Here is a 57,671-nt window from a genome sequence, read left to right on the forward strand (position 1 = left end):
AAAATCGCGGAAGGGATGAAACAACAGCGCCTGACGGCGCTGTGTCTGGCATGCCTGCAATCCGGGAAACCGGACCAGGAAAAAACTTGCAGGCCATAACAGTATCTACGAGTTCAGTGCTCTACGTAGGCCGGATAAGGCGTTCACGCCGCATCCGGCATAAACTACGCTCGCTTTGTCAACACACAGCCCAGCCGATCACCGTTTGTAATCGATGGCTTCTGGCTGCTCCAGATATACGGTGGTTTGTGCCGGTTGTGTGCTGGCAATCACCTTGCCGCCACGTACCGAATAACGTACCGGAACCTGACGGCGCAGCGCATCAAACCCATTTTCAGCCGGCAGGATAATCAGGTTGGCGCTGTTTCCGGCGGCAATGCCGTAATCCTGCAAATTCAACGTCCTGGCACTGTGGTGGGTGATTAAATTCAGGCCATCGTTAATCTGCCCGTAGCCCATCAGCTGGCAAACATGCAGCCCCATATGCAGCACTTGCAGCATATTCGCCGTTCCCAGCGGATACCACGGATCGAAGACATCATCGTGACCAAAGCAGACGTTAATGCCGGACTCCAGCATCTCTTTAACGCGCGTGATGCCGCGACGTTTTGGATAGGTATCGAAACGTCCTTGCAGATGGATATTGACCAGCGGGTTGGCGACAAAGTTAATACCGGACATTTTCAGCAAGCGGAACAGGCGCGAGGTATACGCCCCGTTATAGGAGTGCATTGCCGTAGTGTGGCTGGCGCTGACTCGCGCGCCCATGCCTTCACGGTGCGCCAGGGCGGCAACGGTTTCAACAAAGCGCGACTGTTCGTCATCAATCTCATCACAGTGAACATCGATGAGACGGTCGTATTTTTGCGCCAGGGCGAAGGTTTTATGCAGCGACTCCACGCCATATTCACGGGTAAATTCAAAATGCGGAATCGCCCCCACTACGTCTGCCCCTAAGCGTAACGCCTCTTCCAGCAACGCTTCACCGTTGGGATACGACAAAATCCCTTCCTGCGGGAAGGCGACGATTTGCAGATCAATCCACGGCGCAACTTCCTGTTTCACTTCCAGCATCGCTTTCAACGCAGTCAGCGTTGCGTCGGAGACATCGACATGGGTACGCACATGCTGAATGCCGTTGGCAATCTGCCATTTCAGCGTTTGCCAGGCGCGTTGTTTCACATCGTCATGGGTTAATAACGCTTTGCGCTCGGCCCAGCGTTCAATGCCTTCAAACAGCGTGCCGGACTGATTCCAGTTCGGTTGTCCTGCGGTTTGCGTGGTGTCCAGGTGAATATGCGGCTCCACAAACGGCGGTATAACTAAACCTTGTTCGGCATCCAGGCTGTTTTCAGTTATGGGCATCACGCCGGATTGCGCATCAATGGCGCTGATTTTTCCGTCCTGCAGATAAATCTGCCACAGCCCCTCTTTGCCAGGTAACCGGGCGTTAATAATTGTTTGTAAAGCGTTATTCGACACTGTTAGCCTCCACATGCGTCATTGCTGCTGTCGTTTTACGATTCAAAATCGGGTTAAGGATCAGATAGCTCAGCGCGCCACCTAATACCGCGTTGACCGGAACAATTCCCGGTAACCAGTGGCCTGCGGCAATCCCCAAGGCGACCGCCAGAATCGCCACCCAATTGACACTCATCATACGCGTGGTCGCAAAGTGCTCATAGCGGCGACGGTTCATCAGATAGTCAGCGATGATCACGCCCCCTACCGGAGGAATAGCTGCCGAAAGGAAGGTCAGCCAGCCGACAAAATTGTTATACAGCCATAATGCGCAGACCGTACCGATAATACCGTTGATTACCGAAAGGGTTTTGCTCGACATCCCGGTAATGTTGGCGAAACCTAAGCCCGACGCATAGAGCGCGTTATCGTTGGTGGTCCAGATATTCAGCCCCAGCACCACAATCGCAGGCAGCAGCAGACCCTGAGCAATCATCACATCAGAGATATCCGCCATCCCCAGTGCCGCCGCGCCCGCTGCACCGAAAATAAACATCAACGAGTTGCCGAGGAAAAAGGCCACCATCGCCACCAGCACCGCCAGTTTGGCATTACGACCAAACCGGACAAAGTCAGCGGTGAGCGTGCCCGCACTGATAAATGACCCCACAACCAGCGCCAGCGCGACATTGAAATCTAACGGTTGTGCGGGAACGACCGCTTTTAATGCGTCCAGGCCGCCCATGCCGTTAACGGCCAACCACACGGAATAACCGCCAAGACAGGCGATAGCCGGAACTGCAATCACCGAAAGAACCGTCAGCGCCGAAATGCCAAAGAAGACGGTTACGGTCATCAGTAAACCGGAAACGGCAATCAGCAAATTAATATCCAGCCCGGTTGCCTTGCCCACCGGAATAGCAAACATCGCCACGCCAACGCCAAACCAGCCAACCTGAGTTCCGCCCAGTAGCAGTGAAGGCAGCCATGAGCCTTTAACACCAAAAGAGAAGCGAGCAAGAAGATGAGTGGTCAGGCCGGTTTTTGCGCCAATGTAACCAAGAAATGAAGTGTAAATACCGAGGAGAAGATTACCGATGAGGACTGCGAGGAAGAAATCATGATAGCTAAGACCGGTTCCGAGAGTGCCGCCGGTCCACATACTGGCGGAAAAGAAGGTTAATCCCAGCATGACGAACGTCAATGCCAACACCCCTTTCCGCGCCGACTGCGGGACTGGCCCCTGGCTAAAGTTGTTATCTTGCGACACGAAATTCCCCCTTTTTGCTGTTTGAAACCCAAAAAATCCGCCGCATTCTATTCATCTGAAGATAAAAAGCAATCGTTTTCGTGGGGAAATATATTTTTTATATGAATGAGTGCAAAAAGGTGGGGGAAAAATTATCGGTGTAAAAACAGTGGGTAGGCATAATAAGACGCGGTAAACGTCGCATCAGGCATCGGCGCATGGTGTCGGATGCGCCAGGCGACGCATCCGACAATAACCTACTCTTCCATCGCCTGGCGGATCTGATCCAACGACGCTGGATCATCAATGGTCGTCAGATCTCCAGGATCGCGTCCTTCGCAAATCGCCTGGATCGTGCGGCGCAGCATTTTTCCGGATCGCGTTTTTGGCAATTGCGAGACAAACCAGACGTGCGCCGGGCGGCCAAAGTTGCCAATCTGGCTGTCCACCAGCGCCATAATCGCCTTCTCTTGCGAATGCGCCACCTCACGATCTTCCAGACTGTCGCTCTCTTTCGGAATGACAAACGCCACCGCCACCTGCCCTTTCAGCGCATCTTTCACCCCAACCACCGCCACTTCGGCAACGCCCGGATGACTGGAGATACTCTCTTCAATCTCGCGCGTCCCCAGCCGATACCCGGCAACGTTAATTACATCGTCAGTGCGCCCGAGAATAAAGTGATAACCGTCAACGTCACGGATGCCCCAGTCAAAGGTGGCGTACACCGGGCGGGAAAACAGCGACCAGTACGTCTTCACAAAGCGGTCGTCGTCGCCCCAGATGGTCTGAATACACCCCGGCGGCAGCGGCCCTTCCACCACCAGCATCCCTTTCTCGTTGACGCCACACGGTTCGCCGGTGACTTCATTAAGCAACTGCACGTTATAGCCATACATCGGCACGCCGGGGCTTCCCAGACGCGTCTGCCTGTCGTCCAGACCGCGAGCAATCGCCATAATCGGCCAGCCGGATTCGGTCTGCCAGTAGTTGTCGATGACCGGCACATCCAGCGTATTGCTCACCCAACTGGCGGTCGGCTCGTCCAGCGGTTCTCCAGCCAGATAGAGCACTTCCAGCGACGAGAGATCGTGTTTGCGAATTTCAGCGGTAGGGAATTTTTTCAGCACGCGAATGGCGGTCGGCGCTGAGAACATCCGGCTAACCTGATATTTCTCGACGATTTTCCACCACACACCGCAGTCCGGCCAGATCGGTAATCCTTCGTAAACGATAGTCGCCATCCCCGCCAGCAGCGGCGCGTAGACGATATACGAATGCCCCACCACCCAGCCGATATCCGAAGCACAAAAGAACACACCGCCCGCTTTGCCGCCAAAAATGGTGTCCATCGAGGTCGCCAGCGCCACCGCATATCCGCCGACGTCACGCTGCACGCCTTTAGGTTTGCCGGTCGTGCCGGAGGTGTAGAGAATGCAGGAGGTTTCGTTGGATTCCAGCCACGCTACCGGCACCCGCGCGCCGATGTGTTGATGGCGCAATGACGCGAAATCGACATCCCGCCCGCTGACGCGCGCCATTTTCGCCAGCCCGCGATCCACCAGCAAAACGTGGCGCGGCTGATGCTGCGCCTGACTTATCGCATCGTCGAGCAATTTTTTATAAGGAATGATTTTGCCACCGCGCGCTCCGGCATCTGCCGAGACAATCAGCACCGGTTTAGCGTCATCAATCCGCGCCGCCACGCTGTGCGAGGCAAATCCACCAAACACCACCGAGTGAATAGCGCCAATGCGCGCGCAGGCCAGCAGAGTAATATGCGCTTCGGCAATCATCGGCATATACACCAGCACCCGATCGCCACGCTGCACGCCCAGTGAGCGCAGCATTGACGCCACTGCGTTCACTTCGTCATGCAGCTGACGAAAGGTAAAGGTGCGCTCTTCTTCTGTTTCCGAAGAGACGGCAATCAGCGCCAGCGCCTCTGGCTGTTTCTCCAGCCAGCGGTCGATAGCGTTGTGACACAAGTTGGTTCGGCCTTCACAAAACCAACGGGCAAACGGCGGATTGCTGTGATCAAGCGTTTGCGTAAAGGGCGTCTGCCAGTCAATACGCCGGGCCTGCTCGGCCCAGAACTTCTCCGGTTCGTTAATCGAACGCTGATAAAATTCGCTAAAAGACATAATGCTCTCCTGTTGAACTTACGCCTTACCGCTGTTTGCTTAAATGACGTACAGGTCGAGATACTCATTGACCGGCATCTGTTCCAGGCGAGTTCTGTCGAGAGAAACCTCCAGAATGCGCTGCTGTTGGCGAGTCGGGAACTGGCGCGCGAGATTGATTTTGAATTTATCGACCAGCTTCGGAATTCCATCCTGACGGCGGCGAGCATGACCAATGGGGTACTCCACCACCACTTCTTCAAAGCGCGTGCCGTCGGTGAACTCAAGGGTTATGGCATTGGCGATGGCGCGTTTTTCCGGGTCGTGGTAGTCAGCGGTAAACGCCGGATCTTCAAAGCAATTGATCTTCTCGCGCAGGGCGTCGATGCGTTTATCTTGCGCAACGTTGTCCTCGTAATCTGCCGCCGTTAAGCGCCCGAACAGCAGCGGGATCGCCACCATGTACTGAATGCAGTGGTCGCGGTCAGCCGGGTTATTGAGCGGCCCTTTTTTGTCGATGATGCGAATACAGGCTTCGTGGGTGCGAATGGTCACTTTTTCGATATCCGCCGCCGTTTTGCCTGCTGCCTGCATCTGTTCATAGAGCGTCATCGCCGCTTCAACTGCCGCCTGGGAGTGGAACTCCGCCGGGAAGGAGATTTTGAACAGCACATTTTCCATGACGTAGGAACCGTACGGACGCTGGAAGCGGAATGACTCACCTTTAAAGGAGACGTCGTAGAAACCCCACACCGGCGCGGTCAGGGCTGACGGGTAACCCATTTCGCCCGTTTTCGCCATCAGCGCCAGACGTACCGCGCGGGATGTAGCATCGCCCGCCGCCCAGGATTTACGCGTGCCGGTGTTCGGCGCATGGCGGTAGGTGCGCAGCGACTGTCCGTCTACCCATGCCAGCGAAACGGCGTTGAGGATTTCATCACGGGTCAGGCCAAGCATTTCGGCGACCACGGCGGTGGAAGCCACTTTCACTAACAGAACGTGGTCAAGGCCGACGCGATTAAAGGAGTTTTCCAGCGCGATGCAGCCCTGAATTTCATGGGCTTTAATCATTGCGGTCAGCACCTGTTTCATGGTCAACGGGGCTTTGCCGCTGGCGACCGCGTTGCGTGAAAGCCAGTCTGCCGTTGCCAAAATACCGCCGAGGTTGTCGGAAGGATGCCCCCACTCCGCCGCCAGCCAGGTATCGTTGAAATCGAGCCAACGGATCATCGCGCCGATGTTAAATGCCGCCTGGACGGGGTCGAGCTGGAACTGAGTTCCGGGGACGCGCACGCCGTTAGGTACGACGGTGCCGGGGACAATTGGCCCCAGCAGTTTTTTACAGGCTGGGTATTCGAGAGCTTCAAGACCGCAGCCGAGCGTGTCGAGCAGGCAGTAATGTGCGGTGTCGTAGGCTACTCTGGAGCTGATTTCGTAGTTCATCACGTAATCGACGATATCAACGATTTCACGATCAAATTCCGGGCGGATGTTGTTGATTTGAGCTGACATTGGGTACGTTTCCTTATTGTTATTCGTAGAGGTTTACTGGCGCTTATCCAGCGCGACAAACGGGCGGTCTTCCGGTCCAACATAATTGGCGGAAGGACGGATAATTTTGTTGTCCTGACGTTGTTCGATAATGTGCGCCGCCCAGCCGGTGACGCGGGCGATAACAAACAGTGGTGTGAACATCTCGGTGGGAACGCCCATCATGTTGTAGGAAACAGCGGAGAACCAGTCGAGATTGGGGAACATCTTTTTGCTCTCCCACATCACCGTTTCCAGGCGATCGGCGATGTTGTACATCTTCAGCGAACCGCCTTCCTGCGAGAGCTGCTTCGCCACGCGTTTGATCACCTGATGACGCGGGTCAGCGATGGTATAAACCGGATGTCCAAAACCAATCACCACTTCTTTGTTTTCCACGCGCTTGCGGATATCGGCTTCGGCTTCGTCCGGCGTTTCGTAGCGTTGCTGGATCTCCAGCGACACTTCATTCGCCCCGCCGTGCTTCGGCCCGCGCAGTGCACCAATCGCGCCAATAATGGCGGAATACATATCAGAGCCGGTGCCCGCAATCACCCGGCTGGTAAAGGTGGAGGCGTTAAACTCGTGTTCGGCGTACAGCACCAGCGAAATATGCATCGCCTTTTCCCAGCTTTGCGACGGCTTTTCGCCATGCAGCAGATGCAGGAAGTGACCGCCGATGGAGTCGTCATCGGTTTCCGGCTGAATGCGTTCGCCGTTGTGGCTGTAGTGATACCAGTAGAGAAGAATCGAGCTAAGTGACGCCAGCAGTTTGTCGGCAATATCCCGCGCACCAGATACAGTGTGCCCCTCTTTTTCCGGCAGTGTGCAGCCGAGCGCGGAAACGCCGGTGCGCATAACATCCATCGGGTGTGACGCCGCCGGTAAGGCTTCCAGCACGGTACGCACGTTAGCCGGTAAACCACGCAGGGCTTTCAGTTTCGTTTTGTAAGCGGCGAGTTCGTCACGGGTTGGCAGTTTGCCGTGGATCAGCAGGTGCGCCACTTCTTCAAATTCACAATGTTCCGCCAGATCAAGAATATCGTAGCCACGGTAATGCAGGTCGTTGCCGCTTTTACCCACGGTGCAGAGCGCCGTATTGCCCGCCGGAACGCCGGAAAGTGCCACCGATTTTTTCGGTTTAATGACATGGGTACTGTTTTGCAGGATCGTTGTGTCGCTCATATTGTCCTCGTCATTGTTATCATTTGTAGGGTCGAGATTGTTGTCGGATGCGACGCTATGCGTCTTATCCGACCTACAGTTCAGTTCACCTCGTAGGCCTGATAAGTCGCGTCAGCGGCGCATCAGGCATCGGTTGTCGAATACAACCAACGGGCGTTTTTATTTCACCTGACCACGGGCAAACAGGTCGTCGAGCTTCTCTTCGTACTGGTAGTAGTTGATGCTTTCGTACAGCTCGTTGCGGGTCTGCATGGTGTCGATGACGCTTTTCTGCGTGCCTTCCTGACGCAGGACGTTGTAGACATGTTCAGCGGCGCGGTTCATGGCACGGAACGCTGAAAGCGGGTACAGCGCCATTGCGACATGGGCGCTGCGTAATTCGTCGGTGGTAAACAGCGGTGTTGCGCCAAATTCGGTGATGTTGGCGAGGATCGGCACCTGCACCGCATCGGCAAACTGGCGGTACATGGCGAGTTCGGTAATCGCCTCCGGGAACAACATCTCGGCACCCGCTTCAACATAGGCCTGCGCGCGCTCGATCGCGGCGTCCAGCCCCTCTACCGCCAGCGCATCGGTGCGCGCCATGATCACAAAATCAGGATCGGTTTTCGCATCCACCGCCGCGCGGATCCGATCCACCATCTCCTCTTTCGAGACAATCGCTTTGTTCGGACGATGACCGCAGCGTTTCGCACCAACCTGATCTTCAATATGCAATCCTGCCGCACCGGCTTTAATCATCGATTTCACGGTGCGCGCCACGTTAAAGGCCGAAGAACCAAAACCGATATCCGCATCCACCAGCAGCGGCAGCGAACAAACGTCGGTAATACGGCGAATATCTGTCAGCACGTCATCAAGAGTAGAAATACCGAGATCCGGCAGCCCCAGCGACCCTGCCGCCACGCCACCGCCGGAAAGATAAATCGCCTGATATCCGGCACGCCGCGCCAGCAGCGCATGGTTAGCGTTGATGGTGCCAACAATCTGCAATGGATTTTCTTTAGTCAGTGCAGCGCGAAACGCTTTACCTGGAGAGTGTAGAGACATAGCCCATCCTTTGTTATCAACTTGTTATTTGCGTTAATAAACACAAAGCAAGGGGTGTGCCACAATTGACTGAATAAAATTAAATGTTTAATTTCAATTTGTTAGAGATAAAGTCATGAAGTAATCCGCAAATATGTGTTTCAGTTAACGTTTCAGGCAATGTTTCACCGCGTTTCATTGCAACAATTATGAAACAAGGCTAAACCCAATATTCGGTTTCTTAACTTTGCGGTGCGCTATGGCACATCCACCACGGCTGAATGACGACAAACCGGTTATCTGGACGGTATCGGTGACGCGCCTGTTCGAGCTGTTTCGCGATATCAGCCTCGAGTTTGATCACCTGGCGAACATTACCCCTATTCAGCTTGGCTTTGAAAAAGCAGTGACCTATATCCGCAAGAAACTGGCAAACGAACGCTGCGACGCCATCATCGCCGCTGGCTCTAACGGCGCATATCTTAAAAGCCGCCTGTCAGTGCCAGTTATTTTGATTAAACCGAGCGGCTACGATGTGTTACAGGCACTGGCAAAAGCCGGAAAACTCACCTCTTCTATCGGCGTTGTCACTTATCAGGAAACTATTCCGGCACTGGTGGCGTTTCAAAAAACCTTTAATTTGCGCCTCGACCAACGTAGCTACATTACCGAAGAAGACGCGCGCGGGCAGATTAACGAGCTGAAAGCTAACGGCACCGAAGCGGTGGTCGGCGCGGGGCTGATTACCGATCTGGCAGAAGAAGCCGGAATGACCGGAATTTTTATCTATTCCGCCGCCACCGTGCGCCAGGCATTCAGCGATGCGCTGGATATGACGCGCATGTCGTTACGCCATAACACTCACGATGCCACCCGCAACGCTCTGCGTACTCGTTACGTGCTGGGCGATATGCTCGGTCAATCACCACAGATGGAACAGGTACGGCAGACTATTTTGCTGTATGCCCGCTCCAGTGCGGCGGTGTTGATTGAGGGGGAAACGGGGACGGGCAAAGAGCTGGCGGCCCAGGCGATTCATCGGGAATATTTTGCCCGCCACGATGCGCGACAGGGCAAAAAGTCGCATCCGTTTGTTGCCGTCAACTGCGGGGCGATTGCCGAATCGCTGCTGGAAGCGGAGCTGTTTGGCTATGAGGAAGGAGCGTTTACCGGCTCGCGACGTGGAGGTCGCGCCGGGCTGTTCGAAATTGCCCACGGCGGTACGCTGTTTCTGGATGAGATTGGCGAAATGCCGCTACCTTTGCAGACTCGCCTGTTACGGGTGCTGGAAGAAAAAGAGGTCACCCGCGTCGGCGGGCATCAGCCTGTTCCGGTGGATGTGCGAGTCATTAGCGCCACTCACTGCAATCTGGAAGAAGATATGCGGCAAGGGGAGTTTCGCCGTGATCTGTTTTATCGGCTGAGTATTTTGCGTCTGCAATTGCCACCACTGCGCGAGCGGGTGACGGATATTCTGCCGCTGGCGGAAAGCTTTTTGAAAGTGTCTCTGGCGGCGCTCTCCGCCCCGTTTTCTGCCGCATTACGCCAGGGGTTACAGGCAAGCGAAACCGTGCTGGTGCACTACGACTGGCCGGGAAATATTCGTGAACTGCGCAATATGATGGAGCGACTGGCGCTGTTTTTAAGTGTGGAACCGACGCCGGATTTAACGCCGCAATTTTTGCAGCTGCTACTGCCGGAACTGGCGCGCGAGTCGGCGAAAACTCCCGCTCCACGCTTACTGACACCACAACAGGCACTGGAGAAATTTAAAGGCGATAAAACAGCAGCGGCGAATTATTTAGGTATCAGCCGGACGACGTTCTGGCGGCGGCTGAAAAGCTGAACTGCCGAATGCAGCGCGAACGCTTTATCCGGCATAAATTTCAATAGATGATCGCCGATAAACTTACGCATCGGGGATGTTTATATAGGGTTCAGAATTACTTCTTCTTATAAATATCCGCCGTGCCGTGGATCTTATTGTCAGTCTGACCAGAGGTCAGCACCAACACATCAGCCCCTTTTTCATCCGCTTTTTTGATCAGATCTTCTTTCGCATCTGCGGTCGACATTTCATTACTGGTTGAAATATCACCTATTTTTTCATATTGCGATGCAACCTTTTCAAATTCCGCTTTGGTCATTAATTCTGCGGCATAGACATTGGTAACGGCAAACGCTAACGCACCGACTAACATTTTAGAGATTATTTTCATATTACGGCTCCAGAGTTGTTATCACACTATCACCCACCCACATTATTGGGTTGATTAATAATTAGTTCAGTCAGGGCATAAACGCCAGTAACCGGAAATAAGACACTTTGTGATCTCTCTCGCACCCGATTATTTTTGGTAGAAATATGATGAAGTTACTTCACTTATTTATGGATGAAATCACTATGGATCCTTTGCACGCCGTTTATCTGACCGTAGGACTGTTCGTGATTACTTTTTTTAATCCGGGAGCCAATCTCTTTGTGGTAGTACAAACCAGCCTGGCTTCCGGTCGACGCGCAGGAGTGCTGACCGGACTGGGCGTGGCGCTGGGCGATGCATTTTATTCCGGGTTGGGTTTGTTTGGTCTTGCAACGCTAATTACGCAGTGTGAGGAGATTTTTTCGCTTATCAGAATCGTCGGCGGCGCTTATCTCTTATGGTTTGCGTGGTGCAGCATGCGCCGCCAGTCAACACCGCAAATGAGCACACTACAACAACCGATTAACGCCCCCTGGTATGTCTTTTTTCGCCGCGGATTAATTACCGATCTCTCTAACCCGCAAACCGTGTTATTTTTTATCAGTATTTTCTCAGTAACATTAAATGCCGAAACACCAACATGGGCACGTTTAATGGCCTGGGCGGGGATTGTGCTCGCATCAGTTATCTGGCGAGTCTTTCTTAGTCAGGCGTTTTCTTTGCCTGCTGTGCGTCGTGCTTATGGGCGTATGCAACGCGTTGCCAGTCGGGTTATTGGTGCAATTATTGGTGTATTCGCGCTACGCCTGATTTACGAAGGGGTGACGCAGCGGTGAGCAGATAATTTACTCTCTACGTAATCAACCTGATTTGCCGGATCCCGACCATCGGCGATGATAGCCCCCGTAATGCGTGGTCCTTATTTCCGATAAGTTTACTTGAGTCTTTAGCTTCCCATTTCAGCCCACTCTCCCCTGTGTGGGCTTTTTTCATTGCTTTGACCCGTCCTGAATAGCCAAACAATGGCAATGTTTCACTTTGCAGGGATGATAATAAGGGGATCTGATTCAGAAGAGTTATGAAAAGTTGGACCGCCATCGAGGCCTCGAACCCCGTACCATACAACAATCCTGGTTGTCGTCTGCTCTTCCTGATGAGCTAATGGCGGTTTTTGATATGAGCCTTACAGCATATTTTCTGTCAGGCTTGAGTGCGATACGTAAGATACAGAAAAGACCCCACACAAACATGATGGAATTATGATTTTTTTCATATGAATGTCAACCCACACATTCACAAAACATCTGCATGAGATCATTTTTTTATACACCGTATAGCTGCGAAACCACTGCTGATGCTTTTTTAAGCGAAGCGTCGCCGATCACAACAAAATATCGGCGAAAAAGGCGGTGGAATGCCATTTGGCATACGGATATACAGATGAAATGATCACCTGCTTTGCGATTCACTCTCTGGTGGAATAACAACTCGCAGGTGGAACCCTTTCTGAACTAAAGAGTGTAGCGGATTTTAACGTGCTTATTTACAGGATAATATCTGTCACCTAATTCCTGCACTCTATTAGATATCCATTCATTTAATCGCGCATCATCTCTGTATGTTTTTACGTCCAGAACAGAGAGCAATAACCTCACCAGTGATTCAGGAAAAACAGGGTAGATATTTTTTAAGTGTAATAATAATCCATGCGCAAGCGCCTGCTTAATGGGCGCGTCGGTCTCCGGGATAGACGACATTTCGCGAAGCCATTTTTCCACATGCATACACTCTTTCCCTTTAGGGAAAAGTCTCAGCAAAGGCATATGGTGTTCAAGAAGAATACATTTGCAATCTGTTCGCACTGAATCGATAAACTGCACTAATTTCTTAAGCCCGGTAAAGCGTCCAGCCTGCACATTTGCTTTAATATCAAGAAACGCATCATCCTGGTCATATACCCAAACTGTCCCTTTTTGATTTTCAAGTATGCGAAAAACAAACTTAACCGGGTGATCAGGGTAATCCATCCAGTCATAAAATCCAGGGAAATCATTAAACTGCACATTTATGGTGAGTGCGTTATCGTCTGACCACTCACAGTCTCGCACGGCTGCCATAAGATGAATGAGTTTGTCATCATCGACTAAATCATCACGACAATCATAAGGATAATCATAATATTGTTTAATCAAAACCTTGAATATATCGACACAGGAAACCAGAGAGCTTTTGATATCCTCCGGTAACTGGTTGTTTTTAACCGTATTAAGTATGCTTTGTTGCGTATATGGCATCAAATTATTGTGTGGAGCTTTTAATGATATCATCGCGATCTCTCTTAAATAAAAATAAACGTCGCAGATAATAAAGCTCTGATTAAACCAGGCACTATCAGAAATCGCTCATAACTAACGTGTGAAGTATTGTGTCCTGGAGGGAGTTAATTTAACAATTTGAATTTACGTTATAGGTTTTACTGCTACTTTGATATTATTTCGCTCTCCTTAACTAAAAAGTTAAGTGGAGAGCGAAGTTAATATGTTAAACCACAGGATATTTATTAATTGTTTCAGTCTGTTAGTGTGCGATTATCGATAACAAAACGATATTTCACATCTCCTCGCAGCATTCGCTCATAGGCTTCATTAATTTGATCGGCCCGAATCATCTCTATATCAGCCACGATGCCATGTTCGGCGCAAAAATCGAGCATCTCCTGAGTTTCTGGAATGCCGCCAATCATAGAACCGGCTATCGCACGGCGTTTCATGATCAGGTTGAAAACTTCCGGCGATTTATGCGGTGTCGCAGGCGCACCAACCAGCGTCATGGTGCCATCGCGCTTCAGCAAGGTGGTAAAATCGTCGAGATTATGTGGCGCAGCTACTGTATTCAAAATGAAATCGAAACTCTTCAGATGAGTCGCCATCTCATCGGCATTGCGTGAGTTAACAACTTCATCGGCCCCCAGGGCTTTTGCCGCTTCGCGTTTTGACTCAGACGTGGTAAACGCCACCACATGCGCCCCCATCGCGTGGGCCAGCTTGATCCCCATATGTCCCAGACCGCCGATGCCAACCACGCCCACTTTTTTACCCGGCCCGGCCTGCCAGTGACGTAGCGGCGAATACGTGGTGATCCCTGCACACAACAAAGGAGCCACCGCCGCCAGCTGCTCTTGCGGGTGACGAATACGCAAAACATATCGCTCATGAACGACGATCTGTTGTGAGTAGCCGCCCAGAGTATGGCCCGGTTCGTCCGGCGTCGGCGAGTTATAGGTGCCGGTCATGTGATCACAGTAGTTTTCCAGCCCGTCTTCACACTCTTCACAATGTTTACAACTGTCGACAATACAGCCGACACCGACCAGATCGCCCGGCGCATGTTTTTCTACCTGATCACCAACGGCTACCACACGCCCCACAATTTCATGACCCGGCACGCAGGGGTAAACCGTCCCCGCCCACTCGGAACGGACCTGGTGGATATCGGAATGGCAGACGCCACAGTAAGCGATTTCAATTTTGACATCATGCGGTCCCGGTTCACGCCGGGTAATATCCATCGGTTCCAGCGGTTGTTTAGCGGAATATGCACCAACAGCTCTGATCTTCATTGTGTTTACTCCTGATTAGCTATGTGTATTTGGCGATGCCTGATATGTCATCGCGGCAAAACGCGTCCATTGAATATAGCCAATATTTAAACCACCCGATCCAGCCCCAACATGCCGCGAGCCTGAATGAAACAGAGCAGCAACGTTCCCCATAAGGCGAGCGCCTATAAGTGTGATATTTGCTATCCGTAAAAGACAAAAATCGGCAAAACTGATGATATTTTCACGTAGACAAATAGTTATCTACACAACGTCAATAAGGGCATATTCTTCAAAGATAATGTCCATTTCTGCCGACACACTCATACTCAGGCCGCCCCACTCCCTGGGGCTTAAATCTCTTACTGTTCACCGTTGCAGATATATCAAGTTCGTATCAACCTGCCACACTCCCCCACACCAGTTGCCCTTTATGGAACGTTGCGGTTCTCGGCGAGATACGCGCCACCGCCTCGGCGGAACAGGAGGCGTCCACCAGCACAAAGCTGGCGTCATCCTGCGCTTTGGGCCACACGCGCTCGCCTTTTTCGTTGAGCGGCAATACATCGCCAGTGGCTAAAAACAGCGAACGGGACAAATTCTGTTCGTTAGGACGAATATAGAGCTGCGCGTAGAGATTGGCTTTTTCCAGCATGTCGCCCAGGCCGTAGGGAGACCAGTGGTCGATAACGCTGTCGGTGCCGGTCATGACTTGTACGCCTTTGTCGTGCAACTGTTTGAGCGGCATATGCAGCGTGCCAATCGGCACCGTCGAGGCGATAGAAATTTGCTGCGCCGCCATCCGGTGCGCCAGTTCATCTACCTGTTGCTCATTGAGCGTTGCCAACGCAAAGGCGTGACTGATGGTCAGCTTGCCCTTCAGCTGTGGCGTTTTCTCTACCGTTTCAACCATATAATTGATGGCTGCCACGCCCGACGGAGTGGTTTCGTGCAGGTGAATATCGACGCCTTTGTCGTAGTCCAGCGCAATCTGGAACATGGTGTCGAGGGATTTTTCCATCGCGCCATCGACACTGGTCGGGTCCAGTCCGCCGACGTAATGCGCACCCGCCTGCATCGCTTCGCGCATTAAGGGTTCTGATTTCGACAGCAGCAAACCGTGCTGCGGGAAGGCGACAATTTCACACTCGAAGCCCGCCTGACGTCGCGCCAGAACCGCCTGCAAATTTTGCAGATTTTTCAGGCCGGAAACCGGTTCGATATTGCAGTGGCTGCGGGCAATGGTGGTGCCTTTCGACTGCAATAAATCGATCAGTTTTTCCGCCCGCTCCTGCGTGTACGGTTGTAACTCCGGCAGCATTTTCTGCTCGAGTTTGATCATGTCCTGGATGGTGGTGCCTGCCGGGCGATTGAGCGAGCGCCACGGCCCGCCGTAGAAAGTTTTGTCGAGATGAATATGCATGTCGCGGGTGGTGGGCAGCATCAACTTACCGCCTGCGTCATAGTGCGGCAGCGTGGCCTCCGGATGCTGCTTGTTCTCGCGCAGGGCAACAATTTTGCCGTTCTGAATCTCTACGGTCTGGTGCGCCGTGCGGGTCTGCACCGCCACACCGTTTTCGTAGTCAAAACCGGTTTCCAGCAGCACGTTGTCGAGATAGTAGTGCGGGTCAGTGATTTTCATGGTGTTATTTGCCTCGCAGTGGGTTGTGCCAGAGACTGCCGCATGGGCGAGCGGCACTGAGGTACCAAACAGCGCGGCGGCGGTAACCATCTTACCGCTCTGGCTCAGAAATTCACGGCGGCTATTGTTTTCTTTCATCTTACGTCCTTAGGTTTTAATAATATGGGTGCCCGTTTCGCCGCGTAGCGCCGCAGGCAGGCATTCCGGCGTGGTGATAATCACTTTTTTACCGCCCTGCTCCAGGAACGTCAGGCTGGCGATGATTTTTGGCAACATGCTGCCGGGTGGGAAATGCCCTTCCTGCATATAGCGGGTCATGGTGGCAATATCCACCCGATCCAGCACCTGCTGCTGCGGTTTGCCAAAGTGAATACACACTTTTTCGACGCCAGTGGTGATCACCAGAATGTCGGCGTGAATTTCACGGGCCAATAGCGCGGTAGAGAGATCTTTGTCGATAACCGCGTCCACGCTTTGATAATCTCCCGCTTCGGTGCGCACCACAGGAATTCCACCGCCGCCCGCGCCAATCACCACAAAGCCTTGTTGGATCAGCGCCTTAATGGCAGGTGCTTCGACAATACGTTTCGGTTCCGGCGAGGCGACCACGCGGCGATAGCCCCGTCCGGCATCTTCAACAAAACGCCAGTCAGGGTTTGCCTTTTGTAGTTCGTCACGCTGGCTTTCACTAAAGAATGCGCCGATGGGCTTGGTGGGATGGGCAAACCCCGGATCGTTTTTATCCACTTCCACCTGAGTCACCACGGTGACGGCTTTTTTCTCGCCGTGACGCGCCAGCCGGTTATTCAGCGCCTGCTGGATCAGATAGCCAATGCCGCCTTGCGTATCCGCCACACAGTTCGCCAGCGGCGTTAAGGGCAGCCCTTCGCGCTCGTGGGCAATCTCCGCGCGGCGTAAATCCAAACCGACCTGCGGTCCGTTGCCGTGGGTCAGCACAATGTCGTAATCGGAAGCCAGCATTTCCAGCACCGTATCGGCGACGGCCTTCACCGCCTCCGCCTGATGCTCAATCGACTGGCTGGCGTTATCTTTGATAATGCTGTTGCCACCAATGGCAACGACCACAAGTTCTTTCATGTTGTTATGTCCGCTACAGAGGGTGATGGGGTTATGAGAGTGAGGTTGCCCTTCTCCCCAAAAGGGAGAAGGTATCGTAAGGTGCGGTTGGAGGGTCAGACGCCGTAACGTTCGCACCAGCCAAGAATGGCTTTCTCGAAGCAGGCGAAGGGTGGATGCACAATGCCCGCGCCAATCATGCCGACGCCCGCATCTTTATGGGCAATGGCGGTGTTGATCACCGGCAGAATGCCGCTGCTACCCACGCGGGTGATGTCGATTGCCGACGGCACGCCCATAAAACCGAGCAGCGGAATGGTCACGTTGGGGTTTTCGCCGAGAGTGATTTCGCGCATCTGACGGGAGAAATCGATAGCCTCTTCCACCGTACCGCCCACCAGCGCGACGATTGCAGGCGCGGTCGCCATAGCAAATCCGCCAATGCCGTAGGTTTCGGTGATGGCGCTGTCGCCGATATCCAGCCCCGAATCTTCCGGCTTATAACCGGCAAACATCGGGCCGATCACCTGCTGCGCCGGACCGGTAAACCATTGCCCCGGTAATCCGCTGACCCGCAGACCGAACTCGACGCCGTTACGCGCCATGGTGGTCACCACAGTGCTGTATTCGATGCCGTGCGCCGCATCCATCGCCGCTTTACACATCGCCATCCACGTCGGGCCGGAGAAGTAGTCACTGCTGGCGACAAACTCAAACACTTCGCGCTGTTGCTCGACGGAGTAGCCCGCCTGAATAATCCCCGGCGTCAGCGCCTGAATCAGCAGCGTCGTCCCGGCGTTATTGCGGTTATGGCACTCATCGCCCATATGCAGCGCCTGCGCCAGCATTAAGCGCAGATCGATTTCGCCGATAATTTTCATCGCGTCGCGCAGCATGGGTCCCTGCACATCGCGCATCCAGTTGAGGCGGTCGATCACGCTCTGGTCATTAGCGCCCATACGCAAAATCTTCGCCATCTGCTCGCTCATGTTGGTATAAGCGATGTTGCCGTAGGTTTTGTTTTTCACGATGTGCATAAACATCGAGGCCGAGGTGACGCCCGCCATCGATCCCACACAGTCGTGCTCGTGGCACGGCGAGAAAGTGATCTCACCGGAAGCCGCCAGTTCAGCCGCCTCGTCGAGATCTTTCGCCAGCCCTTCGAACACCAGCGCCCCGGTGACCGCGCCTTTCATCGCGCCGCACATTTTTTCCCAGGTGACCGGCGGCCCGGCGTGAAGAATGGTTTTCGGCGTCATGCCCGGCACCACGTTAATCGCCTGATCAAAACCAATCAGCACCGGATGTGACTGAATAATGCGTTCCAGCGCCTGCTGGTTAGCGGCGGCGATTTTGTCTGCCAGCGGCGAATCGGCAATGTTGTCCAGCGCCTGCACCACCTGCATATTGCCCTGCCCCGGCGGCGTCCAGTCGAGTTGAGTCACTTCTACATGCTGCTTTTTCAAATCATCGCTAAACATGGCGATGCCGACGTTAATAACGTTCAACGGTTGGCTAAACAGTGACGGGCTCATCAGGCTTCCTCCCCTTTGCAGATAAATTCACGCGCCAGCAATCCGGTATTGGTGCTGCTGCTCGCCAGAATCACTCCGGCATCAAGCAGCATCTGGCTTTGTTGTTCTAATGATGGCGTATCAAGATCGGTACCCAGCACATAGGCGAGAATGATCAACTCGCGTCCTTCGGCAGCGGCGATCGCTTTCGCCTCTTTGATCGCCTCGATGGTGGAACCGACCGGATCTTCATGCGATCCAAACCCGAGCACAAAATCCATCACGATCACCGCCACTTCTGGATCGCGCGCTTCTTCGATCAACCGGCTGATGCGGTTGGTCGGGTCAATCATTGGATGCGGCTTGCCGTTGGTAAAATCGTCATCGCCAAAGTCGAGGAAGGTATGTTTGACGCAGCGGTTGATATCTTTCAGGCGGAATTCAGGATCGGGCTGGATGTTGCTGTAGACATCGCCGTGTTTTTCCATCACCGCGAACATGGTTTCGTCACACAGCGTACCGCCGCAGAACAGGCCACGAATGTATTTCTGTTGTGGCTTCAGGCGAGCGCGCACGTCAGCAATCAATGGCTGGTTCAGGGTATGCAGATCGAGATGTTCCTGTTTCACGCCGGAGAGCATTACCGCTTTCAGCGCCGCTTCTTTGCTGCCGCGAGCAAACTGTAGCCCCTGCTCATCCACTGGCGTTTCGCCACGACCGAGGAAGCAGACCACCACCGGCTTGCGGCAGGCACGTGCGCGTTCCAGCACTTTGCGGGCCACCGCAGGCGCAGGCGGTTTGGAGATAAGCACAATGATTTCAGTTTGCGGATCGTTTTCCAGCATCCCGATGGCATCGAGCATCATCAGACCGCCGATTTTCTCGCTCAGGTCGCGCCCGCCGGTGCCAATCAGTTGCGAAACGCCGCCGCAAAATTCATGGATACGGACGCTCAGTTCCTGGCTGCCGGTGCCAGATGCGCCAACAATGCCGATGTTGCCGCGACGCACGGCGTTACCAAAGCAGAGCGCCGCGCCGTTGATAATCGCCGTACCGCAGTCTGGCCCCATCATCAGCAGCCCTTTTTCGTGGGCCAACTGTTTGAGCGCCAGTTCATCTTCAACTGAGACGTTATCGGAAAACAGCATCACGTTAAGATCGTTTTGCAGCGCCTGACGCGCTTCGCGAGCGGCAAACAGACCGTTGACCGAAATCACCGCCAGGTTACTTTCCGGGATATGCTTTTTGGCGCTGGCAATAGTGGCATAGCGTGCTTCATGTGAACCAGTTTGAGCTTTGGTGTTGAACAGTTCTTCAATCTCCACCAGCAACTGCTCGTTGTCTGCGCCCGCTTTGCCGTTGATGACAATCATCAGGTCGCCGTTTTTCGCCTGCTCCAGTTCCGGCGTCAGCAGCCCTAAATTCTTCAGCACGCCTTTGTTCATTTCGGTCGCCATCGCCACAAATGCCTGCTCGACGCCGTCGAGTTTATTTGCACGCGTGGAGATAGACATCAGCGAGACAGAATCAAAATAGGTATTCGGTTTAATGACTATTTTAACTGACATAATTCCCTCCGTAGGTTTGGCTCAGCGCACAACCATCGGCCATGCCATACAGCATGTCGCAGCCGGAACTGGAGCCAATATGTTTAATTTTTTCTATTGCCTGAGTTGCGTTCCCAGGGATGTCATAAATAATGTTATGAATAAAACGATGAATATTTTCCCGGCAGCGTTGTTGTAATGCGGCTTCCAGCGTTATGGCACTTAATAACGTGGTATTATTTCTGCCGCGTTGCAGACCGAGATAAAATTCCTCTTTGTATTTTTCCGCCGGATGTCCGGAAATAAATAAAATAAGCGCCAGACCTGTTAAATAATCGTCGGCTGATGGCGTAAGGCCAATCCCTAAGCCCATCATACTGGCGACTGCTGAGGCGATATTTTGTTTATCGTTTACGGCCTGAATAACTGCCCGTCGTTTAATATGTAATTCTTTATTTAACGCCTGATAAAACGGATTATCGCCGCAATAATTAAACAGGGTTTCATTTTCCCCCAGGTGCTGATGAATAATGTCATGCCACTGTTGCCAGACGATAAGGTGAAAATTCACAGCGGTCATTTGCAAGGTTGGGGACAGCCAACGCTGGCAATGACTCATCTCTATATGAAGATGTTGACCAACCGTAATGCCTTGATCGTCAAACTGAACCTTATCACCATGATGGAACAGACCATTAAAGTGAGTGAGTGCCAACCGACAACTGTTTGGCGCATTGTCGTACTCTTCACAAAGCAGCGTCAGCAACTGCTGGCGGGCCGGAAGTGCGATATTTACCGCTCTGGCAAAGACCTGTTCAACCTGTCCTTGCCCCCGCTGCGCCAGAAAATCCGCATCCGCAGTTAGCGCCCACACACACCGTCTTTCTGGTGTGTTGATAGCAAGCCTCCCGGTTTATGCGCCTGCGGCAATCAGTAACTGCGCAATCTCTTCAAAGCCTCGTTCCCGCGCCAGTTCCAGCGGTGTTTTGCCATATTTATCCGTCAGATGCGGGCTGGCACCGTGTTCCAGCAATAACTGGACAATCGCCTGCTGTTTAATCCCGCCATCATTAAGCACAATCGCTTCCAGTAGCGGCGTCCAGCCTACATGGTTGGTCTGGTTAACGTTAATCTCCGTATGCGCCAAAAGCTCTTTTACAATACTTAAATGGCCTTTTTCACAGGCAGGCGTCAGGCCGACACCGCCAAAACGGGTTACGCAATTAAGATCGGGTTTAGCCGGTAAAATAATTCGTAGTAGCGTTAAATCATCGTTCAGACAGCTAATTAAAAAAGGATTTAAACAGGTATGATCTTGCTTATTAATATCCGCTCCAGCGTCAATTAATGCCTGAACGCAAGCATATTGCTGATATAAACTTGCCAGCGTAATTGCCGTTTTCCCCTGACGATCGCAGGTATTAATATCGACACCCAGCGCAAGGCAGGTTTTTACTTTATCGATATCACCCTGTTGCGCAGCCAATAAATAGTCGGCAGGTAGATTTTTTATAGTCATTCACATTCCCCTGGTTTTTGTGGCTGTTTTCGATGAATTGAGAATAGCAACGATAATCTGATAAAAGAACCCGCTTAAATTTAATTCGCCGTATTTCGCCTTTTTGTTGAATGATGTTCAACAATCTTTTCGCAGTGTGCGGTAGTGCAATATTTGTTTCTTTGACCCGATACCCTTTCACTCAATCAGGTTTTATTTCTCTATAGTCTGCACATGTAAGAGTAGCTTTCGTCCATGTCTAACCAGAGGGGAACAAGATGAACGGACTCACGGCAACGGGTGTCACCGTCGGTATTTGTGCAGGGCTTTGGCAGTTAGTGTCTTCACATGTCGGGCTCTCTCAGGGATGGGAATTATTAGGAACCATTGGCTTCGTCGCCTTTTGCAGTTTTTATGCCGCAGGCGGCGGTAAATCGGGGTTTATCAGAAGCCTGGCGGTTAATTATTCCGGGATGGTGTGGGCGTTTTTCGCCGCGCTGGCTGCCGGTTGGCTGGCCTCGGTGAGTGGATTGTCCACGTTCTGGGCGAGCGTGATTATGACTGTACCCTTCTCGGCGATGGTGGTCTGGCAAGGGCGTTTCTGGTTACTGTCTTTTATTCCTGGAGGCTTTCTCGGCATGACGCTATTTTTTGCCAGCGGGATGAACTGGACGGTGACATTACTGGGTTTTCTGGCGGGTAACTGCGTGGGGATAATTTCAGAATATGGCGGACAAAAATTAAGCGAAGCGACGACTAAACGCGACGGGTATTAAAAGTTATTCAAAAATGATTATCTATCTTTAACCGATACCTCTACAGTCATGGCTGGAGAAATTCATATTCGATAATGGCGGGAATGGTTTAATGAACTCAATTTTTACCGAAGAGAATCTGTTGGCATTTACTACCGCTGCGCGTTTTGGCAGTTTCAGTAAAGCCGCAGAAGAGTTGGGTTTAACCACTTCCGCCATTAGCTACACCATCAAGCGAATGGAAACAGGGCTGGATGTGGTGCTGTTCACTCGCAGTACCCGAAGCATTGAGTTAACGGAGTCCGGGCGTTATTTTTTCCGCAAAGCTACCGACCTGCTGAATGATTTTCACGCCATCAAACGCAGCATCGATACTATTTCGCAGGGTATAGAAGCACGGGTGCGCATTTGTATTAACCAACTGCTTTATACGCCCAAACACACCGCACGCTTATTACAGGTACTGAAAAAGCAGTTTCCAACCTGCCAGATTACCGTGACGACCGAAGTGTATAACGGCGTCTGGGATGCGATTATTAATAATCAGGCGAATATTGCTATCGGCGCGCCCGACACACTGCTGGACGGCGGCGGCATTGATTACACGGAGATTGGCGCGATTCGCTGGGCTTTTGCTATCGCCCCGGATCACCCGTTAGCCTTTGTGCCGGAACCCATCGCCGAAAGCCAGCTGCGTCTCTATCCTAATATCATGGTGGAAGACACCGCGCATACGATTAATAAAAAAGTGGGCTGGTTGCTGCATGGGCAGGAGTCGATTCTGGTGCCAGATTTCAACACCAAATGTCAGTGCCAGATTTTAGGCGAAGGAATTGGTTTTTTGCCGGATTACATGGTCCGTGAGGCGATGGCGCAATCCCTGCTGGTTACCCGACAAATCCATAATCCGCGCCAGGATTCACGCATGTTACTGGCGACCCAGCACTCTGCCACCGGTCAGGTGACGCAGTGGATTAAAAAACAATTTGCGCCAAATGGCATATTAACGGGGATCTATCAGGATTTACTGCATCGGGAGAATTAATCGCTGCCAACCTCCCGATGCGCTGTGAATAGCGGTTTACATCAACCACCGGCTTTCATTACCCATTCAGAGATAAATTTATTACCCGGTACTGGCGGAGAGTACAAATAGCCCTGCAAAAAGTGAACGCCTTTGCCGATCATTAAATCCGCCTGCTCCTGGGTTTCTACCCCTTCCGCCACGATACTCAGACCAGGCTTACGCGCCAGTTCGACAATATTGTCCACAATATGACCGGATATTTCGTCCACGCTCGCCATTTGCACAAATGACTTATCGATCTTAATAAAATCGACCGGGAACGCCTGCAAGTAACGATAGGTTGCATAACCCGTACCAAAGTCATCCAGCGCAAAGGTAATGTTGTGCTGATGAAGGCTGTCAAATATCGCTCTGGCTTCTGGCGTTACCGGAATAGGGTTACGTTCCGTTAACTCGAGAACCAGTTTGATTTTATCGTTACCTAATTTCTTAACCAGGTTCAGACACTCTTTTTCAAATCCTGCGGCCAAAAAACATCCTGCCGAGACGTTGATGCCAATATGGAAATTATCCGGCAGCAAATGTTTTACTGGCATCAGAATATCCGCAGTCTGTTTCATCAGCTGGCGAGTCATTATGACGATAAGACCAGATGACTCCGCCAGAGGAATAAACTGATCCGGTGGGATAATTCCCGTTTGCGGATGTTCCCAGCGAACAAGCACCTCACAGCCCGTCAGTACCCCAGTCTGCGCGCAGAAAACCGGTTGGATCCACGGTTTAAATTCATGGTTTTCCAACGCCAGACTGATGGCTTCAGGCGTGACGATATGGTGATAGTGATTATCATTAATATATTTGTGACTATTATTACCCGTGGCGGATATGATCTCCGGATTGTACTGAAAGAAAATATCCCGCCAGAAAGTAATATCGCTCTGAATCCCCAGTTTCTCAAAGAGCTGTTTCTTTTGATGTGAAATGGTCTTTGCACTGCGATTTCTGTACTGTGATATTTCTGTTACAGACATTCCCTGCATCAGCAGCTTGAGTAGCAGTCGTTCTTTCTCGGATACGCTACCAGGCAATGACAAATGAACCGTTGTACCGAACTCTTGCAGAAAAACACGAAAATCACATGAATTCATGAACACACCTTTTATCTTTTATCGCTGTTCAGTATGAGTGATTACCTGTGGATTCCTGAGCACACATAAGGGGTAACCATAAACATTAGCGATGCCATACGTATAACATCCCACATCACTATCAAGAAGATTATCTTTACCTCTGATGCTCGCTCAAAAACAGTTACGCTAAATACCTTAAAAAGGTAATCACAAGTCAAACTCAGGAGATAATCACGCAAGAATGCAATATTAAAATTCAGATACTCATTTTTGGTAATAAAGAAGTAGTTGGACTATTTCGATATTTATAATTTCCCACTACGTATTGACGCCCATTCATGAGTAAAGGCGCATTATATGAATTTAACAATCCAGATCAACTGAAAATACCTCAACCTCATAAACACATAGCGTCAACATTCAATGACATAATGAGTAAAGATGTTGGTTATGCATACACGTCATTACTCTATGCCTATCCCTTAACAACCTGCTTTTTAAGACTGAATCCATTCAGCAATAGATAGCCAACATTATAACAATGACAATAAAAACAATATTTAAAACAATCAATAAAATATCAGACACAGACAATTAAACCTTAAACAACAAACGGTTACATTGATTTTAGTTGATTTGCGCTACGCGTTCCCCATGAATAAAGCGTCATTTCAAATTAGCACCAATATTTACATTAAATAAGACTAAGCTTATTGAACATTCACAACAGTCCAAACGTAGGTTTTGGGCTTCAATAGTTCTTTTCTTTTTTATTATCTGTTGCCTGGCAATCATCAATCGATACTAAGGGCTTAACTGTACAGATATAACGTATCAAGAGGTAAGAGAAACCGCGCCATATGCAGACATGGCGCGGTTTTATGCAAAAACAATCACGCGTCCGGGAACATCACGCTATGGCCCGGCGCTTCACGATGGAGATGGATAAAGTTAAGATGCCGCTCGTACTGGTCAAGAATATCGGTGATCACCTGCTCTTTGCTGTAGTCCATCAGGTCGTTGCCCTGGCTGCCTTCTAACAGGAAGGTTTCCAGCCGGTAGTAGGTCGATTTACCGCTACGTGCGCGGTAGGTAAAGCCCGGCACCGAATATTGCTGCGGCCAAATCTGATAGACAAAGTTTTGCTCTTCGCCCATATGCACCAACAAATCCAGATGCCCCAACTGTTGTCCCTCTTCCGGCGGCAGGCTTTTTAGCTCCACGTACGCGCCGCGCAACCGCAACTCCTGCGCCACTTCTTCCATTGCCGGGTAACAGACCGTCTCCATCATCTGTTTAGTGTAACGCGTGCCCGGATAATTCATCAGGCGCGAGAGACGTTTTTTCCAGCTCAGGCGATCCTGAAGCCCCAGCGGTCGCGGTGCGGTATCGCGGTTGGCACTTTCACGGCGGTAATCTTCTACCTTCAGAGATTTATACAACCCCGCCATCACGAAGAAGATCACAAAGCTGAACGGCAGGCCCATAATCACCGTGGTGTTTTGCAGCGCGGATATCCCGTTGGTCATCAGCATGCCGAGCGTCAGCAGGCCAATCGCCACCGACCAGAAGACGCGCAGCCAGCCGGGGGCGTCGCTGTTGATATCTTTAAGCTGCGAGGTGAAATTCCCCAGCACCAGCGCCCCGGAGTCCGCCGAGGTCACATAAAACAGCAGGCCAGTAATGGTGGCGACGGAGGCGCTAAAGGTAAACGCCGGATACTGCGCCAGCAGGCTGTAGAAGCCGCGCTCCGGATGGACCATCGCTTCCTCGGCAAATGCCGCGCCGCCGTGGATGATTTCATACAGCGCGCTATTGCCGAACACCGAGAGCCATAACAGCGTGAAGGTAAACGGAATAATCAACGTGCCCAGCACGAACTGGCGAATGGTACGCCCACGCGAGATACGCGCCAGGAACAAGCCGACAAACGGCGACCATGCCACCCACCATGCCCAGAAGAAGAGCGTCCAGTTATTCATCCACTCAACCGGACGGTCGAAGGCAAAACTGTTGAGCGTCATGCCCATAAAGCGATTCACATAGTCGCCAACATTCAGCACCAGTGCATTAAGCAGGAACGAAGTGTCGCCCATAAACAACACGAAAAGGATCAATCCCAGCGCCAGCGCAACGTTAAGTTCCGATAACACGCGAATGCCCTTATCGACACCGGAGGTGACAGAGATCGTTGCGATGATCACCGACAAGGCGATCAGTGCCGCTTTCGCCGCCATTGAATCGGGAATATCAAACAGTACGCTCAAGCCATAGTTAAGCTGCACCACACCAATACCGAGCGTAGTGGCAATACCGAAGATGGTGCCGATCACCGCTGCAATATCCACTGAGTGACCTATCGGCCCGTTAATCCGTTTACCGAAGATCGGGTACAGCGCTGAGCGGATGGTGAGCGGCAAATTATAACGATAGCTAAAGTATCCGAGCGCCATGCCCATCAGCGCATACATCGACCAGCCGGTTAAGCCGTAGTGAAACAGCGTCCAGACCATCGCCTGACGCGCGGCCTCAATCGTCTGACCCGCGCCTTCCGGCGGCTGCATATACTGCGTTACCGGTTCGGCTACGGAAAAGAACATCAGGTCGATACCGATCCCGGCAGCAAACAGCATCGCCGCCCAACTCAGCAGACTGAATTCCGGTTTTGATTGTTCTGGCCCGAGCTTCACCGAACCAAAACGCGAACAAGCGATACAGACCACAAAGACAATATAGAGCGTTGCCGCCAGCAGATAGTACCAACCGAAGGTTTTAGAAACCCAGTCCAGCGTGCGGTCAATCCACAGGGCCGAGAAGTCGCGAAACAGGATCGTTGTCAGGGAAAACAACAAAATCAGTCCGGCGGAAGTGTAAAACACCACCGGATTGATTTTGTCCTTTTCCCTGCTGTGTGAAAGGTCTGTCATCCAGTATCCCCACTGTTATTGTTACCATTTAAAATCAAATTAGTAACAATTAAGACACATTTTATATTGAACGTCCAATCAATAACCGCTTTAATAGATAAACAACGCTGATGAATGGAGTGGCGAAAATGCCCAAATTGGGGATGCAGTCGATCCGGCGCAGACAACTGATCGACGCCACGCTGGAAGCAATAAATGAAGTGGGCATGCACGATGCAACGATCGCGCAGATCGCCCGCCGTGCAGGCGTTTCTACGGGGATCATCAGCCACTATTTCAGGGACAAAAATGGTCTGCTGGAAGCAACCATGCGCGATATCACCAGTCAGCTGCGTGACGCGGTTTTGAATCGATTACATGCACTTCCGCAGGGCAGTGCAGAGCAGCGATTACAGGCGATTGTTGGCGGAAACTTCGATGAAACGCAGGTGAGCAGTGCGGCGATGAAAGCCTGGCTGGCGTTCTGGGCCAGCAGTATGCATCAGCCGATGCTCTATCGTTTACAGCAGGTCAGCAGCCGTCGCTTGCTGTCGAACCTGGTGAGCGAGTTTCGCCGCGAATTGCCGCGCCACCAGGCACAGGAAGCGGGCTACGGACTTGCCGCGCTGATTGACGGATTATGGCTGCGCGCGGCACTGAGCGACAAACCGCTGGATAAACCTCTCGCACACTCGCTGACCCGTCACTTTATTACTCAGCATTTACCCACCGATTAACCGAGGAGACGTGATGTCCCGAATGGCAGAACAGCAGCTTTATATACATGGTGGTTATACCTCCGCCACCAGCGGTCGCACCTTCGAGACCATTAACCCGGCCAACGGTAACGTGCTGGCGACCGTGCAGGCCGCCGGGCGTGAGGATGTCGATCGCGCCGTGAAGAGTGCCCAACAGGGGCAAAAAATCTGGGCGGCGATGACCGCTATGGAACGCTCGCGTATTCTGCGTCGGGCCGTTGATATTCTACGTGAACGCAATGACGAACTCGCAAAACTGGAAACCCTCGACACCGGAAAAGCATATTCGGAAACCTCAACCGTCGATATCGTTACCGGTGCGGACGTGCTGGAGTACTACGCCGGGCTGATCCCGGCGCTGGAAGGCAGCCAGATCCCGTTGCGTGAGACGTCATTTGTTTATACCCGCCGCGAACCGCTGGGCGTAGTGGCAGGGATTGGCGCATGGAACTACCCGATTCAGATTGCCCTGTGGAAATCCGCCCCCGCGCTGGCGGCAGGCAATGCAATGATTTTCAAACCGAGCGAAGTCACCCCGCTTACCGCGTTAAAGCTGGCCGAAATTTACAGCGAAGCGGGCCTGCCGGACGGCGTATTTAACGTGTTGCCGGGCGTGGGCGCGGAGACCGGGCAGTATCTGACCGAGCATCCGGGCATTGCCAAAGTGTCATTTACCGGCGGTGTCGCCAGCGGCAAAAAAGTGATGGCTAACTCGGCGGCCTCTTCCCTGAAAGAAGTGACCATGGAGCTGGGCGGTAAATCACCGCTGATCGTTTTTGACGATGCGGATCTCGATCTCGCCGCCGATATCGCCATGATGGCGAATTTCTTCAGCTCCGGTCAGGTGTGTACCAACGGCACTCGCGTCTTCGTTCCGACGAAATGCAAAGCCGCATTTGAACAAAAGATTCTGGCGCGCGTTGAGCGCATTCGCGCGGGCGACGTTTTCGATCCGCAAACTAACTTCGGCCCGCTGGTCAGCTTCCCGCATCGCGATAACGTGCTGCGCTATATCGCCAAAGGCAAAGAGGAAGGCGCGCGCGTACTGTGCGGCGGCGATGTACTGAAAGGCGATGGCTTCGATAACGGCGCATGGGTTGCACCGACCGTGTTCACCGATTGCCGCGACGAAATGACCATCGTGCGCGAAGAGATCTTCGGTCCGGTGATGTCGCTTCTCACTTATGAATCTGAGGACGAAGTGATTCGCCGCGCCAATGATACCGACTACGGCCTGGCGGCGGGCATCGTGACGGCGGACCTGAACCGCGCGCATCGCGTCATTCATCAGCTGGAAGCGGGTATTTGCTGGCTCAACACCTGGGGCGAATCCCCTGCTGAGATGCCCGTTGGCGGCTACAAACACTCCGGCATTGGTCGCGAGAACGGCGTGATGACGCTCCAGAGTTACACCCAGGTGAAGTCCATCCAGGTTGAGATGGCTAAATTCCAGTCCATATTCTAACCAGGAGGTTTATTTGCAATTTGACTACATCATTATTGGTGCCGGCTCAGCCGGCAACGTTCTCGCTACCCGTCTGACTGAAGATCCGAACACAACCGTGCTGCTGCTTGAAGCAGGCGGCCCGGACTATCGCTTTGACTTCCGCACCCAGATGCCCGCTGCGCTGGCATTCCCGCTACAGGGTAAACGCTACAACTGGGCCTATGAAACGGAACCGGAACCGTTTATGAACAACCGTCGCATGGAGTGCGGACGCGGTAAGGGGCTTGGCGGGTCATCACTGATCAACGGCATGTGTTACATCCGTGGTAACGCGCTGGATCTCGATAACTGGGCGCAAGAACCCGGTCTGGAGAACTGGAGCTACCTCGACTGTCTGCCCTACTATCGCAAGGCCGAGACTCGCGATGTGGGCGAGAACGATTACCACGGTGGCGATGGCCCGGTGAGCGTCACCACCTCCAAACCCGGCGTCAATCCGCTGTTTGAAGCGATGATTGAAGCGGGCGTGCAGGCGGGCTACCCACGCACGGACGATCTCAACGGCTATCAGCAGGAAGGTTTTGGCCCGATGGATCGCACCGTCACGCCGCATGGCCGTCGCGCCAGCACCGCGCGTGGCTATCTCGCTCAGGCCAAATCGCGCCCTAACCTGACTATTCGTACTCACGCCATGACCGATCACATCATTTTTGACAGCAAACGCGCGGTGGGCGTCGAGTGGCTGGAAGGCGACAGCACCATTCCGACCCGCGCGGCGGCGAATAAAGAAGTGCTGTTATGTGCAGGCGCGATTGCTTCACCGCAGATCCTGCAACGCTCCGGCGTCGGCAACGCTGAACTGCTGGCGGAGTTTGATATTCCGCTGGTGCATGAATTACCTGGCGTCGGCGAAAATCTTCAGGATCACCTGGAGATGTATCTGCAATATGAGTGCAAAGAACCGGTTTCCCTCTACCCTGCCCTGCAGTGGTGGAATCAGCCGAAAATCGGTGCGGAGTGGCTGTTTGGCGGCACCGGCGTTGGTGCCAGCAACCACTTTGAAGCAGGCGGATTTATTCGCAGCCGTGAGGAATTTGCGTGGCCGAATATTCAGTACCATTTCCTGCCAGTGGCGATTAACTATAACGGCTCGAACGCAGTGAAAGAGCACGGCTTCCAGTGCCACGTCGGATCGATGCGCTCGCCAAGCCGTGGGCATGTGCGGATTAAATCCCGCGACCCGCACCAGCATCCAGCGATTCTGTTTAACTACATGTCGCACGAGCAGGACTGGCAGGAGTTCCGCGACGCAATTCGCATCACCCGGGAGATCATGCATCAACCGGCGCTGGATCAGTATCGTGGCCGCGAAATCAGCCCCGGTGTCGAATGCCAGACGGATGAGCAGCTCGATGAGTTTGTGCGTAATCACGCCGAAACCGCCTTCCACCCATGCGGTACGTGCAAAATGGGGTACGACGAGATGTCCGTTGTGGATGGCGAAGGCCGCGTGCACGGGCTGGAAGGATTACGCGTAGTCGATGCGTCAATTATGCCGCAGATTATCACCGGCAATCTGAACGCCACGACGATTATGATTGGCGAGAAAATGGCGGATATGATTCGCGGGAAGGATGCGTTGCCGAGGAGCACGGCGGGATATTATGTGGCAAATGGGATGCCGGTGAGAGCGAAAAAAATGAGTCGTGATGTGAACTGACTCAGGAACCTATCAGATTGAGAGTTACCGTTCTACTATGAGGACCGAATCCTTATATAAAACACTGAGGTAACTCTCATGCTTCATATCCAGTATTCATGATGCTGGCTTTTTGCTGATATTTAACCCGAACATTCCTGATACAGACTATTAATTCATTTATCTGCGGCAGATTTTATTTTCTGGATATATTATGAGTGAACAAATCAAACAGGATATCGATCTGATTGAGATTTTATTTTATCTGAAGAAAAAGGTAGATGAATACCAACAAAACTCTGGGCAGTAATAAACAGCATTCTGATAGAGAGTGCCTGTATAAAGCTGAAGTGACAATGACCGGGAAGGGAACCCGTTTTCAGGAATGGATGCCTGTCTTTTTCAATTTAAATATCCTGGCATTAGTAATGCCAGGATATTTACAGAAGAGCAGCATAACCATGACGGAACGGGGTTAAGTCAGGTTGTCCTAAACGCTATTTTCAACCTCGTATGCCTTCTTCAGGTTTATGTCCAGACTTCATATCTCTCTCAACAATCCTCAATAATCAGATACACCGCTTTCACCGGGCCATGAACTCCGACGACTTTGATAAGCTCAATATCCGCCGTTGAACTGGGGCCGCTAATGATGTTAATGCAGGAAGGCATTCGTTCACCGGCCTGCGCTTTCTGATGCAATTTTTCTGCGAGTTGCGCTACACGCGGCAGGATAGTGCTTTTACGCAGGATAAAAAGAGAAGATTCCGGGAGCAGGCTCAATGAACGCCCGCGCCCGGCGGCGGAAAAAAGAACCACGCCTCCCGATTCGGTTAAACCATATTCAGCATACACTACGCCAACTTTAGCCTGCTCTGCTTGTGATATGTTCTCAATACCTTTCGCCGGATCCCAAACAACGGCATTGCATTCCTGCTGCAAACGTTCGCTAATCCCCAATTCCTCCAGCCTCGTGTCACCGCTAATCACGATCGACTGATCTCCCAGCTCTTTACACAGACGTATTGCAGCTTCTGCCGCCTTCGCCTCGCTGGTCAGTTCACAGCGCGTCAACATAACATCGCTGGCAAACTGGATAAACGCGTCACAGCGCTGCTGTTGGGTAAGTTGGGTAAGCCGCTCGTTAGCATAGTTGTTTAGCGGCGCATCTTCTGCTTGCGGTTCAAGTCGCAGCGGGCGACCCAGTGCCTGAGCAACGTTATTCAAAAATTCGCTCCGATTATCCATTCTTTTTCTCCTGCGCCTGATGTTTCTTAAACCAACTACGGAAACTCTCTCCGTCAGCTTCAGGAAGATCGCGTGCTTCCATCCAGTCGCTAATCGCGCCAAATTTGAGTGGTGTTTTGCCGCCATTGATAAACCAGCTTGCCGCATGAGCACCAGCCATCATCCCAACTTTCCACAATCCTGGATGACTATTGGCATAAGCGAACATTTTTATCGCCCGTTGCTCTGCTTTTGCGGTGATCCCTTTTTCAGCCATCACCCGACGATGACGCAAAATCAGTTTTGACAGCGGAATACGCACCGGACACACGCTGTCACAAGCGGTGCATAAAGAGCAGGCGTAGGGTAAATCTTTAAAATCTTTATAGCCGCCAAGTAGCGGAGAAATCACCGCACCAATTGGCCCTGGATAAATAGAGCCATATCCATGACCGCCAATATGGCGATATGCCGGACAAGTATTCATACAAGCCCCGCAGCGAATACAGCGCAGCACATCCCGAAATTCAGAGGCCAGCACCTCAGAACGCCCGTTATCGACAATAACCAGATGAAACTCTTCAGGACCATCAACGTGCCCCGCTTCGCGCGGTCCTGTCAGCCAGGTGTTGTATCCCGTCAAACGTGCACCAACGGCACTGCGCGCCAGCATGGTGATCAATACATCTACCTCGGCAAACGTGGGGGCAATACGCTCCATTCCCATCACTGCAATATGCGTTTTAGGCAGCGTGGTACACATTCGCGCATTACCTTCATTGGTCACCAGGCATACCGAACCGGTCTCTGCCACCGCGAAATTACAGCCGGTAATACCTATTTCAGCACTGAGGAAATCTTCGCGGATTTTTTGCCGGATGAATAAGGTCATTGCTTCAGGCGTTTCCGACCCCTCATAGCCCAGACGTTCGTGTAGCACCCGACGGATCTGATGGCGATCTTTATGAATTGCCGGGACCACAACATGAGAGGGCGGATCTTGATCCAGCTGGAGAATGTATTCACCCAGATCGGTTTCAATCACCTGAATGCCAGCATCCTGCAACACATGATTGACACCAATCTCTTCGGTCACCATCGATTTAGATTTCACCACCTTCCGGGCATTTTTGCGTTGGGCAACCTGTAAAATGTAGCGGGTAGCGTCTTCTTTGGTTTTTGCAAAATAGACGTGACCGCCGTTTTGCGTCACTTTTTCTGAGAGCTGGTACAGATAAGCGTCGAGATTACTCAGAACATGATCACGTATCTGGGCGGCCCGATCGCGCCATTCCTCCCAGTGCCCCAATTCATCGACCATTTTTTGCCGATTTGCCCCGATACGCTGCTGCGCGTTTGCCACCGCTTTGCGCATGATCGGATCTTCAATTTGCTGACGGATGCGTGTCTTAAAATCTGTATTACTGGTTTTGATCGACATCTTTATATCCTCAGCGACTCATCAGCACTTCAGCAATATGCATCACTTTGACTTTCTGCCCTTCCCGTTGTAATCGTCCACTGATGTTCAGCAGGCAACTCACGTCAGCACCAATTAAATACTCAGGGCGGGCTTCCATCAGGTGCACAACCTTTTCTTTCACCATCTCGCCGGATATTTCGGCCATTTTGACCGAGAACGTGCCGCCAAATCCGCAGCAGGTATCCTGTTCAGCAAAGGTCAACAGCTCCAGTCCACGCACATTTTTCAGCAGCGTAAGTGGTTCGTCCTTCACCCCCAGCTTACGGGCCAGGCTACAAGATGGGTGATACACCGCTCTCCCTTGCAAACTGGCACCTACATCGACTACCCCTAATGTATTAACAATAAAAGAGGTGAGATCCTGCATACGCGCGGCAACCTTTTCGGCACGTGATGCCCATTCAGGTTCATCCGCCAGATACGTCGGGTAACTTTTTACGGCATAGGTGCAAGAGCCAGCCGGTGAAATAATGGGATCGTCGTTATCCTCCAGTGCGGCGATCAGATTTTTCATCCCTGGAATCGCTTCTTTGATATAACCACTATTGATCGCAGGCTGACCGCAGCATCCCTGTTTCTCCGGGAAATTTACGCGACAGCCGAGTTTTTCCAGTAGCAGCACGGAGTCTCGTGCCATTCTTGATTTCAGGGCGTCACCAATACAGGTGACAAAGAAATTGACATTCACAACTAATACTCCATTACTTCATGCCCATTTATGCCCGATGGTTCCCCCCTTCCGGGGGATCAATCATCAATAAATATGGCGTTCTTTTTTAATTGGCTAGCAACATACCACCCCTCATTTGTATGACAAATGATAATCTTTCATCTAAACTTCAAATGCAATAACTAATTTTATTTCTTTCGGCATCGCTCACATTTTATAGGGAAATCGACGATCATTTTTGGCATAAGAAATCCATTTAAAAAGGCTACACCCCTTATACCTATTCAGAGCTACTTATTCAGGGGTTATTGAGATATACACTGATGGTGCACAAAAAAATCACCGACAATAATCACGCATCAAGTAATAGTCGGGATTTTATTTAATTGAAGCAATTTAGTTTGCATTTTTATTTAAAAACTGAGCTAGAGTCCATCAAAAAAATATATAAAGCCCAAAACCACCGTTGGAAATAGAAATAGTTGAAAGGCTCACAACTCCCGGAATGCGGATTATCTTTGCCCTGATTTCTGGCGGTTTTATTCAGGGTGCAAGCTGTCTGACCCTTTCCCGATATTCTCCCGGGGTACAACCAAACTCGCGAACAAACGCCTTGTGAAAAGATGATTCACTGGCATAGCCTACTGACTCAGCGATCACCACAACAGGGAGCGTTTCCCGGGAAAACATCTGGGCCGCTATTTGTAGACGCAACTTTGTTAATACAGCCAGCGGCGTGGTTCCGGAAACATCACGGAAAAGCTGGGCAAAACTTGCCCGGGACATGTGGGCGATGCTGGCCAGCGATTCGACGGTCCAGGCGTGTCCTGGCATTTCCAGCATTTGCTGTATTACCGCACCAAGACGTGGATGCAGAAGCAAACTGAGAATGTTTTTCTCTGTATTAACCTGTGCAATCCACTCACGCACCGCGAGGGTAAAGAATGTAGCGCAGATCTGGCTACACAGAGCATCCACTCCCGGCATTGCCGATCTGGATTCCTGTTGTAAAAACGGGATCGCCTCCCTCAGCCAGTTATATTCCACGCTATGGTTCACTGGTGCTACAAACAGCGTTTCCGGCAAAGACGTTAAAAAATAACGCGCCGAATGTTGCAGCCGAAGAGTGCCACAGACAATACAGGTCGATTCATTATCGACATGACTCAGGCGATGAGCTGAATTTTGTGGTAGCAGGACCACATTTCCCGGGCGTAATGTAAAAATCTCTCCCGTCGGCATTTCCAGCTTCGCCGCTCCTTGCGTTAACGCATGCCAACGAATAACCGACAATTCCCCGGCACCATGTGGAAGTTGCCAGTCACTTCCTAACACGCAATTCTTATCGATCGTTCCTTGTGGAGCGTTAAGCATCAACAAACGGCTAAGAGCATCCATATCAGACTCCTGAGTGGTTTTTTGATTACAAACACCAACAATCTTAGTCAATAATTAATCTAATACCATCAAATAGTTAATCATGATTTTTGTTTTGTGATTCTGATTAAGAAAAAGAAAATACCAGACGATAAGACAAAATATCAAGCGTTGTGAAGAAATGTTATTTGCTCTTTTGCGTCTATAGTCATGATGTCAAATGAACGCGTTTCGACAGGAAATCATCATGAATAAATATCAGGCAGTTATTATTGGTTTTGGCAAGGCTGGAAAAACATTAGCCGTCACGCTGGCAAAAGCAGGTTGGCGTGTGGCTCTCATCGAACAATCAAATGCAATGTATGGCGGGACCTGTATTAATATCGGCTGTATCCCAACCAAAACATTGGTTCATGACGCACAGCAGCACACAGATTTTGTCCGTGCCATACAGCGTAAAAATGAAGTGGTTAATTTTTTACGTAATAAGAATTTTCATAATCTTGCGGATATGCCCAATATCGACGTGATCGACGGCCAGGCGGAGTTTATCAATAATCATAGCCTGCGTGTTCATCGGCCTGAGGGAAATCTGGAAATTCATGGCGAGAAAATTTTTATTAATACCGGTGCAAAAACCGTGGTTCCGCCAATTCCTGGAATTACCACCACGCCTGGTGTATATGACAGCACCGGATTACTTCATCTAAAAGAATTGCCTGGGCATTTAGGTATTTTGGGCGGCGGATATATTGGCGTTGAGTTCGCCTCTATGTTCGCTAATTTTGGCAGCAAGGTAACCATTTTAGAAGCAGCTTCGCTGTTTTTGCCTCGGGAAGATCGGGATATTGCTGATAACATCGCGACGATTTTACGCGATCAGGGCGTCGATATTATCCTCAATGCCCATGTGGAGCGAATCAGTCACCATGAAAATCAAGTGCAAGTGCATAGCGAGCACGCCCAACTGGCGGTGGATGCACTGTTAATAGCTTCCGGTCGTCAACCGGCTACCGCTTCTTTACATCCAGAAAATGCCGGTATCGCAGTAAACGAGCGCGGGGCAATTGTCGTTGACAAGCGATTACATACCACCGCAGACAATATTTGGGCGATGGGAGATGTTACCGGCGGGCTGCAATTTACTTACATATCACTAGATGATTACCGCATTGTACGTGATGAGTTACTGGGTGAAGGCAAACGTAGTACTGATGATCGGAAAAATGTGCCTTATTCCGTATTTATGACACCGCCACTGTCCAGGGTTGGTATGACAGAAGAACAAGCCAGAGAGAGTGGTGCTGATATTCAGGTGGTGACATTGCCTGTAGCTGCAATTCCGCGCGCCAGAGTGATGAACGATACCCGTGGGGTATTAAAAGCGATTGTTGATAATAAAACCCAACGTATATTAGGGGCATCACTGCTGTGTGTTGACTCCCACGAGATGATCAATATAGTGAAAATGGTGATGGATGCCGGGCTGCCTTATAGCATATTACGCGATCAGATATTTACTCATCCGTCGATGAGCGAATCACTCAATGATCTATTTTCATTAGTCAAATAAACTCAAAATCAGACGCCAGAACAAATATTCTGGCGTCTCAGAGAAAATAATCTTATTAATTCCCTGTTATTATATAACTTCTTAATCACTTCATTGATGGTATTTTATATGTTTAAAAAACCTGTTTTATTTGCAACACTATTATCTGGCGTTATGGCATTTTCCACCAATGCAGATGATAAAATAATTCTGAAACATATCAGCGTCTCGTCAGTATCAGCATCACCGACAGTTCTGGAGGATGCCATTGCTGATATGGCCAGAAAATATAATGCTTCATCCTGGAAAGTCACATCGATGCGAATTGATAATAATTCAACCGCAACAGCAGTATTGTATAAATAAGGATGTTTACAATGGAGAAATACCTGCACCTGTTAAGTCGGGGAGATAAAATTGGCCTGACATTGATTCGTCTGAGTATTGCGATTGTTTTTATGTGGATTGGGTTATTAAAGTTTGTCCCTTACGAGGCAGACAGCATTACACCATTCGTCGCAAACAGTCCACTAATGTCGTTCTTTTATGAACACCCGGAAGACTATAAACAGTATCTGACTCACGAAGGCGAATACAAACCAGAAGCAAGAGCATGGCAAACGGCTAATAATACCTATGGTTTTTCCAACGGTCTTGGCGTCGTGGAGGTGATTATTGCTCTGCTGGTTTTGGCTAATCCTGTCAATCGCTGGTTAGGTTTATTGGGTGGGCTGATGGCATTTACCACGCCGCTGGTAACACTCTCATTTTTAATCACCACCCCGGAGGCATGGGTACCCGCATTGGGTGACGCTCATCATGGTTTCCCTTATTTATCCGGTGCTGGTCGCCTGGTATTGAAAGATACTCTGATGCTGGCAGGTGCTGTCATGATAATGGCAGATTCGGCGCGGGACATTCTTAAACAACGCAGTAATGAATCCAGTTCAACGTTAAAAACTGAATATTGATAATCCGAACACTGTCTGTTGTTCACTTTTTCAGGCGTCAGGCTTTCCTTGCTAATGGGTGAAGCCTGACGCCATATTACCTGAAACAGGACAATGTAAGGTTCAATATAACTCCCTTATTAAAACATTTATGTCGTCTCAGGTAAAATAAGTGATTAATATCAATCATGTATTTTTACAGCAAGACAACCACGAACAAACTCAGGATTAAAATGTTTTACCGATTCCCCAACATAACCCAAATCTAGCGAACTAATTTGCGCCATTTCTTTCTCTGTCAGTGAGAAATCCCAGATAGCAAAATTTTCTTCGATACGCTGTTGATGTGTTGATTTCGGAATAACGACCACTCCCCGTTGAATATTCCAACGCAGAATGACCTGAGAAATCGATTTTTGATGGGCATCTGCAATACTCTGAAGCAGATTATTTTCAAAGGGTTTATGTCGTCCACCACCTAACGGAGCCCATGCTTCAGGCTGCACGTTATAATACTTCATGATTGCCAGCGCCTCTGGTTGGGCAAAATAGGGATGCAACTCGACCTGATTGACCATCGGTTTAACTCTTACCGTTTCACAAAAGTTCGCCAGAACATGAGGGTAGAAATTGGAAACCCCAATCGCTTTTAATTTGCCCTCCTCATAGGCATCTTCGAGTGCACGCCACGCACTAAAATAATCGCGCATGGCCTGGTGCAATAAATAGAGATCGAAGTATTCTAGCCCCGATTTTTTTAATGATGCTTCAATACCTGCTGCTGCAATATCCTGATTCAACATATCCTGCACCCACAATTTAGACGTTATAAATAACTCTTCTCGGGTACATAAACCTTCAGATATGGCTTCACGAACGGCTTCACCGACGGCATCTTCATTACCGTATACCGCTGCAGTGTCGATGAGTCGATAACCCGTGCGGATAGCATTCAACACTGACTGTTTGCACACGTCTTTATCGGTAACCTGAAAAACACCAAATCCCATCATCGGCATTTTCAGATTGTTACTTAATACGGAAAATTCCACTGTCAGTCCCTCCATTAGGTATGAACAATGAGTCTACGTTAAAACGTAACCTCAAATTAGTATGTGGATTTTGATATCACTTATGCAAAAAATTCATTAATAATGTAGGACTGAAACCTCTCTATTTTTGGGGCAATGAAGCAGACGCTATCAGTGCTTTTGCCTTGGGACTTGCTGTTTTTGATACACTTAGGGCCCAGGACATAACGAAAATGTGCGATATGACAAAGAATTAACGGAGTATGTGATGATCAGGCAGAAGATTCTACAGCAGCTCCTGGAGTGGATTGAGTGTAATCTTGAGCACCCTATTTCAATCGAAGATATCGCACAGAAATCTGGCTACAGCAGACGCAACATCCAGCTTCTGTTCCGAAATTTCATGCATGTGCCTTTGGGAGAATACATTCGCAAACGAAGGCTTTGTCGTGCCGCCATTCTTGTCCGGCTCTCCGCGAAATCTATGCTTGATATTGCACTCTCTTTGCATTTTGATTCACAGCAATCATTCAGCCGCGAATTTAAAAAGTTATTCGGCTGCTCTCCCCGTGAATACCGCCACCGTGATTATTGGGATCTCGCAAATATCTTCCCTTCTTTTTTAATACGTCAACAGCAAAAGACGGAGTGTAGATTAGTCAACTTTCCTGAGACACCTATTTTTGGCAATTCATTTAAATATGATATTGAAGTGTCGAATAAATCACCGGATGAAGAAGTCAAACTGCGACGTCATCATTTAGCCAGATGTATGAAGAATTTTAAGACGGATATCTATTTCGTCTCCACGTTCGAACCGTCAACAAAATCGGTCGATTTGCTCACAGTTGAAACTTTTGCCGGTACGGTATGCAAACAAACCGATTCAGAGATGTCGAAAGAGTGGACAATTAACCGAGGACTGTATGCCTCTTTCCGCTATGAAGGTGAGTGGGAGCACTACCCTGAATGGGCGCGAAACCTCTATCTGATGGAATTACCCGCCAGGAGGTTAGCCAGAATGAACGGCAGTGATATTGAGCGGTTTTATTACAATGAAGATTTCGTAGAAAAGGATAGCAATGATGTTGTTTGCGAAATATTTATCCCTGTTCGTCCGGTTTAGCCTGTAAATCCATCACATAAGATTTACCCTACCCTGCCACCGTCTAATCGGTACCAGGGTAGGTATTCAGTAAATAATGGCGCTGCGCATGTCAACGCCATTATTATTTATTACATCATCGCTTTTATTTCTCCTCAGCGCCTTCAGTATCTGCAGGAACGGCGTTAATTGTCACAGTCACTGGTTTCATTTCATACCCTCCATATGTCAAAGAGTTGAATGTGAATGTGTATGTACCTGGCTTGTTGGTACTAAATGTACGCGTGATTTTCCCGTTCGCGAAATGGTCATTTTTCGACGGCAGGAACTGATAATCCGCCTCTGTCACCCCTTCCGGAGCCTCAATGTCGACCCACATGGTTCCTCCTACGGGGTTGACACCCGACATCAGAGTAACCGTCAGTGTTGCAGTTGTCTTCCCGTCCGCCACCAGAAAATCTACACGCTCTGGAGATGCAGCGAGCTCCGCGTTTTTATCATCCGCGACGAATTTAGATTCGGCAGTTTTCGTCGATTCCTGACCATCGGCCTGTTCCACTTTCGCCGTGAGTGTATATGTCGCTGCGACAGTGGTCGTGGCGGTGAAAATAGCCTGCCCTTGCTCATTCGTTGTCGCCGTCCCATTGGGAGTCAGAACTAAATTTTCCGGGCTGGCAGTCAGCGTCACTTCGCTATCTTTCAGCAGGTTGTTATTGGCATCAGTCACCGTAACTTTATACGTCTGTTTGGTTTTGCCATCCGCCACTGCACGGTTGCCAATCACCTCAATACTGGAGATGGTCGCCGTAGTGTTATCGGCCACAAACGTTACAGACTGCGCATTCGAAGGCTGGTCATTTCCTGCTGACGCCGTGATCTCATAGGTTCCGGCAGTCACGGAAACCACTTTCAGTTCCGCTTTACCCTCCTTGTCGGCGTTCACCATGATATTACCGTCTGCAAGCGGTTTGACGCCCCGAGGCAGATTAAAGACGACCACAGCGCCAGGAAGAAGGTTGCCGTATTGATCCTTAACCGTTGCCGTCAGCGTAAAGGCATCTTTGCCGTTTGCCACTTTTTGAGCAGCGGCGTCTACCTCCAGGCTCGCCTGACCGGTACTGAAATCCGCCTTGAATTTCACCTTGACCGTCTTCTGAGAGTTTTTCACCGAGGCCTCGATCTCAAGTTCCCCGGCAACCGTTGACATCAGCTCAATGTCAGCTTTACCTGCCGTATTGGTTGTTACCGTATTCCCCGTCTTGCTGGTCACGCCCTGCGGTAAAGTCAGCGTAACTTCTTGCCCCTGCAACGGGTTACCATAGCTGTCCACGACGGTCAGGGTTATCTGGTTAGCAGACTGTCCATTAGCCAGTTGGTTATTAACCTTCACTGTCATATCACGAATCTCAGCCTTAGATGCGTCACCTGCAACGTTCAGCACCAGTGGCTGAGCAACGGCATTTTGGCCATTCACTCGCGGCATCACAGACAACTGACCCGCGGCAGATCCCAGCGTTAAGGTCGCCACGTAGACCCCATTACTTTGCTCTGTCCAGCTTCCTGCTGAAGGTCGCTCACTCCCCGTGCTGGCGGCACCGCTAAACACTGGTGCATCGAGCTTCAGGCCACTAACAGGGTTCCCATACGCATCCTTCGCGGTGAAGGTAAGTTCCGTCGTCGCTTTGACGGTCGGAGCCTTATTGTCAGCAACAAGCGTAGAGTTCGCTGATGACATCTCCCCCGCAACGACAGTCAACCGCGCAGCATCGGTGGCTGCTGGCTGACCGTTGAATAGCGGCATAACGAGAAGCTCACCCGTCTTTCCCCCTGTGGTCAGCGTAGCGACATAGGAACCATCGCCCTGCTCGGTCCAGTTGGATACCGTCGCCCCTTCAGACGCAGCACCCGTCAGGCTTGCCGACAGGGAAAGGCCACTGATAGCGTTGCCATGCGCATCTTTTGCAATAAGCGTCACGGTTGTGCTTTCGCCTGCTTTTACGCGGTCTGCGGCTACAGAGACTGTCGACTGGCCTGAAGATAACGCATCAGCCACCACGGTCACTTTAGCCGCATTCGCTGCCGCGTCCTGCCCATTGAGCTTCGGCATAACCTCTAATTCCCCCGCCGTAGTGCCGAGAGTAATCTGCGCAGTCCAGGTCCCGTCGCCATTATCCGTCCAGCCTGATGCCATAGACCCCGCAGCGGCTGCGCCAGATAATGACGGTGCATCTGGATTGAGGCCAATTACAGGGTTGCCATTGGCATCTTTTGCCGTCCAGATTGCCGTAAGCGTACCACCAACCACCGGTTTATCCGGATTCAGGGCGATGGTCGAATGTGCTGCATCAAGCGGCCCGGCGACAAACTTCAGCGTTTGTTGTAATGAGCCCAACTGATACTGCTCGCTAAAGGCACGCACAACAACGTTTCCGGCACGGGTCGAAGAAACCGTGGCGCTGTAAACCCCTGGTTTTATTTCCGAAATGGCACCAATGGTTACACCATTAGTGTCTTGCGGAACAAGTCGCAGGCGGCTGGCTTCTCCCGTCACCGGATTACCCTCGGAGTCCACCGCTGTCAGTGTCAGCGTGTAGACTTGCTGACCATCAGCAACCACATCACCTGACGGCTCGTTAGCGCTCAGGGTGGAGTTTGCCACATCCATCATCGTGGCCCGCAGTTCTGCAGTGACAGTTTTGCTCATGTCATCAACGCTAACAGTAATCGTTGCCTCTCCTGACTGCGTTCCGGTAGTAAAGACAGACTGATACACCCCTGCTTCAGTTTCGGTGAACTCACCCAGTGTTGGCTTTGCCTGTGATTTAGTGGCCTTCAGGGTACGAGTCACAATATTTCCAGCCGGTTTGAACGTCAGCTCAGTCTTGATCTGATCTTTCATGCCCGTGACTGGCTGCCCCTCGGCGTCGCGCAGAGAAAGCACCAGTGGCTTTTGCTCACTACCGTTAGCAAGCATTTGAATACGGCTCTGACCGTCAAGCGTTAACGCCGTGCGCTCGGCACTCATACCTGCTCCGGTAATGACCACCTCTGTCTGCACGTGTTTTGAGGCATTGCCTTTGTTATCGTAGGCAACCGCAGAAATCGCATAATAATTGTCTTTGCCTGCCTGGTAAGCCGGGAGCGTCACTTGCCACTGATTGCCCTGCCCCGTAATTTTTCCGCCTGCGGCCAGCAAAGACGGCGCTTCCCATTGCACATTTTTCAGACCGTGAGTTGCTTTGCTGACCACAAGCCCCAGGGAAACCGTCTGGCCGCCCTTGCCTTCAATACGCTCAGGCAGAGCAATACGGATCACTTCAGATTTGCGATACTCAAGAACGATATTGTTATTACGCTCAACCAGGTCATAGCGGCTGCCTGCCAGCATTCGACGCTCGCGAATACTGTCTGTATCGAGTTGTTTTTCCAGAGGTTCGCCAATCCGATAATTAACTTCCAGGCCAAAGCGAGTGTCATTCTCACCACTCTTGCCCTGCTTATGCCCGGCACTCAGGGTCAGAAGAGGCACTGGCGTGTAATTCACTTCAGCGGTAATCGCATGTGGATCTTTCTGGCGTTTATCTTTACCAAACAGCCCGACTTCATCGCCATAATACTGTTCATACATCAGGCTTGCGCCAAGCTGCGGCCAGGCAGGTAAATAGCCCTCAGCACGAATATCCCAGCCATTCGCCGGGCGTTCCTGATAATCCTCAACATCCGGCGATTTTTTCCAGCCAGAAGCCCGGATATAACCATTGGCGCTCAGTTTCAAATAATCACGCCAGTATTCCGCACCAACACCAATGCGGGTATGACTACGGGATAAATCATGATCGATAAAAGTATTCACCCCCGCCATCCAGTCATTTCCTGAAAAATGACGCCAGCCAAAACCAATATTTGACTGAGTACGATCGTCGGTACGATGTATTGTCCCCTGAGTGAACAACATATTTGTCGGTGTATCATAAATCGGATAAAGCATTTCCAGCGAAGAATCCTTCAGCGAGAAATCTTTATCGACATTCAGTTTGACGCGCGCAGTACCGTATTTCCCGAGCCACTCCTGTATTTCCTGGTTAGCTTTAGCGGTGGCCATTCCGGTAATAAAATTACGTGTCGCATCGCTATCTGGCTGACTGCTTAAAAATGTCCCGGCATTTGCGGCAAACGACGCGACATTTTTCTCCACGTTATTATCAGCAGTTACCGTAGTATTTCCCATGCTCAACCGTGGCTGAACCGCATGCTGCGCACGTGCCGCCATTACTGGGGTAAAGGTGACAGCGAGTGGAAAAAGAACCTGAACAGAGATATTTGCCCACGCCACGCAGCGGGCCAGAACTGAATAACGAAATTGTGGTTGTTTATGACCTATTTTATAACGTGACATTGAGATAATTTCCTGATGAACGAATTAACGAACATAGGCAGACACAAATAATGGCGTCTGCTTGTCAGAAAAACCGGGGATTTCCCGGTTTCCTTTTCCGCAGAAAAGGAAATACCTTTATGTAAGAAAGTACACCGCCACCTAATATATCCAGTGCCTGTAGCCTCTCATCAGGTGGTTGGGCGCGGGATTATATTTTTATTTATGGGTGAAAATTTAGCTTTTTGTGCAAGTCATTAAATAGATACCTAAGTTATATTTCTTACTCTGCGGACAGTGAATAATTCATTATTCAGAGTGAATAATAATGACCTGCCTTTAATTAGCAACTATTGGAAATACGTCGAAGTAGGTATATACGCCAGGATAAACCGATATATTTTTTATGGATATTCATTTTCCTTCATCAGACTGTGAATTGCAGGGATATCGAACTTGCACGACTCATCGCAACACTCAAACAGATTTATGAATTTCGTTCATAACCCCTGACAAATCCTGCCGTCTAATCGAGCTTTTCCCTTTACGTTATGCTTCTCATGAACGATAACGGAAGGATAACACCATGCAAAAAGTAAAACTGAACAACGGTATTGAAATGCCCCTGTTGGGCTTTGGTGTATTTCAGATGACCGATGCCGCCGAATGCGAAAGAGCGGTCATTGACGCTATTAACAGCGGTTATCGACTGATTGACACCGCCGCCTCTTATCAAAATGAAATCCAGGTCGGGAACGCACTGAAACAAAGCGGTATCGCCCGTAACGAACTCTTTGTCACCACGAAACTCTGGTTGCAGGATACCAGTTACGAAGGGGCCAAAGCCCAGTTCGAACGCTCTCTGAATCGACTGCAACTTGATTACGTTGACCTGTACTTGATTCACCAGCCATATGGCGATGTCCACGGAGCCTGGCGTGCCATGGAAGAGCTGCAACAGGCCGGTAAAATTCGCGCTATTGGCGTCAGTAACTTCCATCCTGACCGACTGGCAGACCTTATCGCTTTTAATAACGTCGTTCCGGCGGTAAACCAGGTTGAAGTTAACCCTTTCAATCAGCAGCTACAGGCCGTTCCCTGGATGCAAAGTCGTGGCATTCAGCCAGAAGCCTGGGCACCGTTTGCGGAAGGGAAAAATGGTCTGTTCCAGCATCCTGTTCTCACGGCAATTGGCGAGAAGTATGGCAAAAGCGTGGGCCAGGTTGTTCTGCGCTGGATCTACCAACGAGGCATTGTTTCACTGGCAAAATCAGTGCGAAAAGAACGCATGGAAGAGAACATCAACATTCTCGATTTTGAACTCAGCCCTGAAGATATGCTGCAAATTACCGCCCTGGATACCGCAACCAGCGCATTCTTCTCTCACCGCGATCCCGCAATGGTGGAATGGCTGACTGGCCGCAAACTTGATGTTTAAGCCGCGATAAAAGAGGTATTCATTCAATGCAAAAACGTTATCTGGGTAAATCCGGACTCGAAGTCTCCGCCCTTGGGCTCGGTTGCATGGGCTTAAGCCACGGCTACGGCCCGGCGACCGATACCCGTCAGGCTATCGAACTTATTCGTGCTGCGGTTGAACGTGGCGTCACCTTCTTCGATACCGCCGAAGTGTATGGTCCGTATCTGAATGAAGAAGTGGTCGGCGAAGCCTTAAAACCGTTTCGTGACCGCGTGGTAATTGCCACTAAATTCGGTTTTACCTTCGGCGATGATAATAAGCAGCAGATTTTAAACAGCCGTCCGGAACATATCCGTGAAGCCGTTGAAGGATCATTACGTCGTCTGAAAACAGATGTTATTGACCTGCTGTATCAACACCGTGTTGATCCAGATGTTCCTATTGAAGATGTTGCAGGAACGGTGAAAGACCTCATCGCAGAAGGTAAGGTCAAACATTTCGGCCTGTCTGAAGCAGGAGCACAAACCATTCGTCGTGCACATGCGGTACAACCTGTCACCGCCCTGCAAAGCGAATATTCCATGTGGTGGCGTGAGCCTGAACAGGAAATTCTGCCGTTGCTGGAGGAACTGGGAATTGGTTTTGTCCCCTTCAGCCCACTAGGTAAAGGTTTCCTGACAGGGGCGATTAAGCCGGGAACCACTTTCGGCAAAGATGATTACCGCAGCACCGTACCGCGTTTCGCAGCACAAGCCATTGAAGCCAATGAAAAACTGGTCACCTTGTTAGGTGAACTGGCTGCGGAGAAAGGGGTAACGTCTGCACAAATCGCACTGGCATGGCTATTAGCACAAAAGCCGTGGATTGTTCCCATCCCTGGCACCACTAAACTGAACCGGCTGGAAGAAAACCTGGCCGCTGCTGACATTGTTCTTTCGCAGAAAGATACGCAGCAGATAACCGAGGCGCTGGAAACAATTAAAATCGTCGGTGAACGTTACTCGCCTGAACATCAGGCACGCGTAGGCCGCTAATACCCAAACGGGTCCAGGATAAAGGACCCGTTATTCGGTGTAGCGAAGCGCATCGATCAACAGCGCAAAAGCTGGCGGATGCTGCTTGCGGCTGGGGTAGTAAAGATAATACCCAGGAAAAGTTGGACACCACTCCTGTAACACCTGAATAAGCTTGCCTGACTTTATATACTCCTGAACCATGTCTTCAGGGACACAAGCGATCCCAAACCCTGATAACGCGGCATCAATTCTTTCTGGCAATGGACTACACGTCAGTTGCCCATCAACCTTAACGCGAAGCGGTTTCCCTTCTCGCTCGAACTCCCAGTGGTAAAGCCCACCGGCAGTTGGCAAACGCATGTTGATACAGCGATGATTTTGTAGCTCATGAGGCGTTTCAGGCGCAGGGTTTGCAGCAAAATACGCCGGAGCTCCCACCACAGCCATCCGCATATCAGGTCCAATCCTGACTGCAACCATATCTTTATCAACATTTTCACCCAGTCGTATCCCGGCATCAAAACGGCCTTCAACAATATCGACAAAACCGTTATCCACCACCAGTTCGACATTGATTTCGGGATACTCTCTGAGAAAAGGTTTTAGCTTCGGCCAGACCAGACTTCGCGCGGCATGTTCCCCGGCAGATAACCGAATATTCCCGGAGGGCGTGCTGTTCAATTGAATAAGTGATTCCAGTTCCTGTTCAAGCTCGTCAATACGCGGTTCAAGGCAGGCAATGATTCTCTCCCCCGCTTCTGTGGGAGCCACACTGCGGGTAGTCCGTGTCAGGAGGCGGATATTGAGCCTTTCCTCCAGAGCCTTCATTGCATGGCTAAGTGCAGACTGAGAGACGCCGAGTTTGCCCGCTGCTTTGGTAAAACTTCGCTCTCTTGCCACCACAAGAAAGATTTGCAGTTCGTTGAAGTTTTCTTTGAGCATTGGCGATTTCCTTGTAGAAGCATCCTCTTCACAGACACTCATGAAGGGGGGCATAGATGCTATTATTTTAACCACATTATTAGTAACAATGATAATCTGGCTGTATCGAAAATAATTCTAAACTTTCAGGAGATTTATTATGAATAAACGTATCCTCACGATTGCGCCATTCTTCTTACCGATATTCTGACACACATCATTAACTTTCTATTTTTACTCTTTTCTCCACCATAAAATCAATAAAAGCACGAACTTTAGAGGGCATTCTCACCCGTGATGAAACATATATATAAAATCCAGGAAATGAAACGGCCCAATCCTCAAGAATCGGCTGTAACTTGCCCGCATTGATATGCTCAGCGATTGCAAAATCCAGATGTTGAATGATACCCGTTCCATTCAGCGCCATTCGTATCATGCTTTCGTCATCATTAGAAATATACTTACCTGACACCTCTATTTCGAACTCTTCATTACCCCCCACAACATTCGAAAACTCCCATGCTGAGAGTGCACCGCTACTTTTATGCCGCAACCGAAGACAATTATGGTTACTCAATTCCTGAGGAGTTTCAGGAATACCGTGTTCTTTTAAATAATCTGGCGATGCCACAGTAACCAGTTTAATAAGCGGAGAAACAGGAACGGCAGTCATATGCTCATCCAGTCCTTGCTCAAGACGTATGCCCACATCACAGCCGTCCGCAATAATGTTAGATAAACCGTCATCCATAATGAGTTCTATCTTTGTTTTGGGGTAACGAGTAAGAAACTCGCCAATATGAGGCTCAACAAGCATCCGTGCTGCAACACGGGAGGAATTTATTCTCAACAGGCCTGTAGGTTCAAGTTGGGTATCACCAACATCTTTCAAAGCATCATCAATTTGCCCCAAAGCCGACACCAGCACTTCATACAGACGCTGTCCTTCCTCAGTAAGCGACATATTGCGGGTCGTACGGTATATCAGCTTGGTGTTAAGACGTTCCTCAAGAGATTTTAAATTCTGGGACAATGCGGCCCGCGTAATACCCATTTCAGAAGCGGCTCTGGAAAAACTGCCGGCACGAACAATAAGCGCAAACCAGGCAAGAGAAGGCAAAATTGAAGGCTCTATTTTCATCATTGTAAACCTTAACTTAACACTGTGATAGATATTAGACCATTGATGATAACCAATACAAGTCATACTATTACGCCGTTCTCGATATGAACACGAATGCCAGTTGCGGATAATAGAAATGATATTTAAATCTGTTTAGGCAAATCCCCGGAGCTTGAAATGAAAACTGTTTCGATAAAACATACTTACTGGGATATAGCTGCTGATATCTATTTCCCTGACGATTTTAATAGTGAAAAAAAGTATCCTGCCATTATCAGCGCCCATCCAATTGGAAGCTGCAAAGAACAGACATCGGGTAGTGTGTATGGTGCCGCCCTGGCAAAAGCTGGCTTTATCGTCATTGCTTTTGATGCCAGTTTTCAGGGAAGCAGCGGTGGAGAACCGCGTTATCTGGAAGATCCAACAATGCGAGTAAAAGACTTCAGCATTGTCGTTGATTATCTTACCAGCTTACCTTACGTTGATGCCGGGCGTATTGGTGTACTGGGTATTTGTGGTGGAGGTGGATATGCCATTAATGCCGCAATGACAGAACGTCGAATTAAAGCTATTGGTACTGTCACGGGTGCAAACTACGGGCGTCTTATGCGTGAGGGATTTACAGCGTTTAATCCTATCGGAGCACTCGAAGCAATGGCGCAACAAAGAACAGACGAAGCTAACGGCGCAAAACTTCGCGTAGATGATTTGCTCCCTTCTTCTCCGGAAGCAGCTCTTGAAGCGGGATTAACAGAAATAGACCTTTTTGAAGCAACAGAATATTATCGTTCGCCACGAGGCTGTGCACCTAATGGGGTAAATCGTTCGCTATTCTCACATCAGACTGTTGCCGTGGGTTGGGATGCATTTCATCTTGCAGAAGTCCTGTTAACTCAACCAATAATGGTTGTGGTGGGCGATAGAGTGGGCGCATTTGGTGCCTACCGTGACGGCTGCGAAATTATTGGCCGCGCTGCCTCAAAACATAAAGAGCTGGTCGTGGTTGAAGGTTATTCACATTACGACCTGTATGATAAGCCAGAACCTGTGAAACAGGCACTCGACAAATTAATTCCTTTTTATAAAACACATTTGTAATAATCTTACAGGGAGATTCCTTATCTCCCTGACATTTATCCTTTATTGACTACACAACAATAATAAAATTACTCAAAAAGAAATTTCATTAAAGAAACAGAAAAGCAGCAACTCAATTATTAAGATTATTAGAAACCCTTTGAAGGAATTATAAATAAAGCCATAATTCTTGGTTCCAAAGCTGGCAACAACTAACCAGTTAAAACATACGCATCAAAATCAGATAAACATTTGAGGTATTGTTATGACAAATAAACACCCATCATTGTTTTCTCCTTTTATGCTGACAGAAAAAATAAAGCTACGTAATCGTATCGTTATGGCTCCTATGACGACCTGGTCAGCGAATCCTGATGGAACCATCTCTGAGCAAGAACTCGAATTTTATAAACGTCGCTCACAAAATGTTGGTTTAGTAATAACAGGATGCACCTATGTCACGCCAAGCGGCATTGGGTTTACTCATGAATTTGCCGCGTATGACGACCGTTTCATTAACAGCCTTGAAAAGTTAGCAGCTGCAGCCAAAAGTGGCGGTGCTCCGGCTATTTTGCAGATTTTCCACGCCGGTAATAAAGCCATCCCGGAGCTTGTGCCAAATAACGATGTTATTAGTGCCAGCGCATCAAGCGTAAAATCTGGTGACTTTATGAAGAGAGTGGTACAAAGCAGGGAAATGACTGAAAACGAAATTCAGGAAACCATTAGAGCATTCGGAGATGTCACAAAAAGGGCGATTAAAGCAGGTTTTGATGGCGTTGAACTTCATGGTGCGCACGGATTCCTTCTGCAGAATTTCTTCTCCCCTCTATTTAACCAGCGTAATGACCGATGGGGAGGAGATCTCGAAGGACGTATGCGCTTCCCGCTGGCCGTATTACAGGAAGTAAAAAATGTAGTCTATGAATATGCGACAAAGCCCTTTGCCATCGGTTACAGAATATCTCCTGAAGAATCTGCAACAGGGGGGCTGCGGATAGAGGATACTTATAAACTCCTTGATCGGCTCATTTCATCCGGTATTTCGTATATACATACCTCACTGGTCAGTATTAACGATAGCTACCCTGTTGAGTCGCCAAATGGCCCCCGAACTATTGAATTGATTTTAAATCATATTGCAGGCAGAGTGCCGGTAATCGCTGCAGGTAAAATACGCACACCGTCTCAGGCTCAAGAAGCAATTTCCACTGGCCTGCCACTTGTTGCGATCGGTAAAGGGCTGGTGATAAATCCAGAATGGGTGACTTTAGCTGAATCAGGTAGAGACCATGAAATTCAAACAACCCTTAATCCACAACTTGTTCATGAATTAACCATTCCGGATAAACTATGGGATCAAATTCAGACATCGAAAGGAACTGGCTGGTTTCCGTTAATGGATTAAATATCTATTACTCTCCCGAGAGTAAAACTATCAAACCAATGAGTAACCGATACAGCCTCACAAATTCTTTCAGATAATTAACCCGTCACTGCGGCACGTTCTCTCGTAAGGCGTGCCTGCAGTGTAATCCAGTATGTATCCGGCATAGTTGACGGTTTAATAGAACTCAATTCCTCTCCCTGGTTACCTACAACGATATCTTGTATAACACCCCAGGAGATACGACATTACGATGAGATGCGATATGCTCCTCAGCGCCAATCAACGCCAGGGCTGGGCCAATCTTGAGATCAGACTCATTCCCGGAACTGACTTCAGGCGACATATATCAATGACGTTGGTGCAATAAAAGATAGCCGATGTAATACATCTATTCAAATTTGTGATACATGTCAAAAAATTGGTTGACCAAACTCGTTATTTATATAAGGGCACTTACGAAGTGCACTCTTTTTTAAAGCGAGGAAGTACCAATGAAAGAGAATAAAGTACAGCAAATCAGTCATAAACTGATTAATATCGTTGTTTTTGTCGCAATTGTAGAATACGCCTATTTATTTCTCCATTTCTATTAATAACGGCAATAAACTGTTCACTTCAGTGATATTTAAAATATGCATCCTCTCCCTTTTTTGTAAGTAATTATTATATCCGTGGGAGAGGAATATACGCTGTCAGGTAATCAATCAAACTGCGATAAATCATCGGCCAGTAAAGTGGAGATAGCCTCCATTCTCGAAAAATCCATACTCTCAGCGAAACCATCATCAATCACTCATCCAGGCGTTTATGGGAGCGTAGCCAATGGCTGCTAACAATGCCAGACTTCCCCGTTGCGGAAATTCCACATCCCACAAATAGTCACAGGGATTGGGTGTTGAAATGATCCGGATGAGCATGTATCTTTATGGTTATGTTATAACATAACAGGTAAAAATGATGAAACCCAATATCCATCCTGAGTATCGTACTGTGGTGTTCCACGACACCATTGTTGATGAGTACTTTAAAATCGGCTCGACTATCAAAACAGACCGTGAGATTGAGCTGGATGGCGTAACGTATCCGTACGTAACAATTGATGTCTCTTCGAAATCGCACCCGTTCTATACAGGGAAGCTGAGAACAGTGGCATCAGAAGGAAATGTTGCACGGTTCACCCAACGTTTTGGTCGTTTTGTTAGCACGAAAAAGGGGGCATGATGAAAGTCCTTAACTCTCTGCGTACCGCAAAAGAACGCCATCCAGACTGTCAGATTGTGAAGCGAAAAGGACGGCTGTATGTGATTTGTAAATCTAATCCACGTTTTAAGGCCGTTCAGGGTCGTAAGAAAAAACGTTGATTTAAAATTCGACGAATTAACGATATTTGTCTGATTAATAATCAGACCGGATTAATGTTGGTGTATTTATTACACCAGCATTAATTTTCCTGGGGATGTATCTTCCTGTTCATTTAAGGTCAACTGCCTGACGTTTCTCTCCGAATATTCCATTATATTAATGTTGACTTGTTGACCAGCTTCGCCCTGTATGCTGGCATCAACTCTATTTTAGACTGAACACGTCACTCAGTTTCCTCCCTTTGCGACGCAGCCTGCATTTACACTCAAACTGTTAAGATGATAAATGTGGTAAATCTGTTGGTACTGACATAAAAACGTTTACGCCACAGGAACGGCCAGATCCATCGGTAACCCCATCGCCGACGTTCGAGTGCCAGTTAGAGTAACGCGCACAGATGACTGAATGCAGTGCCCTGGCAAAGAGGCCATCGTTCCTGTGACAACTGGCAGTCTTCGTTTAACTTCACTTAATTTGGCTCTTAGGGGGCTTACCGGACATGATGACGCACTTACACCTGTTTAATTTTTCATCACTTATTGGAGTGAACACCCATAACCATTTTGTGCGGCATGTTAACCCATTAAAACACCTTACTGATTGGCAAATCATCTTTAATTATGACTCATGATAGTTTTATATTCTATTTCTTATCATTTAAACTTGTTTTTTTACTAGTCCATTACACAACACATTAAGACTATTCCTAACACCTCAGGGCAAAGTTCCTGGCTAATATAAAATGCAAGTAAGAATTGAACGTTATATTGCCAATAACCTTATGAAACTGAATGTCTTTTTCTTCTTATCAAAAAAGCAATATTTTCATTTTTTGTAAATATTGACTTAACCATGGAATTCATTTTCTGTTCACATATTGACACTCATCAGGAAAAAAACATAAATTTAAACCTAATCGAAATAATTAAAACTTAATCTCGTTTAACCTATATTGATATGTGCTACGTATCTTATTTACTTCCGATTTACTAAAGAAACTGAATGTACCTGTAAAAATTACAGGTTTGGAAAGTAGTGACATGGCAAAATGATTACAGCAGGGACTATGAGGTTAAAAACCATATGGAATGTCAAAACCGTTCTGATAAATACATCTGGTCTCCCCATGACGCCTACTTCTATAAAGGACTATCTGAACTGATTGTGGATATCGACAGATTAATTTATCTATCGCTGGAGAAAATCAGAAAAGATTTCGTGTTTATCAATCTCAATACGGATTCTTTAACTGAGTTTATAAACCGTGATAATGAGTGGTTATCCGCGGTAAAGGGGAAACAGGTCGTATTGATTGCGGCCAGAAAGTCAGAAGCCTTAGCAAATTATTGGTATTACAACAGCAATATTAGGGGCGTGGTATACGCTGGACTGAGTCGTGATATTAGAAAAGAACTGGCCTATGTGATTAATGGCAGGTTCCTGAGAAAAGATATTAAGAAAGATAAAATCACTGACCGGGAAATGGAAATTATCCGCATGACGGCTCAGGGAATGCTGCCTAAATCGATTGCCAGAATTGAAAATTGTAGTGTAAAGACAGTGTATACCCATCGGCGTAATGCAGAGGCCAAGCTGTACTCAAAATTATATAAGTTGGTTCAGTAAACTCCAGGCAAGTTAGTTTTAAAAAATGACTCACCGGGACTTCATGTCCTCAATTCAACTCGGGAAGAAAAGCAATGAAAAAAAAGGTTCTGGCAATAGCTCTGGTAACGGTGTTTACCGGTACAGGTGTGGCGCAGGCTGCTGACGTAACAGCTCAGGCTGTAGCGACCTGGTCAGCAACAGCCAAAAAAGACACCACCAGTAAGCTGGTTGTGACGCCACTCGGTAGCCTGGCGTTCCAGTATGCCGAAGGCATTAAAGGTTTTAACTCACAGAAAGGTCTATTTGACGTGGCTATCGAGGGTGACTCAACGGCTACCGCCTTTAAACTGACCTCACGTCTTATCACCAACACCTTAACCCAGTTGGATACCTCAGGTTCCACACTGAATGTGGGCGTGGATTATAACGGCGCGGCAGTCGAAAAAACTGGCGATACCGTGATGATCGATACCGCCAACGGCGTACTGGGCGGCAACCTTAGCCCGCTGGCTAACGGTTACAATGCCAGCAATCGTACCACCGCACAGGATGGTTTCACTTTCTCCATCATCAGCGGCACCACCAATGGTACCACCGCAGTAACCGATTACAGCACTCTACCGGAAGGCATCTGGAGCGGCGACGTTAGCGTACAGTTCGACGCGACCTGGACCAGTTAATCTCTCTGATGTACCAGCAGGGGTAGCCCCCCTGCTTTATTCCTGGACGGAATTGTTATGAAAAAGCACCTTCTGCCTCTCGCTTTGCTGTTATCCGGAATATCTCCGGCCCAGGCGCTGGATGTCGGCGATATATCATCGTTTATGAACAGTGACAGCAGCACGCTGAGCAAAACGATCAAAAACAGTACCGACAGTGGTCGCCTCATCAATATCCGTCTCGAACGGCTCTCTTCACCGCTTGACGACGGGCAGGTTATCTCAATGGACAAGCCGGATGAGTTGCTACTCACTCCCGCTAGCTTGCTGCTACCCGCCCAAGCCAGCGAAGTGATCCGCTTCTTCTATAAGGGACCCGCAGATGAAAAAGAGCGCTACTACCGCATTGTCTGGTTTGATCAGGCCCTCAGTGATGCGCAGCGCGATAATGCCAACCGCAGCGCTGTGGCCACTGCTTCCGCCCGCATCGGCACCATTCTGGTCGTCGCACCCCGCCAGGCAAACTACCACTTTCAGTACGCCAACGGCTCCCTGACAAATACAGGAAATGCGACGCTGCGGATCCTCGCCTACGGCCCCTGCCTGAAAGCCGCCAATGGTAAAGAGTGTAAAGAGAATTACTACCTGATGCCGGGCAAGTCGCGTCGTTTTACCCGCGTGGACACGGCGGATAACAAAGGACGGGTTGCACTTTGGCAGGGTGATAAGTTCATTCCCGTGAAATAGATAGCTGTGCAGATGGATAACGACAATGCCTTTACGACGGTTCTCCCCAGGACTGAAAGCCCAGTTTGCCTTCGGCATGGTCTTTTTGTTCGTTCAGCCCGATGCCAGCGCTGCTGACATAAGTGCGCAGCAAATAGGTGGGGTGATTATTCCGCAGGCCTTCAGTCAGGCGCTCCAGGACGGCATGAGCGTCCCGCTCTATATTCATCTCGCCGGTAGCCAGGGTCGCCAGGACGATCAGCGAATCGGCAGCGCTTTTATCTGGTTGGATGATGGACAGCTACGCATCCGGAAAATACAGCTGGAAGAGAGTGAAGATAACGCCAGTGTCAGCGAACAAACTCGACAGCAGCTGATGGCTCTGGCGAACGCCCCGTTCAATGAGGCCCTTACCATCCCCCTGACTGACAACGCGCAGCTGGATCTCAGCTTGCGCCAACTGCTGCTGCAGCTGGTGGTCAAGCGCGAAGCGCTGGGCACTGTACTACGCTCACGTAGCGAAGACATCGGGCAGTCCAGTGTTAACACCCTCAGCAGTAATCTGAGCTATAACTTCGGCGTCTATAACAACCAGTTGCGTAACGGCGGGAGCAACACATCCAGCTATCTGTCGCTGAATAACGTTACTGCACTGCGCGAACATCATGTGGTGCTCGACGGCTCACTGTACGGGATTGGTAGCGGTCAACAGGACAGTGAATTATATAAAGCGATGTATGAACGCGATTTTGCTGGTCACCGATTTGCCGGTGGAATGCTCGACACCTGGAACTTGCAGTCCTTAGGGCCGATGACCGCCATTTCAGCAGGGAAGATTTACGGCCTTTCCTGGGGAAACCAGGCCAGCTCCACCATCTTCGACAGCAGCCAATCGGCCACGCCAGTGATCGCCTTTTTACCGGCGGCGGGCGAAGTACATCTCACCCGTGATGGGCGACTACTAAGCGTTCAGAACTTCACCATGGGCAATCATGAAGTGGATACCCGGGGTCTACCGTACGGTATTTACGATGTGGAAGTTGAGGTAATCGTTAACGGTCGCGTGATCAGCAAACGCACCCAGCGGGTCAATAAGCTGTTTAGCCGGGGGCGTGGTGTCGGTGCACCGCTGGCGTGGCAGATATGGGGCGGTAGCTTTCATATGGATCGCTGGTCGGAAAACGGGAAAAAGACGCGACCAGCCAAAGAGAGTTGGCTGG

General features: G+C 49.8%; 48 protein-coding genes and 3 pseudogenes (1 of these 51 running past the window's edge). 23 read left to right on the forward strand and 28 right to left on the reverse strand.

Annotated features, from left to right (window positions below; genetic code table 11):
- Positions 1 to 198: 198 nt before the first annotated feature.
- From codA to prpB, 6 genes are all read right to left on the reverse strand, one after another.
- Positions 199 to 1,482: a cytosine/isoguanine deaminase gene (gene codA, locus ACJHYW_RS15705; RefSeq protein WP_001361815.1), complete on the reverse strand. Its 1,284-nt coding sequence runs from the start codon at positions 1,480 to 1,482 to the stop codon at positions 199 to 201.
- Entirely contained in the window at positions 1,472 to 2,731 is a 1,260-nt protein-coding gene (gene codB / locus ACJHYW_RS15710) for a cytosine permease (RefSeq protein WP_000076233.1), read from the reverse strand. Before codB ends, codA begins: the two co-directional genes overlap by 11 nt.
- Before the next feature lie 236 nt (positions 2,732 to 2,967).
- A complete protein-coding gene (gene prpE / locus ACJHYW_RS15715) occupies positions 2,968 to 4,854 on the reverse strand; it encodes a propionate--CoA ligase (protein WP_410233368.1) in 1,887 nt (628 codons plus the stop codon).
- Positions 4,855 to 4,893: 39 nt separating this feature from the next.
- Complete coding sequence (prpD, locus tag ACJHYW_RS15720; RefSeq protein ID WP_061092855.1) at positions 4,894 to 6,345, reverse strand: 2-methylcitrate dehydratase; 1,452 nt, start codon at positions 6,343 to 6,345, stop codon at positions 4,894 to 4,896.
- A gap of 33 nt (positions 6,346 to 6,378) precedes the next feature.
- Positions 6,379 to 7,548 (reverse strand): 2-methylcitrate synthase, encoded by a 1,170-nt coding sequence (gene prpC / locus ACJHYW_RS15725; RefSeq protein ID WP_001285908.1) that lies wholly within the window; start codon positions 7,546 to 7,548, stop codon positions 6,379 to 6,381.
- Positions 7,549 to 7,707: 159 nt separating this feature from the next.
- Entirely contained in the window at positions 7,708 to 8,598 is an 891-nt protein-coding gene (gene prpB / locus ACJHYW_RS15730) for a methylisocitrate lyase (protein WP_000052211.1), read from the reverse strand.
- A gap of 238 nt (positions 8,599 to 8,836) precedes the next feature.
- On the opposite strand from prpB, the gene prpR reads away from it, so the two are divergent.
- The gene (prpR, locus tag ACJHYW_RS15735) at positions 8,837 to 10,423 is read left to right on the forward strand and encodes a propionate catabolism operon regulatory protein PrpR (protein WP_000941046.1); all 1,587 of its coding nucleotides are present in this window, start codon (positions 8,837 to 8,839) and stop codon (positions 10,421 to 10,423) included.
- Positions 10,424 to 10,520: 97 nt separating this feature from the next.
- Here the strand turns inward: prpR and yahO are convergent, their stop codons facing one another.
- On the reverse strand, positions 10,521 to 10,796 hold the full coding sequence (gene yahO / locus ACJHYW_RS15740; RefSeq protein WP_000691950.1) for a DUF1471 family periplasmic protein YahO: 276 nt from the start codon (positions 10,794 to 10,796) through the stop codon (positions 10,521 to 10,523).
- Between the two features lie 146 nt (positions 10,797 to 10,942).
- Here yahO and ACJHYW_RS15745 point away from each other — a divergent pair, with 146 nt between their 5' ends.
- Positions 10,943 to 11,614 carry a LysE family transporter gene (locus ACJHYW_RS15745; RefSeq protein ID WP_000976969.1) on the forward strand — a complete coding sequence of 224 codons (672 nt, stop codon included), beginning with the start codon at positions 10,943 to 10,945 and terminating at the stop codon, positions 11,612 to 11,614.
- A gap of 16 nt (positions 11,615 to 11,630) precedes the next feature.
- Here ACJHYW_RS15745 and yahM read toward each other — a convergent pair whose 3' ends face one another.
- The 10 genes and pseudogenes from yahM to ACJHYW_RS15795 all read right to left on the reverse strand — a co-directional run bounded on the left by yahM (position 11,631) and on the right by ACJHYW_RS15795 (position 21,675).
- Positions 11,631 to 11,876, reverse strand: coding sequence for a protein YahM (gene yahM / locus ACJHYW_RS15750; protein WP_000290598.1), 246 nt, complete (start codon positions 11,874 to 11,876; stop codon positions 11,631 to 11,633).
- 413 nt (positions 11,877 to 12,289) lie between these two features.
- Positions 12,290 to 13,105, reverse strand: coding sequence for a protein YahL (yahL, locus tag ACJHYW_RS15755; RefSeq protein WP_001361813.1), 816 nt, complete (start codon positions 13,103 to 13,105; stop codon positions 12,290 to 12,292).
- 242 nt (positions 13,106 to 13,347) lie between these two features.
- Positions 13,348 to 14,397, reverse strand: a complete 1,050-nt coding sequence (gene yahK, locus ACJHYW_RS15760) for an NADPH-dependent aldehyde reductase YahK (RefSeq protein ID WP_000701856.1) — start codon at positions 14,395 to 14,397, stop codon at positions 13,348 to 13,350.
- 86 nt (positions 14,398 to 14,483) lie between these two features.
- Positions 14,484 to 14,558: pseudogene (locus tag ACJHYW_RS15765) on the reverse strand (hypothetical protein); the annotation flags it as partial.
- A 215-nt stretch (positions 14,559 to 14,773) separates the two neighbouring features.
- Positions 14,774 to 16,156: an amidohydrolase family protein gene (locus tag ACJHYW_RS15770; RefSeq protein ID WP_000662422.1), complete on the reverse strand. Its 1,383-nt coding sequence runs from the start codon at positions 16,154 to 16,156 to the stop codon at positions 14,774 to 14,776.
- Positions 16,157 to 16,165: 9 nt separating this feature from the next.
- The gene (locus tag ACJHYW_RS15775) at positions 16,166 to 17,116 is read right to left on the reverse strand and encodes a carbamate kinase family protein (protein ID WP_000661639.1); all 951 of its coding nucleotides are present in this window, start codon (positions 17,114 to 17,116) and stop codon (positions 16,166 to 16,168) included.
- 95 nt (positions 17,117 to 17,211) lie between these two features.
- Positions 17,212 to 18,630 (reverse strand): DUF1116 domain-containing protein, encoded by a 1,419-nt coding sequence (locus ACJHYW_RS15780; protein WP_000075088.1) that lies wholly within the window; start codon positions 18,628 to 18,630, stop codon positions 17,212 to 17,214.
- Positions 18,630 to 20,177, reverse strand: coding sequence for an acyl-CoA synthetase FdrA (gene fdrA, locus ACJHYW_RS15785; protein ID WP_000111805.1), 1,548 nt, complete (start codon positions 20,175 to 20,177; stop codon positions 18,630 to 18,632). The genes ACJHYW_RS15780 and fdrA overlap by 1 nt, the downstream gene beginning before the upstream one ends.
- On the reverse strand, positions 20,167 to 21,030 hold the full coding sequence (locus ACJHYW_RS15790; protein WP_001361812.1) for a DUF2877 domain-containing protein: 864 nt from the start codon (positions 21,028 to 21,030) through the stop codon (positions 20,167 to 20,169). The genes fdrA and ACJHYW_RS15790 overlap by 11 nt, the downstream gene beginning before the upstream one ends.
- Positions 21,031 to 21,069: 39 nt before the next feature.
- Positions 21,070 to 21,675, reverse strand: coding sequence for an ankyrin repeat domain-containing protein (locus ACJHYW_RS15795; protein WP_000153097.1), 606 nt, complete (start codon positions 21,673 to 21,675; stop codon positions 21,070 to 21,072).
- Between the two features lie 257 nt (positions 21,676 to 21,932).
- On the opposite strand from ACJHYW_RS15795, the gene ACJHYW_RS15800 reads away from it, so the two are divergent.
- Complete coding sequence (locus ACJHYW_RS15800) at positions 21,933 to 22,430, forward strand: DUF1097 domain-containing protein (RefSeq protein ID WP_061092854.1); 498 nt, start codon at positions 21,933 to 21,935, stop codon at positions 22,428 to 22,430.
- A gap of 91 nt (positions 22,431 to 22,521) precedes the next feature.
- The gene (locus ACJHYW_RS15805) at positions 22,522 to 23,454 is read left to right on the forward strand and encodes a LysR substrate-binding domain-containing protein (protein WP_001084388.1); all 933 of its coding nucleotides are present in this window, start codon (positions 22,522 to 22,524) and stop codon (positions 23,452 to 23,454) included.
- 41 nt (positions 23,455 to 23,495) lie between these two features.
- Here the strand turns inward: ACJHYW_RS15805 and pdeL are convergent, their stop codons facing one another.
- Positions 23,496 to 24,584: a DNA-binding transcriptional activator/c-di-GMP phosphodiesterase PdeL gene (pdeL, locus tag ACJHYW_RS15810; protein ID WP_001305451.1), complete on the reverse strand. Its 1,089-nt coding sequence runs from the start codon at positions 24,582 to 24,584 to the stop codon at positions 23,496 to 23,498.
- A gap of 875 nt (positions 24,585 to 25,459) precedes the next feature.
- Entirely contained in the window at positions 25,460 to 27,493 is a 2,034-nt protein-coding gene (betT, locus tag ACJHYW_RS15815) for a choline BCCT transporter BetT (RefSeq protein WP_000131024.1), read from the reverse strand.
- Positions 27,494 to 27,621: 128 nt separating this feature from the next.
- On the opposite strand from betT, the gene betI reads away from it, so the two are divergent.
- From betI to ACJHYW_RS15835, 4 genes and pseudogenes are all read left to right on the forward strand, one after another.
- A complete protein-coding gene (gene betI, locus ACJHYW_RS15820; RefSeq protein ID WP_001361810.1) occupies positions 27,622 to 28,209 on the forward strand; it encodes a transcriptional regulator BetI in 588 nt (195 codons plus the stop codon).
- A gap of 13 nt (positions 28,210 to 28,222) precedes the next feature.
- Positions 28,223 to 29,695: a betaine-aldehyde dehydrogenase gene (betB, locus tag ACJHYW_RS15825; RefSeq protein ID WP_000089085.1), complete on the forward strand. Its 1,473-nt coding sequence runs from the start codon at positions 28,223 to 28,225 to the stop codon at positions 29,693 to 29,695.
- A gap of 13 nt (positions 29,696 to 29,708) precedes the next feature.
- Complete coding sequence (betA, locus tag ACJHYW_RS15830; RefSeq protein ID WP_061092853.1) at positions 29,709 to 31,397, forward strand: choline dehydrogenase; 1,689 nt, start codon at positions 29,709 to 29,711, stop codon at positions 31,395 to 31,397.
- Between the two features lie 193 nt (positions 31,398 to 31,590).
- A pseudogene (locus ACJHYW_RS15835) lies at positions 31,591 to 31,656 on the forward strand (hypothetical protein); the annotation flags it as partial.
- Between the two features lie 272 nt (positions 31,657 to 31,928).
- Here ACJHYW_RS15835 and ACJHYW_RS15840 read toward each other — a convergent pair.
- From ACJHYW_RS15840 to rclR, 4 genes are all read right to left on the reverse strand, one after another.
- A complete protein-coding gene (locus ACJHYW_RS15840) occupies positions 31,929 to 32,624 on the reverse strand; it encodes a lactate utilization protein C (protein WP_001361808.1) in 696 nt (231 codons plus the stop codon).
- Positions 32,617 to 34,044 (reverse strand): LutB/LldF family L-lactate oxidation iron-sulfur protein, encoded by a 1,428-nt coding sequence (locus ACJHYW_RS15845; RefSeq protein WP_000023924.1) that lies wholly within the window; start codon positions 34,042 to 34,044, stop codon positions 32,617 to 32,619. The genes ACJHYW_RS15840 and ACJHYW_RS15845 overlap by 8 nt, the downstream gene beginning before the upstream one ends.
- 10 nt (positions 34,045 to 34,054) lie before the next feature.
- On the reverse strand, positions 34,055 to 34,774 hold the full coding sequence (locus ACJHYW_RS15850) for a (Fe-S)-binding protein (RefSeq protein ID WP_001102125.1): 720 nt from the start codon (positions 34,772 to 34,774) through the stop codon (positions 34,055 to 34,057).
- A gap of 525 nt (positions 34,775 to 35,299) precedes the next feature.
- A complete protein-coding gene (gene rclR, locus ACJHYW_RS15855; protein WP_001361807.1) occupies positions 35,300 to 36,154 on the reverse strand; it encodes a reactive chlorine-specific transcriptional regulator RclR in 855 nt (284 codons plus the stop codon).
- A gap of 226 nt (positions 36,155 to 36,380) precedes the next feature.
- Between rclR and rclA the strand changes: the two genes are divergently transcribed.
- The 3 genes from rclA (at position 36,381) to rclC (ending at position 38,656) form a co-directional block, all read left to right on the forward strand.
- Complete coding sequence (gene rclA / locus ACJHYW_RS15860; protein ID WP_061092852.1) at positions 36,381 to 37,706, forward strand: reactive chlorine resistance oxidoreductase RclA; 1,326 nt, start codon at positions 36,381 to 36,383, stop codon at positions 37,704 to 37,706.
- Positions 37,707 to 37,814: 108 nt separating this feature from the next.
- On the forward strand, positions 37,815 to 38,051 hold the full coding sequence (gene rclB / locus ACJHYW_RS15865) for a reactive chlorine resistance periplasmic protein RclB (RefSeq protein WP_000474002.1): 237 nt from the start codon (positions 37,815 to 37,817) through the stop codon (positions 38,049 to 38,051).
- An 11-nt stretch (positions 38,052 to 38,062) separates the two neighbouring features.
- Positions 38,063 to 38,656: a reactive chlorine species resistance protein RclC gene (gene rclC, locus ACJHYW_RS15870; RefSeq protein ID WP_001361806.1), complete on the forward strand. Its 594-nt coding sequence runs from the start codon at positions 38,063 to 38,065 to the stop codon at positions 38,654 to 38,656.
- 161 nt (positions 38,657 to 38,817) lie between these two features.
- Here rclC and ACJHYW_RS15875 read toward each other — a convergent pair whose 3' ends face one another.
- Entirely contained in the window at positions 38,818 to 39,687 is an 870-nt protein-coding gene (locus ACJHYW_RS15875; protein WP_061092851.1) for an aldo/keto reductase, read from the reverse strand.
- A gap of 247 nt (positions 39,688 to 39,934) precedes the next feature.
- Here ACJHYW_RS15875 and ACJHYW_RS15880 point away from each other — a divergent pair, with 247 nt between their 5' ends.
- Positions 39,935 to 40,792, forward strand: a complete 858-nt coding sequence (locus ACJHYW_RS15880; RefSeq protein ID WP_001361804.1) for a helix-turn-helix domain-containing protein — start codon at positions 39,935 to 39,937, stop codon at positions 40,790 to 40,792.
- Between the two features lie 124 nt (positions 40,793 to 40,916).
- On the opposite strand, the gene fdeC is transcribed toward ACJHYW_RS15880, so the two are convergent.
- Positions 40,917 to 45,167, reverse strand: coding sequence for an inverse autotransporter adhesin FdeC (gene fdeC, locus ACJHYW_RS15885; protein WP_061092850.1), 4,251 nt, complete (start codon positions 45,165 to 45,167; stop codon positions 40,917 to 40,919).
- Between the two features lie 565 nt (positions 45,168 to 45,732).
- Here fdeC and ACJHYW_RS15890 point away from each other — a divergent pair.
- Positions 45,733 to 46,584 (forward strand): aldo/keto reductase, encoded by an 852-nt coding sequence (locus ACJHYW_RS15890; RefSeq protein WP_001174452.1) that lies wholly within the window; start codon positions 45,733 to 45,735, stop codon positions 46,582 to 46,584.
- A gap of 26 nt (positions 46,585 to 46,610) precedes the next feature.
- Positions 46,611 to 47,600, forward strand: coding sequence for an aldo/keto reductase (locus tag ACJHYW_RS15895; protein ID WP_001172285.1), 990 nt, complete (start codon positions 46,611 to 46,613; stop codon positions 47,598 to 47,600).
- Between the two features lie 30 nt (positions 47,601 to 47,630).
- Here ACJHYW_RS15895 and ACJHYW_RS15900 read toward each other — a convergent pair whose 3' ends face one another.
- Both ACJHYW_RS15900 and ACJHYW_RS15905 read right to left on the reverse strand, forming a co-directional pair.
- Positions 47,631 to 48,524: a LysR family transcriptional regulator gene (locus ACJHYW_RS15900; RefSeq protein ID WP_012311907.1), complete on the reverse strand. Its 894-nt coding sequence runs from the start codon at positions 48,522 to 48,524 to the stop codon at positions 47,631 to 47,633.
- Positions 48,525 to 48,723: 199 nt separating this feature from the next.
- Positions 48,724 to 49,650, reverse strand: a complete 927-nt coding sequence (locus ACJHYW_RS15905; RefSeq protein WP_001328123.1) for a LysR family transcriptional regulator — start codon at positions 49,648 to 49,650, stop codon at positions 48,724 to 48,726.
- A 156-nt stretch (positions 49,651 to 49,806) separates the two neighbouring features.
- Between ACJHYW_RS15905 and ACJHYW_RS15910 the strand changes: the two genes are divergently transcribed.
- The 5 genes from ACJHYW_RS15910 to ykgO all read left to right on the forward strand — a co-directional run bounded on the left by ACJHYW_RS15910 (position 49,807) and on the right by ykgO (position 53,457).
- Positions 49,807 to 50,727: an alpha/beta hydrolase gene (locus ACJHYW_RS15910; protein ID WP_000860025.1), complete on the forward strand. Its 921-nt coding sequence runs from the start codon at positions 49,807 to 49,809 to the stop codon at positions 50,725 to 50,727.
- Positions 50,728 to 50,971: 244 nt separating this feature from the next.
- On the forward strand, positions 50,972 to 52,114 hold the full coding sequence (locus ACJHYW_RS15915; protein WP_000182338.1) for an NADH-dependent flavin oxidoreductase: 1,143 nt from the start codon (positions 50,972 to 50,974) through the stop codon (positions 52,112 to 52,114).
- 473 nt (positions 52,115 to 52,587) lie between these two features.
- Complete coding sequence (ykgR, locus tag ACJHYW_RS15920; protein WP_000662258.1) at positions 52,588 to 52,689, forward strand: small membrane protein YkgR; 102 nt, start codon at positions 52,588 to 52,590, stop codon at positions 52,687 to 52,689.
- 364 nt (positions 52,690 to 53,053) lie between these two features.
- A complete protein-coding gene (locus ACJHYW_RS15925) occupies positions 53,054 to 53,317 on the forward strand; it encodes a type B 50S ribosomal protein L31 (protein ID WP_061092848.1) in 264 nt (87 codons plus the stop codon).
- Positions 53,317 to 53,457, forward strand: coding sequence for a type B 50S ribosomal protein L36 (gene ykgO, locus ACJHYW_RS15930; protein ID WP_000866436.1), 141 nt, complete (start codon positions 53,317 to 53,319; stop codon positions 53,455 to 53,457). The genes ACJHYW_RS15925 and ykgO overlap by 1 nt, the downstream gene beginning before the upstream one ends.
- A 34-nt stretch (positions 53,458 to 53,491) precedes the next feature.
- On the opposite strand, the pseudogene ACJHYW_RS15935 reads toward ykgO, so the two are convergent.
- Positions 53,492 to 53,666: pseudogene (locus ACJHYW_RS15935) on the reverse strand (hypothetical protein).
- Between the two features lie 875 nt (positions 53,667 to 54,541).
- On the opposite strand from ACJHYW_RS15935, the gene ecpR reads away from it, so the two are divergent.
- From ecpR to ecpC, 4 genes are all read left to right on the forward strand, one after another.
- Entirely contained in the window at positions 54,542 to 55,084 is a 543-nt protein-coding gene (gene ecpR / locus ACJHYW_RS15940; protein WP_000389022.1) for an ECP biosynthesis operon DNA-binding transcriptional regulator EcpR, read from the forward strand.
- Between the two features lie 74 nt (positions 55,085 to 55,158).
- A complete protein-coding gene (ecpA, locus tag ACJHYW_RS15945) occupies positions 55,159 to 55,746 on the forward strand; it encodes a common pilus major fimbrillin subunit EcpA (protein WP_000730982.1) in 588 nt (195 codons plus the stop codon).
- A gap of 57 nt (positions 55,747 to 55,803) precedes the next feature.
- Positions 55,804 to 56,472 carry a fimbrial chaperone EcpB gene (gene ecpB, locus ACJHYW_RS15950; protein WP_000716409.1) on the forward strand — a complete coding sequence of 223 codons (669 nt, stop codon included), beginning with the start codon at positions 55,804 to 55,806 and terminating at the stop codon, positions 56,470 to 56,472.
- 25 nt (positions 56,473 to 56,497) lie between these two features.
- A protein-coding gene (gene ecpC / locus ACJHYW_RS15955) for a fimbrial usher EcpC (RefSeq protein WP_061092847.1) crosses the window boundary here: on the forward strand, positions 56,498 to 57,671 show its start. 1,352 nt of this gene lie beyond the right edge of the window; only the first 1,174 of its 2,526 coding nucleotides appear in the window; it begins with the start codon at positions 56,498 to 56,500; its stop codon lies beyond the right edge, outside the window.

It is taken from the genome of Escherichia sp. WS3063 (assembly GCF_046486595.1).
Taxonomy (GTDB): domain Bacteria; phylum Pseudomonadota; class Gammaproteobacteria; order Enterobacterales; family Enterobacteriaceae; genus Escherichia; species Escherichia coli.

Bases quoted from the DNA above. Each gene is read 5' to 3' on its own strand.
- ACJHYW_RS15905 (WP_001328123.1), bottom strand. From the start codon at position 49,650: ATGATGAAAATAGAGCCTTCAATTTTGCCTTCTCTTGCCTGGTTTGCG.
- ACJHYW_RS15780 (WP_000075088.1), bottom strand. From the start codon at position 18,630: ATGAGCCCGTCACTGTTTAGCCAACCGTTGAACGTTATTAACGTCGGC.
- prpE (WP_410233368.1), bottom strand. From the start codon at position 4,854: ATGTCTTTTAGCGAATTTTATCAGCGTTCGATTAACGAACCGGAGAAG.
- prpB (WP_000052211.1), bottom strand. From the start codon at position 8,598: ATGTCTCTACACTCTCCAGGTAAAGCGTTTCGCGCTGCACTGACTAAA.
- ACJHYW_RS15840 (WP_001361808.1), bottom strand. From the start codon at position 32,624: ATGGATAATCGGAGCGAATTTTTGAATAACGTTGCTCAGGCACTGGGT.
- ACJHYW_RS15925 (WP_061092848.1), top strand. From the start codon at position 53,054: ATGAAACCCAATATCCATCCTGAGTATCGTACTGTGGTGTTCCACGAC.
- ACJHYW_RS15745 (WP_000976969.1), top strand. From the start codon at position 10,943: ATGATGAAGTTACTTCACTTATTTATGGATGAAATCACTATGGATCCT.
- fdeC (WP_061092850.1), bottom strand. From the start codon at position 45,167: ATGTCACGTTATAAAATAGGTCATAAACAACCACAATTTCGTTATTCA.
- yahO (WP_000691950.1), bottom strand. From the start codon at position 10,796: ATGAAAATAATCTCTAAAATGTTAGTCGGTGCGTTAGCGTTTGCCGTT.
- betB (WP_000089085.1), top strand. From the start codon at position 28,223: ATGTCCCGAATGGCAGAACAGCAGCTTTATATACATGGTGGTTATACC.
- ACJHYW_RS15775 (WP_000661639.1), bottom strand. From the start codon at position 17,116: ATGAAAGAACTTGTGGTCGTTGCCATTGGTGGCAACAGCATTATCAAA.
- prpC (WP_001285908.1), bottom strand. From the start codon at position 7,548: ATGAGCGACACAACGATCCTGCAAAACAGTACCCATGTCATTAAACCG.
- rclR (WP_001361807.1), bottom strand. From the start codon at position 36,154: ATGGATGCTCTTAGCCGTTTGTTGATGCTTAACGCTCCACAAGGAACG.
- yahK (WP_000701856.1), bottom strand. From the start codon at position 14,397: ATGAAGATCAGAGCTGTTGGTGCATATTCCGCTAAACAACCGCTGGAA.
- betI (WP_001361810.1), top strand. From the start codon at position 27,622: ATGCCCAAATTGGGGATGCAGTCGATCCGGCGCAGACAACTGATCGAC.
- ykgO (WP_000866436.1), top strand. From the start codon at position 53,317: ATGAAAGTCCTTAACTCTCTGCGTACCGCAAAAGAACGCCATCCAGAC.
- ACJHYW_RS15845 (WP_000023924.1), bottom strand. From the start codon at position 34,044: ATGTCGATCAAAACCAGTAATACAGATTTTAAGACACGCATCCGTCAG.
- rclB (WP_000474002.1), top strand. From the start codon at position 37,815: ATGTTTAAAAAACCTGTTTTATTTGCAACACTATTATCTGGCGTTATG.
- ACJHYW_RS15915 (WP_000182338.1), top strand. From the start codon at position 50,972: ATGACAAATAAACACCCATCATTGTTTTCTCCTTTTATGCTGACAGAA.
- ykgR (WP_000662258.1), top strand. From the start codon at position 52,588: ATGAAAGAGAATAAAGTACAGCAAATCAGTCATAAACTGATTAATATC.
- yahL (WP_001361813.1), bottom strand. From the start codon at position 13,105: ATGATATCATTAAAAGCTCCACACAATAATTTGATGCCATATACGCAA.
- prpR (WP_000941046.1), top strand. From the start codon at position 8,837: ATGGCACATCCACCACGGCTGAATGACGACAAACCGGTTATCTGGACG.
- ACJHYW_RS15770 (WP_000662422.1), bottom strand. From the start codon at position 16,156: ATGAAAGAAAACAATAGCCGCCGTGAATTTCTGAGCCAGAGCGGTAAG.
- pdeL (WP_001305451.1), bottom strand. From the start codon at position 24,584: ATGAATTCATGTGATTTTCGTGTTTTTCTGCAAGAGTTCGGTACAACG.
- fdrA (WP_000111805.1), bottom strand. From the start codon at position 20,177: ATGTCAGTTAAAATAGTCATTAAACCGAATACCTATTTTGATTCTGTC.
- ACJHYW_RS15900 (WP_012311907.1), bottom strand. From the start codon at position 48,524: ATGCTCAAAGAAAACTTCAACGAACTGCAAATCTTTCTTGTGGTGGCA.
- betT (WP_000131024.1), bottom strand. From the start codon at position 27,493: ATGACAGACCTTTCACACAGCAGGGAAAAGGACAAAATCAATCCGGTG.
- ACJHYW_RS15910 (WP_000860025.1), top strand. From the start codon at position 49,807: ATGAAAACTGTTTCGATAAAACATACTTACTGGGATATAGCTGCTGAT.
- ecpB (WP_000716409.1), top strand. From the start codon at position 55,804: ATGAAAAAGCACCTTCTGCCTCTCGCTTTGCTGTTATCCGGAATATCT.
- yahM (WP_000290598.1), bottom strand. From the start codon at position 11,876: ATGGCGGTCCAACTTTTCATAACTCTTCTGAATCAGATCCCCTTATTA.
- ecpR (WP_000389022.1), top strand. From the start codon at position 54,542: ATGGAATGTCAAAACCGTTCTGATAAATACATCTGGTCTCCCCATGAC.
- ACJHYW_RS15895 (WP_001172285.1), top strand. From the start codon at position 46,611: ATGCAAAAACGTTATCTGGGTAAATCCGGACTCGAAGTCTCCGCCCTT.
- prpD (WP_061092855.1), bottom strand. From the start codon at position 6,345: ATGTCAGCTCAAATCAACAACATCCGCCCGGAATTTGATCGTGAAATC.
- ACJHYW_RS15880 (WP_001361804.1), top strand. From the start codon at position 39,935: ATGATCAGGCAGAAGATTCTACAGCAGCTCCTGGAGTGGATTGAGTGT.
- ecpA (WP_000730982.1), top strand. From the start codon at position 55,159: ATGAAAAAAAAGGTTCTGGCAATAGCTCTGGTAACGGTGTTTACCGGT.
- ACJHYW_RS15890 (WP_001174452.1), top strand. From the start codon at position 45,733: ATGCAAAAAGTAAAACTGAACAACGGTATTGAAATGCCCCTGTTGGGC.
- ACJHYW_RS15800 (WP_061092854.1), top strand. From the start codon at position 21,933: ATGAACGGACTCACGGCAACGGGTGTCACCGTCGGTATTTGTGCAGGG.
- ACJHYW_RS15795 (WP_000153097.1), bottom strand. From the start codon at position 21,675: ATGACTATAAAAAATCTACCTGCCGACTATTTATTGGCTGCGCAACAG.
- ACJHYW_RS15805 (WP_001084388.1), top strand. From the start codon at position 22,522: ATGAACTCAATTTTTACCGAAGAGAATCTGTTGGCATTTACTACCGCT.
- rclC (WP_001361806.1), top strand. From the start codon at position 38,063: ATGGAGAAATACCTGCACCTGTTAAGTCGGGGAGATAAAATTGGCCTG.
- rclA (WP_061092852.1), top strand. From the start codon at position 36,381: ATGAATAAATATCAGGCAGTTATTATTGGTTTTGGCAAGGCTGGAAAA.